Source organism: Psychrobacter sp. A3 (assembly GCF_028823565.1).
Lineage (GTDB): Bacteria > Pseudomonadota > Gammaproteobacteria > Pseudomonadales > Moraxellaceae > Psychrobacter > Psychrobacter celer.
In genome coordinates, this window is record NZ_JAPEHS010000001.1 from 57,077 (window position 1) to 114,747 (window position 57,671).

General features: G+C 45.8%; 43 protein-coding genes, 2 tRNA genes and 3 pseudogenes (1 of these 48 cut by a window edge). 24 read left to right on the plus strand and 24 right to left on the minus strand.

What is annotated here, in order from left to right:
* From NK638_RS00350 to NK638_RS00400, 11 genes are all read left to right on the plus strand, one after another.
* A protein-coding gene (locus tag NK638_RS00350) for a hypothetical protein (protein ID WP_274631466.1) crosses the window boundary here: on the plus strand, positions 1-93 show its end. Its footprint begins 834 nt before the window's first position; 93 of the gene's 927 nt are visible here — the last part of the coding sequence; the start codon falls outside the window, past its left edge; it ends in the stop codon at positions 91-93.
* The gene (locus tag NK638_RS00355) at positions 94-885 is read left to right on the plus strand and encodes a phage minor tail protein L (protein WP_274631467.1); all 792 of its coding nucleotides are present in this window, start codon (positions 94-96) and stop codon (positions 883-885) included.
* A 2-nt stretch (positions 886-887) separates the two neighbouring features.
* The gene (locus NK638_RS00360) at positions 888-1,625 is read left to right on the plus strand and encodes a C40 family peptidase (protein WP_274631468.1); all 738 of its coding nucleotides are present in this window, start codon (positions 888-890) and stop codon (positions 1,623-1,625) included.
* A 24-nt stretch (positions 1,626-1,649) separates the two neighbouring features.
* Positions 1,650-2,222: a tail assembly protein gene (locus NK638_RS00365; RefSeq protein ID WP_274631469.1), complete on the plus strand. Its 573-nt coding sequence runs from the start codon at positions 1,650-1,652 to the stop codon at positions 2,220-2,222.
* Entirely contained in the window at positions 2,222-6,922 is a 4,701-nt protein-coding gene (gene gpJ, locus NK638_RS00370) for a host specificity protein J (RefSeq protein WP_274631470.1), read from the plus strand. Before NK638_RS00365 ends, gpJ begins: the two co-directional genes overlap by 1 nt.
* Complete coding sequence (locus NK638_RS00375; protein WP_274631471.1) at positions 6,922-7,230, plus strand: hypothetical protein; 309 nt, start codon at positions 6,922-6,924, stop codon at positions 7,228-7,230. Before gpJ ends, NK638_RS00375 begins: the two co-directional genes overlap by 1 nt.
* On the plus strand, positions 7,230-7,847 hold the full coding sequence (locus NK638_RS00380) for a hypothetical protein (protein WP_274631472.1): 618 nt from the start codon (positions 7,230-7,232) through the stop codon (positions 7,845-7,847). The genes NK638_RS00375 and NK638_RS00380 overlap by 1 nt, the downstream gene beginning before the upstream one ends.
* A gap of 12 nt (positions 7,848-7,859) precedes the next feature.
* The gene (locus NK638_RS00385) at positions 7,860-8,030 is read left to right on the plus strand and encodes a hypothetical protein (protein WP_274631473.1); all 171 of its coding nucleotides are present in this window, start codon (positions 7,860-7,862) and stop codon (positions 8,028-8,030) included.
* A 69-nt stretch (positions 8,031-8,099) separates the two neighbouring features.
* On the plus strand, positions 8,100-8,492 hold the full coding sequence (locus NK638_RS00390; protein WP_274631474.1) for a hypothetical protein: 393 nt from the start codon (positions 8,100-8,102) through the stop codon (positions 8,490-8,492).
* A gap of 14 nt (positions 8,493-8,506) precedes the next feature.
* Positions 8,507-8,665 (plus strand): hypothetical protein, encoded by a 159-nt coding sequence (locus NK638_RS00395; protein WP_274631475.1) that lies wholly within the window; start codon positions 8,507-8,509, stop codon positions 8,663-8,665.
* A 64-nt stretch (positions 8,666-8,729) separates the two neighbouring features.
* A complete protein-coding gene (locus tag NK638_RS00400; RefSeq protein WP_274631476.1) occupies positions 8,730-9,224 on the plus strand; it encodes a glycoside hydrolase family 108 protein in 495 nt (164 codons plus the stop codon).
* Positions 9,225-9,634: 410 nt separating this feature from the next.
* Here the strand turns inward: NK638_RS00400 and NK638_RS00405 are convergent.
* Together NK638_RS00405 and NK638_RS00410 are read right to left on the minus strand one after the other, a co-directional pair.
* A pseudogene (locus tag NK638_RS00405) lies at positions 9,635-10,416 on the minus strand (IS256 family transposase); the annotation flags it as partial.
* A 300-nt stretch (positions 10,417-10,716) separates the two neighbouring features.
* Positions 10,717-11,925 carry an SIP domain-containing protein gene (locus NK638_RS00410; RefSeq protein ID WP_274631477.1) on the minus strand — a complete coding sequence of 403 codons (1,209 nt, stop codon included), beginning with the start codon at positions 11,923-11,925 and terminating at the stop codon, positions 10,717-10,719.
* A 162-nt stretch (positions 11,926-12,087) separates the two neighbouring features.
* Between NK638_RS00410 and NK638_RS00415 the strand changes: the two genes are divergently transcribed.
* The 5 genes from NK638_RS00415 to NK638_RS00435 all read left to right on the plus strand — a co-directional run bounded on the left by NK638_RS00415 (position 12,088) and on the right by NK638_RS00435 (position 20,360).
* Positions 12,088-12,852: an ABC transporter ATP-binding protein gene (locus NK638_RS00415; RefSeq protein ID WP_274631478.1), complete on the plus strand. Its 765-nt coding sequence runs from the start codon at positions 12,088-12,090 to the stop codon at positions 12,850-12,852.
* Positions 12,853-12,918: 66 nt separating this feature from the next.
* Entirely contained in the window at positions 12,919-13,908 is a 990-nt protein-coding gene (locus NK638_RS00420) for an ABC transporter substrate-binding protein (protein ID WP_274631479.1), read from the plus strand.
* Complete coding sequence (fhuB, locus tag NK638_RS00425; protein ID WP_274631480.1) at positions 13,905-15,887, plus strand: Fe(3+)-hydroxamate ABC transporter permease FhuB; 1,983 nt, start codon at positions 13,905-13,907, stop codon at positions 15,885-15,887. The genes NK638_RS00420 and fhuB overlap by 4 nt, the downstream gene beginning before the upstream one ends.
* A gap of 65 nt (positions 15,888-15,952) precedes the next feature.
* Positions 15,953-17,809, plus strand: a complete 1,857-nt coding sequence (locus tag NK638_RS00430) for an ATP-binding cassette domain-containing protein (protein WP_274631481.1) — start codon at positions 15,953-15,955, stop codon at positions 17,807-17,809.
* A gap of 175 nt (positions 17,810-17,984) precedes the next feature.
* Positions 17,985-20,360 carry a TonB-dependent receptor gene (locus NK638_RS00435; protein ID WP_274631482.1) on the plus strand — a complete coding sequence of 792 codons (2,376 nt, stop codon included), beginning with the start codon at positions 17,985-17,987 and terminating at the stop codon, positions 20,358-20,360.
* A gap of 178 nt (positions 20,361-20,538) precedes the next feature.
* On the opposite strand, the gene NK638_RS00440 is transcribed toward NK638_RS00435, so the two are convergent.
* The 20 genes from NK638_RS00440 to NK638_RS00535 form a co-directional block, all read right to left on the minus strand.
* Positions 20,539-22,854 (minus strand): TonB-dependent receptor, encoded by a 2,316-nt coding sequence (locus NK638_RS00440; protein WP_274631483.1) that lies wholly within the window; start codon positions 22,852-22,854, stop codon positions 20,539-20,541.
* Between the two features lie 874 nt (positions 22,855-23,728).
* The gene (locus NK638_RS00445; protein WP_274631484.1) at positions 23,729-24,568 is read right to left on the minus strand and encodes a M48 family metallopeptidase; all 840 of its coding nucleotides are present in this window, start codon (positions 24,566-24,568) and stop codon (positions 23,729-23,731) included.
* Between the two features lie 2 nt (positions 24,569-24,570).
* On the minus strand, positions 24,571-27,885 hold the full coding sequence (locus NK638_RS00450; RefSeq protein WP_274631485.1) for a type I restriction endonuclease subunit R: 3,315 nt from the start codon (positions 27,883-27,885) through the stop codon (positions 24,571-24,573).
* A complete protein-coding gene (locus tag NK638_RS00455; RefSeq protein WP_274631486.1) occupies positions 27,882-28,481 on the minus strand; it encodes a hypothetical protein in 600 nt (199 codons plus the stop codon). The genes NK638_RS00450 and NK638_RS00455 overlap by 4 nt, the downstream gene beginning before the upstream one ends.
* Before the next feature lie 177 nt (positions 28,482-28,658).
* On the minus strand, positions 28,659-29,237 hold the full coding sequence (locus NK638_RS00460) for a hypothetical protein (RefSeq protein WP_274631487.1): 579 nt from the start codon (positions 29,235-29,237) through the stop codon (positions 28,659-28,661).
* Between the two features lie 87 nt (positions 29,238-29,324).
* The gene (locus tag NK638_RS00465; protein ID WP_274631488.1) at positions 29,325-30,059 is read right to left on the minus strand and encodes a hypothetical protein; all 735 of its coding nucleotides are present in this window, start codon (positions 30,057-30,059) and stop codon (positions 29,325-29,327) included.
* Positions 30,060-30,134: 75 nt separating this feature from the next.
* A complete protein-coding gene (locus NK638_RS00470; RefSeq protein WP_274631489.1) occupies positions 30,135-31,355 on the minus strand; it encodes a restriction endonuclease subunit S in 1,221 nt (406 codons plus the stop codon).
* Positions 31,345-32,865, minus strand: a complete 1,521-nt coding sequence (locus NK638_RS00475; RefSeq protein WP_274631490.1) for a type I restriction-modification system subunit M — start codon at positions 32,863-32,865, stop codon at positions 31,345-31,347. The genes NK638_RS00470 and NK638_RS00475 overlap by 11 nt, the downstream gene beginning before the upstream one ends.
* 45 nt (positions 32,866-32,910) lie before the next feature.
* Entirely contained in the window at positions 32,911-33,384 is a 474-nt protein-coding gene (locus NK638_RS00480) for a hypothetical protein (protein ID WP_274631491.1), read from the minus strand.
* Positions 33,385-33,673: 289 nt separating this feature from the next.
* The gene (locus tag NK638_RS00485) at positions 33,674-35,041 is read right to left on the minus strand and encodes a tyrosine-type recombinase/integrase (protein WP_274631492.1); all 1,368 of its coding nucleotides are present in this window, start codon (positions 35,039-35,041) and stop codon (positions 33,674-33,676) included.
* 162 nt (positions 35,042-35,203) lie between these two features.
* Positions 35,204-35,290: transfer RNA gene (locus NK638_RS00490), tRNA-Leu, on the minus strand.
* 126 nt (positions 35,291-35,416) lie between these two features.
* Positions 35,417-35,490 (minus strand) — tRNA-Cys (locus tag NK638_RS00495).
* 177 nt (positions 35,491-35,667) lie between these two features.
* A complete protein-coding gene (locus NK638_RS00500; protein WP_208855952.1) occupies positions 35,668-35,802 on the minus strand; it encodes a putative transporter small subunit in 135 nt (44 codons plus the stop codon).
* A gap of 94 nt (positions 35,803-35,896) precedes the next feature.
* On the minus strand, positions 35,897-37,564 hold the full coding sequence (locus tag NK638_RS00505) for a sodium:solute symporter family protein (protein WP_274631493.1): 1,668 nt from the start codon (positions 37,562-37,564) through the stop codon (positions 35,897-35,899).
* An 856-nt stretch (positions 37,565-38,420) separates the two neighbouring features.
* Complete coding sequence (locus tag NK638_RS00510) at positions 38,421-39,380, minus strand: formate dehydrogenase accessory sulfurtransferase FdhD (RefSeq protein WP_274631494.1); 960 nt, start codon at positions 39,378-39,380, stop codon at positions 38,421-38,423.
* A 90-nt stretch (positions 39,381-39,470) separates the two neighbouring features.
* Complete coding sequence (locus NK638_RS00515; RefSeq protein ID WP_274631495.1) at positions 39,471-41,834, minus strand: FdhF/YdeP family oxidoreductase; 2,364 nt, start codon at positions 41,832-41,834, stop codon at positions 39,471-39,473.
* 190 nt (positions 41,835-42,024) lie between these two features.
* Complete coding sequence (locus tag NK638_RS00520) at positions 42,025-42,819, minus strand: ABC transporter ATP-binding protein (RefSeq protein ID WP_100749770.1); 795 nt, start codon at positions 42,817-42,819, stop codon at positions 42,025-42,027.
* Positions 42,820-42,885: 66 nt separating this feature from the next.
* Positions 42,886-43,785: an ABC transporter permease gene (locus NK638_RS00525; protein WP_274631496.1), complete on the minus strand. Its 900-nt coding sequence runs from the start codon at positions 43,783-43,785 to the stop codon at positions 42,886-42,888.
* Between the two features lie 300 nt (positions 43,786-44,085).
* Entirely contained in the window at positions 44,086-45,123 is a 1,038-nt protein-coding gene (locus NK638_RS00530) for an ABC transporter substrate-binding protein (RefSeq protein WP_274631497.1), read from the minus strand.
* Between the two features lie 108 nt (positions 45,124-45,231).
* Positions 45,232-46,137, minus strand: coding sequence for an ABC transporter substrate-binding protein (locus NK638_RS00535; protein WP_446739790.1), 906 nt, complete (start codon positions 46,135-46,137; stop codon positions 45,232-45,234).
* Between the two features lie 568 nt (positions 46,138-46,705).
* Between NK638_RS00535 and NK638_RS00540 the strand changes: the two genes are divergently transcribed.
* A complete protein-coding gene (locus NK638_RS00540; protein WP_274631498.1) occupies positions 46,706-47,116 on the plus strand; it encodes a hypothetical protein in 411 nt (136 codons plus the stop codon).
* Positions 47,117-47,224: 108 nt separating this feature from the next.
* On the opposite strand, the pseudogene metG reads toward NK638_RS00540, so the two are convergent.
* Positions 47,225-49,246, minus strand: a pseudogene (gene metG / locus NK638_RS00545) (methionine--tRNA ligase).
* A 280-nt stretch (positions 49,247-49,526) separates the two neighbouring features.
* Positions 49,527-50,942 carry a GntP family permease gene (locus NK638_RS00550; protein WP_274631499.1) on the minus strand — a complete coding sequence of 472 codons (1,416 nt, stop codon included), beginning with the start codon at positions 50,940-50,942 and terminating at the stop codon, positions 49,527-49,529.
* Between the two features lie 356 nt (positions 50,943-51,298).
* Between NK638_RS00550 and NK638_RS00555 the strand changes: the two genes are divergently transcribed.
* The 7 genes and pseudogenes from NK638_RS00555 (at position 51,299) to dcd (ending at position 57,598) form a co-directional block, all read left to right on the plus strand.
* Complete coding sequence (locus NK638_RS00555) at positions 51,299-52,012, plus strand: CoA transferase subunit A (protein ID WP_274631500.1); 714 nt, start codon at positions 51,299-51,301, stop codon at positions 52,010-52,012.
* A 175-nt stretch (positions 52,013-52,187) separates the two neighbouring features.
* Positions 52,188-52,792: pseudogene (locus NK638_RS00560) on the plus strand (3-oxoacid CoA-transferase subunit B).
* 50 nt (positions 52,793-52,842) lie between these two features.
* Entirely contained in the window at positions 52,843-53,643 is an 801-nt protein-coding gene (locus NK638_RS00565) for a 3-hydroxybutyrate dehydrogenase (protein ID WP_274631501.1), read from the plus strand.
* Positions 53,644-53,848: 205 nt separating this feature from the next.
* Positions 53,849-55,081: an iron-sulfur cluster carrier protein ApbC gene (gene apbC / locus NK638_RS00570; RefSeq protein ID WP_274631502.1), complete on the plus strand. Its 1,233-nt coding sequence runs from the start codon at positions 53,849-53,851 to the stop codon at positions 55,079-55,081.
* A gap of 94 nt (positions 55,082-55,175) precedes the next feature.
* The gene (locus tag NK638_RS00575; RefSeq protein WP_211181178.1) at positions 55,176-55,601 is read left to right on the plus strand and encodes a hypothetical protein; all 426 of its coding nucleotides are present in this window, start codon (positions 55,176-55,178) and stop codon (positions 55,599-55,601) included.
* A 23-nt stretch (positions 55,602-55,624) separates the two neighbouring features.
* Positions 55,625-56,746, plus strand: a complete 1,122-nt coding sequence (locus tag NK638_RS00580; RefSeq protein WP_274631503.1) for a DUF2804 domain-containing protein — start codon at positions 55,625-55,627, stop codon at positions 56,744-56,746.
* Positions 56,747-57,022: 276 nt separating this feature from the next.
* Complete coding sequence (gene dcd, locus NK638_RS00585) at positions 57,023-57,598, plus strand: dCTP deaminase (protein WP_075101619.1); 576 nt, start codon at positions 57,023-57,025, stop codon at positions 57,596-57,598.
* Positions 57,599-57,671: the final 73 nt, after the last annotated feature.

Genomic DNA, 57,671 nt, shown 5'->3' on the forward strand with positions numbered 1-57,671 from the left:
GCGTTTTTACACGCAACAAACATCAAGCAGGGCAAATTGATTGCTGACTTAGAGCGCAGATTGTCTGAACTAGAGGCAGCACCGGAGGTCTAAATGCTATCAAGCGACTTGCAAAAACTATCGGTCGCAGGGCTGGTTACACTCTACGAGCTAGATGCGACCAATCTCGGCGCTGGTATATTTAGATGGCATGGCCACATGTCGCATGAGGATTGGCAGCACATCTACCGCTATACAGATGCATCGCGCTATACAGATATGACACGCCACACTGACCCAGTTGGCCGTGAAGATATCATACGCCGCAATATCATCTGGGCGGGTCAAACCTACTCACCCATGCCAATCAAATCAGACGGCTTAGAGATGCGAGGGGACGGCAAGGCATCAACGCCTAGTCTTGCACTAGCAAACAATATTGACGGGCTGCAAGGCGCTGTTAGTGCTCTTTGTTTGCAATACGATGATTTTGCAGGCGCTAAATTAACTGTCATCAACACAATGGCGAAATACCTAGACGCTGATAACTTTGGCGAGGGCAATCCTAGCGCAAGTCCTAATGAGTACCGTAAACAGGTGTGGTTTGTGGAGCAAAAAACCAGCGAGAACGCCAGTGCGGTTACGTTTGAATTGTCTAATCCCGTTGATTTTGAGGGGGCTAAGATACCAAGCCGAGACATTACCAGTTTTTGCCATTGGAGTGTCCACGGCCGCTATCGTGGCGAGGAGTGCGCCTATCGAGGCACTGCTATGTTTGATGCTGAGGGTAATCCAACAGACGACCCGTCAAAAGACGTTTGCGGTGCAAGGCTGACGGATTGCCGCATCAGAAACAACGAAGGTCGCTACGGCGGATTTCCAAGCTCTTCATTAATCAAGGGATAGATATGCTAACAAAGACGATCAAAGCCGCTATTATCGCCCATGCTAATACTGAATATCCGCGTGAAGCGTGTGGCGTTATCGTGAACGGCGAGTATATACCCTGCACCAACATATCGCCAGATGATACTCAGTTTGAAATCGACCCAATGGATATTGTCGGTGCATCAAAAGAAGGCGAAATAGTGGCATACGTGCATAGTCACCCCGACGGCAATACCAAGCCGAGTATGCCCGACCGTGTGCAGATGAATTTACATGGTCTGCCGTGGATAATTACAAACGGTACTGACGTTGAGCTGCACGAGCCTGACGGCTATCAAGCCCCACTACTAGGGCGTGAGTATCATCATGGGGTTATGGACTGCTACACGCTCATACAAGACTACTATCAACGTGAGCTTGGCATAACACTCAGCAACTATGAGCGCACAGACGCATGGTGGGAGGATAAAGACAGCAAGCCTTTGTACCTTGATGGTTTTAAAAGAGAGGGCTTTGTCGAAGTCGATACAATCCAAAAGCATGATTTGATACTGTGCCGATTGGGGCGTACAGAACACGTTAATCACGCCTTGGTTTTTATCGGTGATGGTACGCTCAAATCTGAGCGCACAGACGATGTTATCGGTAATGACTTGGTGTTGCACCACCCATACGGCAGAGAGTCGCTACGTGAGATATACGGCGAGCAATGGCAGCGTAGAGCAGCAATTATCATCAGACACAAGTCGCTCATGTAGCGGCTTTTTTTATGGGCGCAATTTATGAAAACTATCATGCTGCATGGTCAGCTAAAACAATTTGGCGAGCAATTCAGTCTAAATGTCGATAGTGCAGCAGAGGCGTGTCACGCGCTATCATGCCAATTACCTGAGTTTAAAAAATTTATGCTAACCGCTGAGCAGGACGGTATGCGCTTTGCGGTGTTTTTAGATGAAGTAAACGAGCAGGGCAACATCGGTGAGCGCGACATAGCCAACCATACAGGCGCAAGTATTATTCATATCGTACCGCGCATCATGGGCGCTGGTGGTGATGCGTTTGGGTGGCTGCAAGTGATAGCGGGTGCTGCATTGGTTGGTCTTAGCTTTACGCCGTTTGGTGCAGGTTGGGCTATGGGCGCAGGTATCGGCTTAATGGTAGGCGGTGCTGCTAGTTTGCTTATGCCCACACCTGAGATTGAAAACCAAGACGAGGACGGTAACAGGGCAAACTACGGCTTTGGTGGTGCAGTAACGACAGTGGCGCAAGGCAATCCAGTACCTATTTTATACGGTGAACGCTACATTGGCGGGTTTATTTGCTCGGCAGGTATCTACACAGAGGACAATCAATAATGACAGCTATCGCAGTTAAAGGCGCTAAAAAAGGTCAGGATAAGCCACGCCGCCCATCTATTGCTAAAGACTCAGTAGCCTCTACCAGTACGGCAAAATTGCTATACGGATTGGCTGAGGGCGAAGTATGGGGCTTGGTCGATGGTGGTAAATCAATCCGTCTTGACGGTACGCCACTGCTAGACGATAACGGCAGCCCAAACTTTGAAGGCGTAACGTGGGACTTTAGACACGGCACAAACGAGCAGGATTATATTAAAGGCTTTCCTGATGTCAGCAATGAGACTGGCATCGGTGTTGAGCTTAAAAGCTCGCAGCCTTGGATTAAAACCTTTACCGATACTCAATTATCAGCCGTCCGCGTGCGTTTTAAGTGGAACCGTCTGTCTAAAACCAATCCCGATAATGGTGATGTGACAGGTTATAAGATTGACTATGCAATCGACCTGCAAACAGATGGCGGCGCATATCAAGAAGTCTTAAAAACCAAGATTGAAGATAAAACATCAGCAGGTTATGAGCGCACCCACCGTATCGACTTGCCAAAAGCCACGACTGGTTGGCAGATACGTGTGCGCCGTATCACGCCTAACGACCCTAGTGAGTACGTGCAAGACACGATGATGATTGATGCGGTCGCCGAGGTCATTGATGTTAAATTGCGCTACCCAAACACCGCCTTGCTGGGCGTACAATACAACGCTGAGACATTTAGCAGTATTGCCAAGCTAGAGGCTCATGTCCGTGGCTCAATTATCCGCGTACCTAGCAACTATGATGCCGAAACGCGTACCTATACTGGCATTTGGGACGGTACGTTTAAAGATGCGTACTCAAACAACCCTGCATGGGTTTACTATGATTTGTGTCGCCAGTGGCGCTACGGTCTAGGCGATAGACTAGATGCGACAATGATTGATAAGTGGTCGCTATACACGCTCGGCCAATACTGTGATGAAATGGTATCGGACGGTCAAGGCGGTCTTGAGCCGCGCTTTACGTGTAATGTCTATTTGCAAAAACAAGCCGATGCTTATCAAGTATTATCTAACATCGCTGGCATATTTCGCGGTATGTCATATTGGAATGGCGAGAAAATATTTGCTGATGCAGACGTACCGCAAGACCCTGTTTACACCTTTAGCCGCGCAAACGTCATTGACGGTCAGTTTGAATATACTGGCACACGAGCGCGTGACCGTCATACTCTAGCAAAAGTTGCTTGGGACAACCCATTAAACAGCTATCAGACAGAGTATGAGTATGTCCGTGACGAAAAGGCGATGGCGAAGCTGGGTGTCAAGGTTTTAGAGCTGAATGCCTTTGGTTGTACCAGTCAAGCACAGGCACAGCGAGCAGGGCTTTGGGCACTCAAAACTGAGCAGCTAGAAACACGACAAGTATCATTTGGTACTGGCCTTGATGCGGTCAAAAATATCGAGGTCGGCAATGTCATCAATGTATCAGACGAGCTATTTGCAGGTCGTGCCAACGGTGGTCGTGTATCAACCGTAAATGATACTCAACGCATTATAGAGCTTGATAGAGAGGTCGTGGCTGCTGCTGGTGATGTGCTTATCATCAATAGCGGAAACGGCAAATCTGAGCGCCGCAATATTAGCTACGTCAACGGCAATCGCATTACGGTCACGGCTGGATTTACTGGCGCTGAGCCTGAGCACGTTTGGGCGATTGAAACTACTGATTTAAAACTCATGCGTTTCCGCGTCATGTCTATCACGCAAAATGATGACGTGACATTTAATATCACTGCAATACAGCACGAGCCACAAAAATATGATGCTGTCGATTTTGGTACAGACGTAAAACCAACCGACATTACTATCGTCAATCCTGAGACTGTGGACGCACCAGAGAGCGTGACAATCACTAGCCGTCACCGTGTCGTGCAAGGTCAGACAATAACAACACTTGTCATCGGCTGGGCGCAAGTTAAAGATGCAGTCGCGTATGATGTGGAATGGCGTAAGGACGATGGTAGCTGGATTAAAGTGCCGCGCACAGGTAACGTATCAGTTGAGATTGAGGGTGTGTATAGCGGCAACTATACGGCTCGTGTGCGTGCTGTCAGTGCGTTTGATGTGCAGTCACAGCCTACTACGTCAATACTGACGGCAGTTAAAGGCAAGGTAGGATTGCCACCTAAAATTGTCGGATTGACCGCCACAGGCGTGTTGTTTGGTATGGATTTAAAGTGGGGCTTCCAAGCAGGCTCAGGCGATGCGGACTACACCGAGATACAGGTCGGCAGTGCGCCTAATGTCAACGTAGCAACGCTAGGTCAGTACAGCTACCCCACAAACAGTCATACAGTGACAGGCTTGCAAGGCAATCTCAAGCAGTCATATCGTGCGCGTTTGGTTGATAAGCTAGGCTTTAAATCACCTTGGTCAGCATGGGTGACAGGTACGACAGACGCTAATGCTGACAAAGTGATGGATTTGATACAGGGTCAGATTGATGAGAGTAGTCTCAATGAGTCGCTAACAACCAAAATCGGCAAAATTGAAACTAACGAGCTGGCAATCAGTCAAGAAACGCAAGATCGTATTGATGCAATCACTCAGTCAAACCAAGCGATTACCGCTGAGCGCAATGCGCGTACTGATGCAATTGCTCAATCAGCACTTGAGCAACAGCAGCAATTACAAGCAACCGCTGATGCGCTCGCAAATGACATTAACACAGTCACGGCTGCTCAATCTGAAACCGATAATCAGCTTGCGAGTATTAAAGAGCGTCAACAAACAATCATCAATGAAAGCGGAGTCCAAGCAGAACAGCTCGATTATCTGTCATCAGAGATGAGCTTTGGTTATACCGATGCCACCAAGTACACGGATAAATCGCGTGCGTCAGTATGGAGCTTTGCCAAAACCATTGCTCATGCTGATTATGTGAATGCTGAGTCTATCCGCGCCTTGTCCGCTGACTATCAAAATTCATCTGCCAGCTTTAATGAGCGCATCAGTTTGAATGTCACCGCAAACCAAGCGGTCGCACAGCAAGTCACTAACTTATCAGCGCAAATGGTTGGCGGTTATACCGGCGATGATGTGACGCAAATCACCTCAGGGTTATTGCATCAAGAGCGTCAAGCAACCGCGACGCGCTTTGAGGGCTTAGCTCAGCAAATCAGCTTAATATCTGCTGGGGTTGGTGAACAGTTTGACCCGTATCAGATCTGGCATTTTGATAGCAGCCGCGACGGTTGGACAGCGGGCACTTATGCGAGCGGCTGGTTGAATGTGCGCACAGAAACCATCAGCAGTCCTGCATTTGAGTTGAATGGCAACGGCTATCATCATGTCAAGATGCGCATACAACGTAAGCAATCTCCAACATGGGGCGGTCTGATTACTTGGTCGGGCGGCAGCTTGGTCATTGATGAGCCTGATTTTGATATAAACAACATTGCCACGCTCGACATTGATGTGCCGTGGTCAGGCATCATCAACGGGTTTAGCTTGAAACTGGCGTCAAGCGCAGACAATTTGAACTACTATGCGATTGACTGGATAGCAGTTGGGCGTCCGTCACCCGGCGCATCCAGCGCCGCGCTTTTAAGAGAGGAGCAAACCCGCGCAAACCAAGTGATGGCGCTCACCCAAGCTAATAGTGCCCTTGATAGCAAGCTAAATACCAAAGTATCGCAGTTATCGTCTGCTATTACTGAAAACATGCAAACGCTCACGACAGAACAGCAATCGCAAGCGGATCGCATTACCTCACTCGATAGCAAATTTAGCAACGATATTGGCAATCTGTCTTCTAACATCACCGATGTTAATAGCACGCTGACCAATGAGCTTGGTGCGCAAGCTGAACAAATCAACACCATGGTTGCTGATTATAAGCCGCGCTATACCGATGCATCACGCTATACCGATGCATCACGCTCAATGCAGTGGACGTATGCTAAAACGGTGGCGCGTGATAATTATGCAACTAATGAGCGAATTACCAACCTACAATCTGAGGTTGCAGACAGTAATGCTCAAATAACGCAAAGTCTAAGTACGCTTGCGAATAAAGATGAGGCACTTGCGTCCGATGTGTCTACGCTTAGAGCATCTACACTCGCTGCTAAATCGACTGCAGACGAAGCATTAGGCAAGGCCAACACCGCGACAAGTAATATCGCCACGATACAAACCGAGCTGACAGCAACAACGTCAAAAGCCAATGCAACGGCAAGCTCAGTTAGCACTTTGCAAACTACTGTGGCAGGTAATACTGCGTCCATTCAAACATCCAACCAAGTCATTGACGGGCTTCGCGCTCAATCAACGACTGTGCTTGATGTAAATGGCTACGTGGTTGGCACTGGGACCTATAACGACGGCAAGACTGGTACATTTGCTGTTAGAGCGGATGAGTTTTATATCGGCTCACCTAATGGCAGTAAGTCCCTAGGGTTCGTGCATTATGAAACAGCGCAAGAGATTAATGGCGTGATTATCCCCATAGGCACGTACCTAAGAAACGCTTACATAGCCAATGGTGCAATTACACTGGCTAAGATTGATACAGCAACCATCACATCATTGTCAGCATTATCAGCCACTATCGGACACTTTAAATCTGCGCCAACTGGTGCCAGACTTGAGATTAAAGATAGCTTACTGAGCGTTTACGATGCTAACAATAAACTGCGCGTTCGACTGGGGTTATGGTAATGGCACAAGGATTACAAGTATTTAACGAGCTGGGGAGTATCGTCTTTGATACCAACACAAAGACGATTACGGTTTTAGAAAGGTTTAAAATCACCCCAAATATGGATAGAACGTTTACTCACCCATTATTAGCTAGTGATGCGCCTTTCTACCTCATCACGCCTGTTGCTACTGGCAATCTTATCGATCAGATCACTGTCACAAAGTTAAGCAACGGATTTAGAGTGCAAACCAACAACCTGAGAATGTCCAACGGCAACTTATACCCGAATGCTAATTTTTTAGAAATAACGATAGGGGTTTACTGATGCCAAGCGGATTTGAGGTTTATGGCGATAACGGCACTGTGCAAGCGTCTGATAAACACTATGATTTAAGCCGCAGTCGTGCTCAAAAGTACAGTGGCTCACTTACGTTCCACGACAAAATTTACGCGATAGAGCCTGACAACACGAAAGGCGTTAATGTTAAGTTTGTAGAAGACCCGCCCGTTTTGACGCAAGCGGTTCAAGGCGACGGCACACTACATATCTTTGAGTTTGGCCATGTCCCAAAGGGTAAGATGGGCCTTGAAGTGTATGACGAAGCAGGCTTGCTCACATTTTCATCTGACCTTAGAAGTTGTAATGTCATTGATTTTATCGACATACCCAACTATGAAAACATGAGTGGGTCTAATGGCACTTTATTCACCAAAGACTATGGTGTGAGTAGGTTTGCAATCATACCGATTCGCATACCATTCATGGCGTTAGCGTCAGAAAATATTAATACGCACCATTTAGGGACGCTAAGTTTTATAAAAAACAGCACCAGGTTAGAGATACGTAGAGTAATCAGCGAAAGAGACTACCTACCATCTTTTGTGGGGTTTGTTTATCCTAAACGCCTAAGCTTCGCTGTTATCGATGTTACTAACTTTTAAGAGAGATTTGATATGAAATGTCTACTATTAACAGCGTTATTGGTTGGTGGATGCGCTACCACCAATCAACCTACTATGCAAGACGCTATCGATATTCAGTTGCAGCGCGATTTTGAGAAAGAGCAGCAAAAGCGTGTACAGGATATTATCAATGACAATATTATACAAAGCCAAATAATCTAAATACCTCGCCAAATAATTATTACCGCCCCTAAAAGGGGATTTTTTATATCTAAAATTTGAGGAGAGACGATGCCAAACAACATGCCATTTTGGGACATAGTGCTGCTAAAGATGCTCACATATCTGCCCAAAGTCTTTGCTGCCGTCATCGGTGCTATCTTTGGGCTTATGCTCAGTGGTGACATCGGCAAAGACGGTAAAATAAAAATTAATATGTCGGTCATCGTCAAGTTTACGATTGCTGTAACGATCTCATTATTCGGTGGCCAAGCACATATTGAGTTCATGGGATATCAAGATTACAGCGTGATGGCGCAGGGTGCCATTATGCTGGGCTGGGCAGTATTCGGCATGTTGGCGATTGGCGTTTTTTATCAGTCAGTTGCTCTATTGCAGGGCAAACCACTATCAGCAGTCATCAAAGAAATCAAAGATGCGGCTTTTGCGATTTTTGGTAAATAAATAGGAGTAAGATCATGCGATTTAATCTGATCAAAACAGCACGTCAGCTGACAAACATCGCTATCAAAAACAGCGAGATTGTCCAGCCGTATGTCAAACCACGACATTACCGACGCGGACTACTCGCACTCAATGCGCTGCATTATGCGTTACGCATCGCAAACAACAAATAACAACTCGCATTAATCACAGCCCCATATTTGGGGCTTTTTTAATGTCTAAAATAAGGTATAGGCTATGAGCATTTACGACATGATTTTTGATAGATTGATGGACCATGAGGGCGGTTATGTCAACCATCCGAACGACCCTGGTGGCGAAACAATGTATGGTGTCACTAAGCGAGTAGCACAAGCACACGGCTACTGGGGAGACATGCGGAAGTTGCCCAAATCTCTTGCAAAACAAATCACAGAGCAGTCATACTATAAAGCAGTAAAAGGTGATCAACTCGATCGCTTGATTGCATGGCAGTTAACAGATGCGGCATACAATCATGGCAAACGCCAAGCTGTTAAATTTTTACAGCGTGCAGTTGGAGCCAGTGCAGATGGTTTGATTGGCCCACGTACATTGGCGGCAGTTGCAGCGATGGATAAGAATGATGTGGTATTATTATTCAATGCTGAGCGCTTAGAATTCTTTACCAACCTGCGTATCTGGCAAACTTTTGGCAAAGGATGGGCGCGGCGTATCGCTAAAAACTTACGTTATGCAGCTGTAGATAATTAAATCTGTGACACGATTTTTGACAGCCTACCATTAATAACTATCACATCTAATCACATTGTGTTATCGTAAGTCATTGATTTTAATAAGCCTTGATTTGATAGCGTGTGATAGTATTTGATGTAATCGGGTTCAACTCCCGCCATCTCCACCAAATATTTTAAAGAAAGTCAGTCACTTAGGTGGCTGACTTTTTTTTATGACATGATTTTGACAGGTTTTGATAAGAATAAGCACTTAATTTATAGGCGTAATATGATAAATACACGCGGTTACGAAAAGTAAGCACGGGGCATATTGTTTACTCAGAACAGTCATACTGTAATAACTATAGCTGATTTTATATTGGCGCAAATGTTAAATATGGACGTTGGTATGGAGGGAGAGTATCCCACATTCTGTGTAACTGCCATTTAGATTAAATGCTTACTAATACGGTCATCAAACATAATCATAAAGCGATTCAAAGCAGACGTCCAGTGTTGACTCGGCATCGACCACCTCGAAGATGCCTGCTGGATGGCTAAATACACCACTTTAAATGCAGCCTGATCAGATGGGAACACCTTACGTTTATTCACCGCCGTCCGAATCACACTGTTTAGCGACTCTATCGCATTGGTGGTATAAATCACTTTTCTGATGTCTTTAGGGTAGCCAAAGAACACCGTTAAGCCCTCCCAGTTATTACGCCAAGACTTGATGACATGCGGATACTCCTTGCCCCAAGTCTCATCAAAGTGCTCAAGATTGGCCTCTGCTATCTCAAGCGTATCAGCGCCGTAGATAGCCTTTAAATTTCTTATCCGTCCACGGTACTTTTTAAGCCGTCAACACAGGCAATGAGGGTATCTTGTACCCCGCGGTTTTGTAGCTCAGTGAGTACGCCAAGCCAGAACTTAGCGCCTTCATTCTCTGAGAGCCACATACCAAGCAGCTCTTTTTTACCATCAAGTCCCACGCCTAGCGCCAGATAGATAGCCTTGTTGATGATCTGCTTGTCTTGACGTATATTCACGACGATGCAGTCCAAATAGACGATAGGATAGACACTACTCAGCGGACGGTTCTGCCAAGCGGTGATGTCGTCTAATATATTATCGGTGACTCTTGAAACCAAGCTGCTTGAGATGTCGACATCGTAGAGCTCTTTAATGCTCTCTACAATCTCGGTGGTGGTTTGACCCTTGGCGTATGAGCGAGGATCAGCAAGTGTCTGGCAGATACTTGCCCGAAGCGCAAGACGTCAGGCTATGCCTGTAGTGACGATATGATTTTATCATCGAGACCTGAGATACGGGTTTAATACTTGCGCACGAGTGCAGGTTCAAAGCTGCTCATACTGCTGGCCATTTGCTCGGCCAGTTTCTTAATGTCAGATTGAGTCGTCATTGCTTATTCTCCGGTTAGTGGATTATAAGCAGTTACACAAAGTTTGGGAAACTCTCGACTATTTTTAATCGTGCTCTAGTCATGTTTTAGTCGTGTTTTGGTTTTAGTCATGACGCCAATAGACTTTTACCACCATATCGCTTCGCTCCAGATGCAATCTGTTTTTGAGCCGTTTACGCAAGGCTTTGGCTGTACTCGCTTCTAATGCACCCCAAACCTTGTCGATGACTAAAGGCTGCTGAGCTAAATAATCGCCAAGCTTATTATCGATAAGCGTCGCCAAATCAGCACCTGCGTTTGTTTTAGCGGTCACTATAGGCACAATCGTAAAATTGCTTTTAACCTCAGAGTTTCGTTTAACCTCATCAAAATAAGCTTGGTCGCCTGTGTCCCCGGTGATACAAAGTACCAGTGGCGGCAAAGGGTTGTCCCAAAGCTCAAGCAGGCGCGCCACTGTCGGTATTGAGGTCTCATCGGCAATAAGTAACGCTTGTCCTTCTTGCAAATGCTCAATTTTTTCGGGGACTTCACGCTTGGTCAGTACGGTATCGCCTGCTTGTAGCGACTTGGCCCAAACACCGCCTGAAGTGTCACCATGCAAAAACACATCGACCCATGCGTGTCTACCCGTATCTGTCTGCCATGCTTTTCTGAGCGTGTAATAGCAGTGTGGTCGCGGTGTCTTTATGTTATCCCTTTTCTGACTATCCTGAATATTATGTTCCAAGTCGAACAAATAAGCATAGCCTGGCTCATTAATGGGCATAGGGCTTGAATTGGATTGGTTAGCGGCAGCAGTGTCAGCATCGTTATCTGCATTTTGAGAAGTGCTGGAATCAGGAAGGCTAAGCTCAAGGCGGAGCATGTTTTTGCTTACCATAGTACTGCTCTGTACGCTAAATGCCTGCTTGGTCAGCTTAATGGTTTTTTTGCCAAGCTTTTTATCGACTCTTTGTTTGAGCAAAATATACTGAGTTTGTAAGTCTTCAAGCTGGGTAATAAAGGTGGTAAACGGAATAAAGATTAGCTGATTTTGCGAGACTTGCTTTTGTGATGTAGTAGAGCGACTGTCTAAAGGTTTAGGCTGAGCTTGTAGAGCGAAGCCTTCGGCATAAATAGCGCTTAGCTGCAGGTTGAGCTTATCAAGCTCAGCTTCGGAGCGGTCAGTAACAACACTAGCAAAAGCAATGAGCTCATCGAGATGCTCTTCGTTAAGATGAGTGATGATATCAGTCAGTTCAGGCACTTGTATCGGGGTATACGGCTCTTGAGGAGAACGGTTGTCTTTAGAGACTGCAGAGGAATTAACCATAGAATACTCACGTATAAAAAATTACCAGTACGTTAATGATAATTGTTTTTGTTATCATTTACGAGTAAAATCGTTTTTTATTGGTTTTGATGACGACTTTAAATAACCAAGCTGAGCAAACCCAGATAGATATTATATTTTTCATTGATAACGAGTGCTTCTATGTTACGAGCTAATAATCTGACCATCAATCGCCAAGGCAATACCTTACTCAATAATGTGGACTGTGAGATTGCCTCTAAGCAACTGGTGGCGCTAGTAGGGCATAACGGCTCAGGCAAATCGACGTTGATTAAAGCGTTGGCAGGTGAAATGGCAAGTAGCAGCGGGAGCGTGACCTTAGATGGACGCTCTATCAGCGATTACGGTAGTAAGGAGCTGGCGCAGCATATGGCTTATTTGCCGCAGCAACTGCCTGAAGCCGCTGGATTTACAGTACGTGAGCTGGTAATGCTCGGGCGTTATCCGCATCAAAAGTGGCTGCAAAAGCCCAATCAAAAGGATAAAGAGAAAGTAGCAGAGGCGTTAAGAGTTACCCAAACCGAAGCGTTCGCTGATCGTATTACCGCGACGCTTTCAGGGGGCGAGCGGGCAAGGGCGTGGCTAGCAATGTGCTTGGCACAAGATAGCCGCTACCTACTGCTCGATGAGCCATTAGCGGCGCTCGATATGCACTATCAGCTTGAGGTCATTGGGCTGATTCGGCGTCTAGTCGATGAGCAGGGTCTAAGCGTGGTGATTATCGTACACGATATTAATCTCGCAGCGCAGTATGCCGACCGTATTATTGCGCTCAAAAACAGCCATGTCTGTCACAAAGGTGATATTGCCAGCACCATGCAACCTGACATTCTGCGCAATATCTTTAATGTCGAGATGCAACTGCTTGACCATCCTATTACTGGGCAGCCGGTGGCAGTGGCTTAAGTCTTACACGTTTTGCCTTTTATCTATCGTACTTATTTCTTCTGACTCCTAATAAGATAGGCTGTTATGTTCTCTATTCTGCACGCTTCTCGATATACTAAACCTGCTAAATCTATCTTAAAGCCTTGTCCTCTACTAATAGCTCTAGCCGTCAGTACTATACTGAGCGCCTGTAATAATCAAGCAGCCGAGCAAGATACTGAAATAAAGGCGCAAACACAAACATCTTTAGCGCATTCTAACCCCAAAATAAATATCGTCTCGCCTGACTGGGGTAATGCTGCCACTTTAATAGCGATGGGTTATGCCCCTATTGCCACCGGTGATGTCAGAGTTTGGCATAAATGGGTTGGCACGCCTAAGCTGCCGCTTACTATTACTGATTTAGGTATTCGTTACCTGCCCAATGCCGAGCTGGTCGCACAGTTGCCCGTAGACCTAGTAGTGGATAATTTCTTCTATGAGCACGCGCGAAACCTGTATGGCGATGTGCCAGCTGAGTCTGTTATGTCTGCTGCGAAAGGTGATATCGCCGTTTGGGAGGATTATACCGAGCCGACACGTAAGCTTGGCGCGCTGATTGAAGAGCCGCAGCTGGCTGAGGATTATATCGTCAAGAGCCGCCAAGATATCGCGACTGCCAGCGAGCAATTACAACAGCGCTATCCTGATGTCGAAAAGTTTGCAGTGGTACAGTTTGCCGACGCCAATAACCTGCGCATGTATGTCGCCAATAGTCTATTTGAACCGGCGCTTAAGCAAATGGATAAAGAGCTTGTCGTGTTGGACGAAGGTAATCAATGGGGCTTTGTGCCACTACGTATGAGGGATTTGGCGCAGTTAGATGACGAGGTGTGCTTATTAATCGTTCATCCTTTGAGTCCGATAACGCGGGCTGAGATTGAGGATAGCTTAGTTTGGCAGCGTTTGGGCTACGGCAACACCCGCTGCATGGGCGAGCTACCGCCGGTGTGGATATATGGCGGGATGTCGTCACTGGTGAGCTTAGCGGATAATCTAGCAAACGTAACATTAAACGGCGGGGCTGCCTCATGAATAAGACGACGTCATGGCGGCTTTGGTTAGCACTTGCCCTTCTTATGGTTTTATCCTTATGGAGTAGTTGGACACTTATAGCGCGAGAGTGGACGCGGCCTATCGGCGATCTGTTTATGCCAAGCTTGCAGCTCGATATTACCAGTATGGCGACCCAGCTGCACCTTGTCGCTACCAGTATAGTAGCGCTCTTGGCAGGAGGACTGCTAGGGGTAGTCAGTATCCTACTTCAGCAACTGGTCAAAAACCCGTTAGCCTCTGATACCACCTTAGGCGTCGGGGTGGGGGCGCAATTGGCGATGCTGATTGTGACGCTATTTGTGCCCAGCCTTGCTATTTATGGCGGGGTTTACGTCGCCTTTGTCGGGGCGCTGATCAGTATGGGGCTAGTCTTTGCTTTAGCGGCGCCCAGCCGCTTTAATCCACTAATTTTGATATTAGCAGGCTTGGTCGTCAATATTTTACTGGCTGCTGTAGCAAATGTGCTGGTGTTGTTTTTTGCTGCGCGTAGTAATGGGATTTTATCGTGGGCGGCTGGGTTTTTGGCACAAAACAGCTGGCATACTAGCGTCGTATTGGCAATCACTGCCGCCGTGATGACGCTGGTGTGTCTGCCATTATTAAAGCCGCTAACCCTTATGAGCTTAGACGATGGTCAAGCCAAGCGCTTAGGTGTACCGATTAATGGTATTCGCGCGCTGGTGGTACTGGTTGTGGCAATAGTGACCGCCTTGGTAATCAGTGAAGTGGGGCTGATCAGCTTTATTGGCCTTGGTGCGGCAAGTCTTGTCAATGCACTGGGTATCTCGTCAATAGCTAAGCGTTTAATCGCCGCCTTTGGTCTAGGGGCGCTACTGTTATGGCTCACCAGTAATATTGCTTTGTTGCTTGAGCCGATACTCGATATGCAGATACCAGCGGGCGCGATGACGGGTATATTGGGCGCGCCCTTGATTATCTGGTTGATATTGCGCCAACGCCGTGAGCGTATAGAGACGGTGACGCCGATGCTCGCAGGCACGCGCAAACCAGTGGCGTATGGGCGCTGGGCAGCAGGCGTAGTTATTATTATCACGTTGGCATGTCTGTTTGTACAAGATATCAGCGGCTGGGGGCTGAGCACTGATTGGGCATTAACCGCGCAATACCGCCTTCCGCGTAGTCTAAGTGCGGCGGCGACGGGGCTAATGTTGGCTGTCGCAGGCGTCCTGTTGCAAACGCTAACGCGTAACCCAATGGCAAGTCCTGAAGTACTCGGGGTCAGCTCAGGAGCAGCGCTTGGCGTTATCTTAGGATTTTTACTCTTGCCTATGCTAGGAGTAGCGGCAGGCTCAGGTACGTTACTGCTTTCAGGCTTATCAGGGGCGATAGCGGTGCTGCTTTTAGTGATTTGGCTGGCACGCAAGGTCAGCTCAGGCTATCTATTGCTCGTCGGTATCGGTATTGCGGCAATGATGGATGGGGTCATGCACTTAGTTAAGCTCTCCGGTGACCCGCGCCTGGAGGCGATGCTCAGCTGGCTATCAGGCACGACTTATAGTGCCCAGCCGAGTACCGTTTGGTATCTGATGGCTATTGCGCTTATTTTATTTGCCTTAAGTTTACTGATTATCAAGCCGTTACGTGTATTAGGTCTTGGCACAGGCGTTGCGCGTAATTTAGGTGTGGCAGTGACACCTGTGACTCTGGCGCTACTCATACTGGTGGCAGCACTAAGTACCGCCAGCACTTTAGCCGTCGGGCCATTAAGTTTTATCGGCCTGATGGTGCCGCATTTAGCCACCTCGCTTGGCGCGGTAAAGCTTGAGCGCCAATTACCGCTAGCGGCTTTGTTAGGGGCAGGAGTCATGGTCATAGCTGATTGGATTGGTCGCTATGTCATCTTCCCTTATGAATTGCCAGCGGGCACGGTAGCAGCCATTATCGGCGGCGCGTATTTCTTATGGCTGATTCGTAAAGTGCCTGCTAGTCACTATTAAGCAATGAATAACTCTGTACTTTTATAGTTAACCATTATGTTTAAGTCGTCTTTAGGAGCTATTTTTTGTCTTACTCCTCTGCAAAATCTCTATCTATGCATGCCAATGACGCCTCTAAGCTCACCTTGGGGCAATTGTTATGGCGTCAACAGCGTAAAGCCTTATTGACTGTAGTCGTCCTCAACCTGTTGACAGCCGCTGTTGGCATTGGCGTGATTGCTTTTATCAATAGATACTTCTTAGCCGCTAATCCTGATACAAGCGCTTTATTGGCCGGAGCGGCAGGCATTAATGACCGCGTTTGGATGTATACGTCCGCTTTTTTTGCTTTGATTATTTTGCAATTACTGACGACCTTTGTCTCTCAGTTCGCTTTGACCAAACTGGGTCATCGCTTTGTGTATGATTTACGTCGTCAGCTGCTTAAGCGTATTTTAGATACCGATCATGCTCAGCTTGAGAAAGTAGGTAGCGCTAAATTGCTCGCCAGTTTGTCGGATGATATCTTGAACATTACTAGCGCGTTTGTGCGTTTGCCGCAACTGGTACAAGGCACAGTATTAACGCTAGCGGCTATTGTCTATTTATCCTGGATGTCCATTCCGTTGACCATCGTTATGCTGCTATGGCTGACGTTTGTTATCGTAATCGGCATGCTATTGGTTAATAGGGTCTATGCAAACTTGTTACAGATTCGTGGTTTGCAAGATAGTCTATACCAAGATTATGAAACGGCTATATTTGGGCATAAAGAGCTCATGCTCAATCGTCATCGTAGCCGTCAGTTTTATGAGACAAAGTTCGATCGCCATGCTGATGACTATCGGCAAAAAATTGTTTTATCCGATACTTACCATCTATCGGCATTAAATTGGTCAAACATTATGATGTTTGCCGCGATAGGTATTTTATTTATATTAGCGACTGCCTTTAACTGGGCCAATCAAGCTACCGTCACTTCATTTGCGCTAACCTTATTATTTATTCAATCACCTCTGCTAGCCGCCGTTGGCGCTTATCCGACGTTACAGACGGCCAGTGTCGCACTTAACAAAATCGTCTCCTTAAACTTAGCAGTATATCGAGCCGACTTTGCTACCAGCGATATCGATAAACTATCAAATTGGCAGCGTATTGAGTTAAGAGAGGTTGGTTATCACTATCCTACTGCTGAACCTACTACAGTAGATACAGCAGGGGCTAGTCCTATTGTCAGCAGTAACATAAATGAGGTGGCAATAGTGCTTGGCGCTGATAAGTCTGATCATGTCGCACAAGGATTTGGTCTTTATGATATTAACTTGACTTTAAACCGAGGCGAGGTGGTGTTTTTGATTGGTGCTAATGGTAGTGGTAAATCGACTTTAGCCAAACTGTTAGTCGGACTATATAAACCTGATGTTGGTCAAGTCTTGCTTGATGGACAAGTACTGACAGCGACCGATTACACGGACTATCAGCAGCACTTTGCCGCCATCTTTGGGGATGGCTATTTATTTGACTGGCTACAAGGGCAAGGCGATAGCCTGCCAGATGAAGCTATAGTTGCTGATTGGTTGGCGCGACTACAGCTGTCCGATAAGCTCTCGATAGCAGAAGGTACATTATCGAATACTAACTTGTCACAAGGGCAGCGCAAAAGACTAGCGTTGTTACTCGTCATCGCAGAGAGTAAGCCAATATTTTTGCTTGATGAATGGGCGGCAGATCAAGATCCGGTCTACCGCCAGACTTTTTATGAGCAAATCATCCCAAACCTCAAACAGATGGGCAAAACCTTATTCATTATTAGCCATGATGATCGCTATTTTAAGCATGCTGATCGTTTACTACAAATGCATAATGGCAAGCTTGTTGAACTCGACAGTAATGAGCGTCTGCACGCCAGCCAAGATGCAGTAGCGCATTTACATTCGTTATAGTTTAGCCGCAGTGAAGAAACGAGCCAAGAGAGAATTAACTTCAAATATACAAAGATGTAAATAACTATAGAAATGCAAATAGTTATCATTTACAATGTTATTAACAAAACTACTATGTTCTGTATCATAGCTTAAATAAAGATCATTCCACTATCATTTGATGAAGTGAACTTCAATGAAAAATCATTCTCCTCTTGCGTTATCCTTGCTAACGTTTTGTATCAGTCAACAACTCTACGCTGCACAGGCTGATGTTAACGCTTCAATACCAAATACTTTAGCCACAGAGTCTGTAAGCGCTACCGTTGTTAATGAGCCAAGCGTCACTTTAGATGCTATTACAGTTAGTGCCAATGCCAAAACAGGCACAGCGCTGGCACAGAAAATTAGTGAAATGCCTGCTGTCACACAAGTGATTCGTGAGGCGGACATTCAGGCGCAGGCGACAGGCAATCGCACGGTTGGGGACATCTTAGCCCAGCTCGTGCCCAGCCTTGGCGTGAGTAGCGGCTCGGTCAGTAACTACGGCACGACCATGCACGGGCGTCCTGTACAGTATTTGCTCAACGGCGTGCCATTATCTGGCTCGCGCAGTCTGTCACGCGAGCTGAACAGCATCGACCCTGAGCAAATTGAGCGCGTCGAAGTGCTCTCAGGCGCGACCAGTATCTATGGCGCGGGGGCAGCAGGCGGTCTGATTAATATCGTGACCAAATCAACGGTAGGTTATGGCTTGACAAGACAGACGCGCCTTGGCATCAACAGCAGCCGCGAGTTTAAATCCGACTCGCTCGGCTATCATGTGGGACAAAGCATCGGCTACGGCGGCGAGCGCGTGTATGGTAATGTCGATGTAGACTACGAGACCACAGGTGGCAAGTTTGACAGTCATGGCGACCGCATCAGCCCTGATGCCAACCAAACCGACAACCAAGACACCGATACTATCAGCGTCAACGCCAACCTTGGCTTTGATATTAGCGATACCAAAACCATGAATCTTGCGGCGACCTATTATGACAGCGAGCAAGATACCGACTACGGTGTCGACTATGGTGATAACTTGTCTGTACTGCTAAAAGGAACCACACCGTCACTACGTGCTATCGATGGCGCCGATATCGAAAACCAGCCCTACAATACCAAAAGCTCGGTCAACCTAAACTATAATGACAGTGACTTTTTGGGTTCTAACCTAAGTCTGACAGGCTATTACCGTGACGAAAAGGCACGCTTTTATCCGTCAGGAAAATCATTTACCAGTCAAGCCAAAGACGTTTGGGTAAATAATGGTTTAACCGATGCAGACACCTTAGGAAAGCTATTGGGCGCATCGGTCGTAGTTACGCAGTCTGAAGCGGATATTGAGGTGATGGGACTGCGCGCCGCTATGCAGACTGAAACCGATGTCATGGGTAAAAATACCTTGTTCAGCTATGGCGTGGACTTTGAACGTGAAGAGAGTGAGCAGACCTATTATGGCCAAGACCTGACTACCTTCCTTGCAAGTAATGGCTTGACTTCAACAAGTAATGGTCTGAGCTATAACGGCGGACCAAAAACCACTATCGATAAATGGGGCGCGTTCGTCAATGCCGATGTGGATATGACCGACAAGTGGCATACCAGCGCTGGCGTGCGCTATCAAAACATCAAATCGGATACCGACCGTTTTGTGCCCATTTATGAGCAGCTATTGGCGGATTATTTTGCGACCAATGGCATCAGTGATATTGCTGATGCTTACGGTATTGATTACGAAGCAGGCGCGGTTGAGGCGGGTAGCAGTAAGCACGACAAAGTGCTGTTTAACCTTGGCAGCAGCTATCAGTTGACCGATGACGACCAAGTCTTTGCTAACTTCTCGCAAGGCTTTACCACGGCTGACGTGCAGCGCGCCTTACGTGACGTGCGTGCTGGATTTGTGGTCAACTCAGACAATATTCAGCCGATTTCTATCAATAACTATGAGCTGGGCTGGACAGGTAAGCGCGGTGATACCAGCGCAAAGGTTAGCGGTTTTTATAACGACTCAGACAAAACCGTACGCTTTACCAACGACTATACCGTCGAAGTTGTCGATACGGACGAACGTATTTACGGCGCTGAAGCCTCGCTCACGCATGATTTGAACAAAGACTGGCAGTTTGGCGGCAGCCTTGCCTATACCCGCGGGCAATACAAAAAAGACGGCGACTGGCTAGAGCTGGATGCCGTACGCCTGACGCCACTCAAAGGCACGGCATACGCGCAGTATAACTTTAGCGAAGGCAGTAACATTCGCTTGCAAGCGCTAGCAGTCGGCGGTAGCGACAAGGCTTATAAGGACCAACAGAACGACCCAGACGCGAGTGCGCAGCCATTGACAGGCTATGCGACCTTTGATGTGCTTGGGCAAGTCAAATTACCTGTCGGACGTATGGGCTACGGCGTGTATAACATCTTAAACAAAGACTATCAGACCGTGTATCATCAAACGACCTTTGGCGATTTAAACCGTCTGCCTGCTTCAGGGACAACTTACGGCTTGAGCTATACGATTGATTATTAACATGCTGACAAGCTCAGTATCTTGTAGTCACATACTACTACCTATCTAAAAGGTTAAAAGTATAGATTTGCTGTAACACAATAGCAAAAAGACGTCTAATGTTAAAAAAGCCCTTTAAACTATGTTTAAAGGGCTTTTGCTTCATTTGGATAGATGACCTAAAGTCATCATAGCAGGATTAAAACCTGTGGGTATAGCCAACCGTGTATGTACGTCCTAAACCTTTATAATCAAAAGCAGAGGCGGGTGCCGCTTGACCATAAAACACTTGCGCTTGTTGTCCCCAGATAGTGGTATATTCTTTATCCAGTAAGTTTTGCACGCCGATACTAAAGTCCCCTGAAGGTAAATAATAGGTATAGTCCAGATCAACGGTCGTATAACCATCAAGCTCTTGGGTGCTGTCGGTACTGGCATTGTAGCCTGAGACATTGCGCATCATGTTGGCTTGTAGTTTTACGGACTGCATCTCATCCTCCCAGCGAGTCCATAACGAATATTTGCTAGGGCTGGTATCGGTGACGACGGTATCTTTATAATCGCCATCGACCTCAGTTTCGCTCTCGATCCAATGCCCCAGTCCGCCTACACTGACGTTATCATTGATAAAATAATCGCCTTTTAGCTCAACCCCATACACGCGCTTTTTATTATCGCTTTGCGTGATTAACAGCGTTTGACGGTCGTAATCGATACTACCATCAGACACACTATAATAGCCCGTTAATTGACCTGCAAAATTGGTGGTATTAAACGAAGTACCTAGCTCATAACTGTCCGTTTTGATGCCGTCAAGCTTAGTACCTGAGACATTAGAGCCATTGACTAGCTCATAGTAGTTATCAGCATTTTTAACATACTGACCTTGACCATAAAACTTAGCAGGATCAGGTAGCTCAAATCCTTGCGAGAAGTTGGCGAAATAGCGACGGTTACTCGTCGGCTTATAGTTTAGTCCGACATTAAATAAGCTAATATTGTAGTCGTTACTGCCGCCCGGTATTGCATCACCGCCAGCGGCCAGACCCAAAGCAGTCTCAGTCTGCACGCTATCAGCGACAAAATCATCGATTTCATTATCTAAACGCTGATAGCGATAGCCTGCCGTAGCAGTAAGCGTATCGGAAAAGTCATAATCACCTTGTAAAAATCCGGCGATAGAATCGACTTTAGTTCCTGGGTAGCGTCCGACGATTGCAAACTCCTCATTGACTAGGCCACCTGTCGCTACGCTGGTACGCGGGTCAAAGATCATCTTATTACTGTCAAGATCATCTCGATAGCCGTCGATACCGTAAGTCAGTTTTAGCTTATCTGTCCAGTCTTTCGATAACGCCAAACGAGCTGAGGTTACATCAGTAGATTGCTCAGAGGCGGCAAAGTATCTACCGTAATAAAACGGGATAAAACTAAGCTCTTCTGTGCGGTGGGAGAGCTGCGCGTAGACATCATGACCGAATAGATCTTGGTGATGATAATTAGCATTGTACTGCTGACGCTTAGTTTCGGCTTGCCGATCGCTCTTAAAACCATCGCTGATAGTAATATCTAGAGGAGCACCTTGCAGAGCCTCAGCCAAATTGAACTTAAGGCCATTATCTGTATCTTGTTCGCTATTATAATACTGCGCTGATACATCTAGCGTTTGGTTATTATCAATTTGCCATTGGGTACTGGCGAGCACATCAACGGTTTCGTTATCTTGCAAAGAGCCTTGAGTAATATCAGGAACGATCAGCCGGCCTTTACCATCAAAAAAGGAGCCTGTTTGTTCATAAGTTATTGCTAGATTACCTGTTAGCTCCTCTGTACCGCCGCCGATAGAAACATGGCCTTTATAAGAGATATCGTCTTCGTCCTGAAAGCCTGAGGTCGCCTGAATCGCTGTATTGATTTGCGGTGCACCGGCTTGCCCTTTTTTGGTTTTAATATTAATAATAGCGCCGCCGCCATAAACCGCTGATGCGCCAGAGAGCACTTCAATACTGGCGATGTTTTCCATACTAATAGAATCAAGATATCGGCTGATGGCCCGTGACGAATTGAGCGATACGCCATCAATCATCACTTGCATATCGCGCCCACGTAGGTTTTGCCCCGCGTTCGTACGGCCACCGCTACCAAAGTCTAAAGCGGGCACTTCTTGAGCAATAAAATCACCTAAACGCTTACCGGTACGTGCCGCCTCATCCACTTGAGCCTCATCGATATACCACACTGTCGCTGGAATATCAGAGATAGCTGTTGGCGTTTGATTGGCGACGACCACAATAGGGTCTAAGGTCGTACTAGGCTCATCTGTTAGGGTCTGCTGCATACTAGTAGTATTTGGCGGCGTCACTGCTGCTACAGCTGGAGTGAGCTGAAGCATAGCGCCAGCAGCGGCGTATAGTGGCAGCTTTTTGGTACAAGAGACGACCAAGATAGCGCGGTTAAGTCTAGTAAAAGAAGGGTTGCAGCTAGATGGGGCAGCAGAGTTATCAGATAAAAACATAGAATGTCCAATATAAATGATGGAATTTATAAAAGATAATGGTTATCGTTAATAATACCTTTATCATTCTACGCAGTCTACAGAATTCTTAATTATGAAGTTAAGTTGAGGCGGGTTTATCGTAAGTATTTGAGTTGTTCTTATGTCATAACGTTCAAACTTATTTATGACTGAACCTACCTAAAAAACATGAAGGGAGTAATGCAAGTGAGCAGCACTGCTAATACCTTTGACAACAGTAATTGCGTTATCATCTATTCCGATTGGGTCTGTTCTTTTTGCTTGCTGGTAGAGCAGGTACTATCTGAGACAGTCTTTTCAGAGCACAATCCAAGAAAATTACATTTCTATCAAAAAAGCGAAAGAGGGCTCCACCCGACATTAGGGTGGAGGTGAATTTCGCAGCACTGGCTAACCTCGTTGGTTCTGTATAGATGACGCGACATACCATGGGGAAGACTAAGTATAGTCCATACTCTGAGTAGTCAAAATATAGCTGTTGTTACGCACTGTCAGAAAACCCAGACAACTAGGGCGTGTCCTCATTTTAAAAATGATGACAAAAATTAGATAAATCGCCGTCAAACAAGGAAGATAGCGCAAATAATATCGAGATATTAGTCAGCTATTTGACACCGTTTGACCAGATTTAGCCATTTTTAACCCATTTAGATTACTATCGATTGAATTGAGGACACGCCCTAATATAGGAAATGGAGTCAAAGATATTGGTAACGGCTTAGTTCAAAATAAGACTGTGTATGTCACTGTGCCTAGCGCTGACTTTAAACCAGATACCTATACAGATACTGTAACTATTCACGTGAATTACTGAAGTTCTGATAACAATTAATGATAGATATTTTTAGAGCTCTCACTCATTCAAATAAAGCTCAGCCATGCTATCCAGCTCAGTTTTGACCGCTTTCCAATGCGGCATAACTTGCGACAGCAGTCGCCAAAACCGCTCACTGTGGTTGTGCTCTTTGATATGACACAGCTCATGCAGTATCACGTAGTCGATACATTCTTTAGGGGCTTTCACCAAGTGTGGATTGAGGACTAAGTTGCCTTGAGCCGAGCAGCTACCCCATTGTTTTTTCATCGATAGTATCTTAAACGTGGGTGAGCTATGCACCCAATCAGCTTGCGGCAAGACAGCGGCAAGGCGCTCTGCAAATACTATTCTAGCTTTAGTTTGATACCAAGCATCTAACAGTGCCTTAACTTTAGCTGCTCTATCACGACTATCGTGAGTTAAGCTCACGGTTAGCTTGCCACGAATCAGTTTTACATTAGTAGCTTGCTCAGGGTCGACAAGTACTTTGAGCACGTATCTGCGACCCAAATAAAACTGAGGCTCACCACTGACATAGCGTTTTGGCAGCACGTCAGTTTTTTGCTTGGCAAAGTCTTGCAGATGCTGCCATATCCAGCGAACACGTTTTTTCACTGACTGATAAATAAATTCATCTGTCACCTGCATCGGTACGCTGACCACCACCCGCTGATCCGGATACACCTTAATACGTAGCTTACGAGCTTTGTCTTTCCGTATCACATCATAGCTGATTTTGTCTTGACCGTAGTAGAGGTGATGCTGCGTATCATTAGATCTAGTAAGCGTACTATTGCTAGGCGCGCTATGGTTAGACACACGAGTAGCAGCCACGCCATTATTGCTCACTGTCTTATGCTTGGGTCGGTTTGCCATGACTAGTGACTCCGAGAGATACCATGGCGAGTGATACGGATCACTTCGTCAGACAGCTTCTTGGCATTGTCGGTACCGATGGCTTTAAACAGTAGCTTTAGTAGCCCAACTTTAATGTCTTTTTCCATCTGTGACGGGTTTAAGGAGTTGACTGCTACCGCTTTATCGACAACGTCATCAATAGCGTAAGCGAAGCTGACGAGTGTGTCCTTGTCTAGGCCGTTTTCTTCTAGAAGACTTGGATCAAATAAGTGCTTGAACAGTCCATAATAGGCTTGTGCATGTTTGTTATGCTTACCTGAGTCATCGATAAACTCGTTTGGCACATCAAGTACTTTGCGAGCTTTAACGTCTTGCTCAAAGCCTGCGAACATCATGTACTGCTTGACTGGTGCATCAAACATGGCTTTGGCGTCCTCAATGGCTTTTTTTAGCAGCTTGGAGAAATGCTCTTGCGCATAAGGATTGTCAGCCAAATCTTCTTCAATCATCTTAGTGACGCGGCTGGTGATTTTGTCCGTTTGGTTACGCGCTTCATCATCACTTAGTGCCTCAGGCTTAATGTCTTTGCCCATATTGCCGACTAGATAAGCGCCTTTAGGCTCTCTGACTTCTATACCTGCGATATGCTTATTGAGCAGGCTACGGATATCATCCTCAAATTCATCAAAATTGATGGTTTCATTGGCATCTTCACGTGCCTGTTTACGCAGCTGCACAAAGGCCTTTAAGTCTTTTTTATAACGCTCTCGCTTACCCTCAAAAAAGCTGTCTTCAAAGTAGGAGGCCGATTGTAATGCGACTTTCATCACATTAGCAAACTCAGTTAACGCGGCATAAAAATCGTCACGCTTCTTTAGGTGCGTATCGACGAATGTACCCTCTCGCTCTTCTATTTTAGGTGATAACGACTGACGTAGGGCGTTGCCATCTTGTTTGTTGGTCACATCAGAGAAAATAGCCCAGACTTTTTTGTGTAGCATTGGCAGCCTTTTGTACTCAGAATCCATGGCATGGTACATACCCGCCAAGTCTTCAATGTCAAAGCCACCTTGGGTACGTTCCGCTAGATCTTGGTATTTCTCAATCGTGGTATCAAGCTCCTTTAGGATGCCACGATAATCAATGAGATAACCGAACTGCTTTTTGTTATGCAGGCGGTTAACGCGAGCAATGGCCTGAATCAAGTTATGACTCTTTAGCGGTTTGTCGATATATAGCACGGTGTTTTTGGGTTCATCAAAACCCGTTAACAGCTTATCCACCACGATCATAATATCTGGGCCATCATCTTCACCAAAAGCGTCGATGATGTCTTTGGTATATTGGGTATCGTCCATACCGTATTTGGGTGCGACGTTATCCTGCCACCAGTTTTGAACGATGTCTTTACTCTCGGCATCGACGACTTCATGACCTTCACGGGTGTCAGGCGGTGACATAGCCACGACTGAGCTGACCTTACCAATGGCATCTAAAGCGTGCTTGTAGCGAATGGCAGATACTTTTGAGTCACAAGCCAGCTGACCTTTTAAGCCTTGCTGCTTGAAGTTCTGAAAATGATCAGAGATATCATGGGCGATCAGTTCTATACGCCCTTCAACTTGATAGACTTGGCCTTTTTTAGAAAACTTACGTTTAAGATCCGCTTTTTGCTCACTGGTGAGCTTTTGGGTGATACGCTCAAACCATTTGTCAATTGCGACATCATTGGTATTGAGCTCAGGGATACGCTCTTCATAGAGTAGGGGCGTGACCGTTTTATCGGCTACGGCTTGCTGCATGGTATAGGAGTGGATGATGGTGCCAAATTTGTTTTCGGTCTTATCGTCTTTAAGCAGCGGTGTACCCGTGAAGGCGATAAAGGCGGCATTAGGCAGAGCCTGCTGCATACGGATATTGTTCTCACCGTTTTGACTGCGGTGACCTTCATCAACCAAGACAATGATATTCTCGCTAGGGTTATAAAACTCATCGTACTGCGCCGCTGCACCAAACTTATTGATGATAGAAAACACAATACGCTCATTACTCTTGCCGATCTTTTTGGCTAGATCTCTACCCGATAGCGCTTTGGCTAGGCGGCGATCTTTATCACTCAGCGCACCGGCGGAGATAAAGGTACGGGCGATCTGATTCTCCAAGTCTATTCGGTCGGTCACGACAAACACACGGCACTTGGCAAGATCCTCAAGCCAAATCAGCGCTTTGGATAAAAATACCATGGTAAAGGACTTACCACTACCTGTGGTATGCCAAATTACGCCACCCTCACGGCTTCCTTGCTCGTCAAAATTACTGATGCGCTTAACTAGGGCTTTAATACCAAAAACCTGCTGATAACGCGCGACGATTTTACCTGCTTTACTATCAAACAGCGTGTAATAGCGGGTCATGTCCAGCAGTCGATCTGGGCGCAGTAAGCTTATGATTAGCCTGTCTTGATCGGTCACGGCTAACTCGCCAGCATCAAGCAGCGATTGATATTCACGTTTATCATCAGCGCTACGCTGTGCAAACAAATGGTCGATTTGAGGATCATCTAAGCGCTGGTTTTTTAATTGATGAAACTCAGGCTCGCTGATTTCTTCTTCAATCCATTTAGACCAGAACTTTTCAGGGGTGCCGCAAGTCCCGTACAAGCCTTCATGACCATTGATAGCAAGTAGCAGCTGACTGTAGGTAAACAGATGCGGAATGTACTTTTGACCTTGATTGCGGATGTGCTGCGAGATGGCTTGGCTATTGGTGGATTGATGGGGGTTGTTTGAGTCGGGGCGTTTGGCTTCTATGACTACCAGTGGTAGCCCATTCACAAAGCAGACAATATCTGGTATGACGTTGCCTGTCGCATCAGCGTTTTGTACGACCATCTCTTCGGTCACGTGATAGGCATTGTTTTCAATATGCTGCCAGTCAATAAGCTGAATAGTTGGTGAAGCCTTTTTGCCTTCGATAAATTCAGTAACGCTGACGCCATAGAGTAGGGCGTCATAGAGCGTCTCATTAGCACGAGTGAGCCCTAGGTTCATCGCAGGGTTTAGCTCGCTGATGATCTTGTCAATACCAGCGTCAGACAGATGATGCTGCTGACCTTCAAAAGGAAAAGTCTGAGCAGCTAAAAACTCACGCAGTATAGGCAATAGCATCACTTGATTGCTGCTATTGGCTGGTGTCTGTAGACTTGAGCTTTTAGGACTGCGTAGCTGTAAGCATTCCTCAGGGGAGAGGTAGCGATAGCCCAGATTCATCAGTAGGGTAAGGGCGGGGATTTTTGCGCTGAATTCTTCTTTGAAGTTGATGCTGGGATTGGTCATATCTGCCCGTCTCGATTACATTGTTCATAATCTAATTTGATTACATCCGATAAGGGTGTGAATCTTGGATTCAAAACAACTTCTCTTTCCCCAGCTCTTATCCAAAAAATATCAGAATTACTTACAGTAGTTGTGATAACAACTCGATCTTTTTTATCAAATCCATAACGGTTAAAAGCAAATTCTTTTGCTGTATCGAAGTCAGTAGTCCAAGACTGCCTATTCCTATAGCTATTATCTTCAAATGATTTTAAAGAACATCCTCTATATACAGTTATCTCAGCCGGTTGTTCAGAATAATCATCTACAGGTGAAGGTATTACTACTATAGGAAACCAACCACTTTTGCCACGCTTTTCATGTTCATAGATACCTTTATATGCGTCTAGCTTTTTCAAGATATTCAACTGTTCAAAGCAGCTATACATTGCGTTTATAAATTCATTTTGTTTATGAGTTCCATCTTCATAAAAAATCACATCTTTGCTAAATGAAGAAGATGTTTTTGAAGCGATTAGTATATTAATAAGCAATCCATTTGCTGTTGCCTTAAATCTGTCATTAAAACTATCGTACTTCTTAAAGAAATGATCCATCTCAATCTGCATCTCATTTTTTAAGCAATTTAGCACTGACGGTGGAAACGTAACTATAATCATTTGACACTACCCCTAAACAAAGAAAAACCGCTAAGTTTGCGCGTTACCCAAAGGGCGTAGCAGCATGGTGGTCTTGTGAATAACTGATTTACATAAGCTTAATTTTAATTCAGTTTAAATATCACTTTTAAGAGACTCTATGAAAACGACAGCTTGACGCGTGATACCATATGAAAAATTGCTCGAAGATAAAGCTTTTTTTGTAATAAGCTTGTTATCAACGAGATTCTGGACATCGTCATCTATGAATCGACTTTCATCATACTCTATACTTGTAGAACCAATAAGTAAGTAATCAACTCGTCCATCTGTAGTCTCACATCTGTACATACTTTTGCTGTTCGAGTTTACAAACTGGCGCAATACGTCTATAGCTTGTGCAGATAAACCATTATTAAGCTTAAAGGTTGATGCTAAACCACTTAACCCGTCCATACGGCTTGCTACTGAAACCATTAAATTATTAAGTATTGAAAGTTGCGCCATCACCTCGGTATGGTTTTGATTAATAAATACTGAAAGCTGTCTCTGTAGTTCAATATCATTTTCAATAATCATAGCCGTGTTTTCGTTATTGTTCTCTCGCAACCATTCTAAAAATTCATTTATATTGGCTTCGTCTCTAATAGACTGAAATGATACTAATAAGCCTACCATGGTGGCAAAGCTACCTGCTAAAGTAATTGCATCCATGTTTAAACTCCAAAATCAAACTAACTATTGCTATAACTTGTGTACTAGATTGCCTGCGTAGGCTGAATTTTAACCCAGTCTATGTATCTATAAATCATACCTTCTTCGTAAATCCTTGATATCGCTATCAATCACATTTAAAATACTATCCCATAGTTCTGGATAATCTTCCATAAATTTCTGATAAGTCAATTGAGTTTCTTCGTTTGCTAAATCAGATGCAGATGCACCATATTTACTTTCAATACTTGAAAACTCCGACCATCTTTCCATAATATCAATAGTATTAATCTTATCGATTTTTATAAACTCTTCATTCCATATCTCAAAAACTTCTAATAAGCTATTCGATAAATATATGTAGTTTTCATTAATAGTATTTCTAATGCTTATCATAATAGAGGTGCTAGCATGATTTAGAGGTGGCCCATTTTCTGGGTCATGAACAAACTCCTTAATAGATAATAAATAATTCCTTTTCAAATTTGCTAATTTTATATGTGCATCCATTTTTGACGAGAAGAACTTAGCATAAGTATCTTGAGCGATAGAGTGGTTTACATGATCTTTATTTAACAACTTCTGATGTTGGTGTTTTAACTCATCTAATTGCTTTTGCATCTCTGCATTTTCTTTTCTCGCTTCGCTGTCTATCGTGGATTTCTTTTCAAGCTTTTTAAGCTCTATCTCAGCATTTTCTAGACGATCTATCCTCTTTGACCAAACACCTCCTAGCCAGCTTGATAGACCAAGGACTACTACTGCTATACTAATCCCACTAGTTACTAAAGAAGTTATAATGCTTGCAAAAATTTCGTTCACTATTTGACTCTTCTAAATATTATATTAGTTTATAGGCATGGCTTTTAATCCAGCCTACTCAAGATTAGGCTTTGTTCACCCATCAACCACCACCCGCTTCTTACCCGTCAAAAGCTGCTGCATCAACGCCTTTTTCTCTTGCTGCAAATCGGCAAGCTGTTGTTCCAGCAATTCGATTTCTCTGCTTGCATTGGTTAATACCGCAGCGATTTTTTGTTGTTCGTCTATAGGAGGAACAGGTACTGTTGTATTTAAAAACTCGTCAGGTCTAATATTTAATAAGCCATCATTACGAACACCAGTATTTACTAATCGTCCGAGTTGAGGTTTTAAGTAGTCAGCTTCAAACAGATACTTGTAAAAATCCTCACATAAACCGTTATTGATTTTAAAACAAACATAGATATTAGGTACTAATCCCGTCTCAAAATCTTCAAGTTTGAAAATACAGCCAAACTGATATGTTTTAGAGTTTCCTTTGTTATAAGCAAACTCACCATTTTTAAGTAGAACATATTTCTTTAAGCTTTCACCAGCCATGAAACGACTATAACGCTCTTTTTGAGTCATAAACCCACTTAAAGATGAAATAGTTAAAATTGGATGGTCATTACCATCAGATTTTCTTTGAATTCTAGTTGTGATATCTACTAGTTTTTTAGTTAACCACTCACCCTCAAACCGTTTCCCTTCATCATCAAGCAAACGCTTTTTACCAGTCAACAACTGCTGCATTAACGCTTTTTTCTGCTGTTTGCTGTTATCAATCAAACGCTCAGTAGTATCAATCGCTTTATCCCAAGTGGTTAGGATTTTGGCAATTTTTTGTTGTTCGGGCAGGGGAGGTGTGGGCACTAAAATTTCTTTAATAATAGTAGAGCTGAGGTTTTTTTGCCCTCCGCTATTAGCTAAATGACGAATTCTTTTGTATTGAGAGACTAAAAGCTGATAATAAAAGCCCGCATTAAAATTATCTTTTAACTGAATAGCGGCACATGCTTGATTAGTTGAAGCTTCAATACCAAGTTTTGCAACTTGACCACGCGTTTTACCTTGTCCGTACATTGCCATTAATATGGTATCTTTTGGGTAAAGCTTAGCAGATGAGTTATCTAGCCCTTCTTTAGTTATCTTCTGTTCAGTATCAATAATCGTCTGATAATTGACTTCCGCAGTTGTAACCCAAGGTATAGTTCCGTTCTCCCAGTAACTAGGCTTACTACGGCTAGGCGTACCTCCAGAAGAAATAGTTGCAATTTCTTGTAAGGATTTAATCTTCCACCCCTCAGGCACCATAACCAAGCTCCTTAAGATAGTTTTCCATCTCAGACTCTAAGCTGGCAAGCTCTGCCTTTAATGCCAAACGTTCCTCACGTACCGCCACAAGGTCAATTTCTGCCTCAGGCTCAAAGGTATCGACATAACGGGGAATGTTTAAGTTAAAGTCGTTCTCCTTAATCTCATCAAGGCTGGCAACATAGGCATACTTATCGACAAACGCGCGGTTGTTATAAGTCTCAATGATTTTTGCCAAATTCTCATCGGTTAGCTTGTTTTGGTTTGAGCCGGATTCATAATCCGAACTGGCATCGATAAACAGTACCGTATCGTCTGATTTATTCTTCTTAAATACCAATATCGCCGCAGGAATCCCCGTCCCAAAGAACAGCTTTTCCGGTAAGCCAATCACCGTATCGAGCAGGTTCTCTTCAATGAGCTGCTGACGGATTTTGCCCTCACTTGAGCCACGGAACAACACGCCATGCGGCACCACCACGCCCATACGACCGGTGTCGTTCTTGAGCGTTTCAATCATATGCGTGATAAACGCATAATCGCCTTTAGTCTTAGGCGGCAAGCCACGATGAAAGCGACCATGCTCATCATCGGCGGCATCTTCATAACCCCATTTACTTAGCGAAAACGGTGGGTTGGCAGTCACCACATCAAAGCGCAGTAGCGAGCCTTTATCATCAAGCAGCAGCGGATGACGCAAGGTATCGCCCCATTCGATACGGTGGTTGTCTTCACCATGAAGGAACATATTCATCTTTGCCAGTGCCCACGTCGAGCCAATCGCCTCTTGCCCAAACAGCTCATAGTTTTTGCTGCCTGAGTTTTTGCGCGCCATCGCCCCGCATTTGATGAGCAGAGAACCTGAACCACAGGCTGGGTCGCATATTGCATCACCAGCGACGGGGTTTAGAATAGTCGCGAGCAGGCTCGACACCTCAGGCGGGGTATAGAACTCGCCCGCACTAGCGCCCGCATCTGCTGCGAAGTGCTTAATCAGATACTCATAGGCATTACCAATCACATCAAGGCTACCGACCCGTGACGGACTTAGATTCATCACCTCTTTGCCGTAGTCTTCAAGCAAATGCCGCAGTAGCTCGTTTTTCTTCTTCTCATTACCCAAGCGGTCGGTGTTAAAGCTGATGTCTTGAAACACGTTTTTCAGCTTATTACCGTTGGCTTCCTCTATCGCATGTAGCGCTTCATCGATACGCTGACCATTGCCCGGCTGATGACGCTGCTCGTATAAATCCCAAAAGCTGGCACCATCGGGCAACACAAAGCGCTGGTTGCTCATCAGCTCTTTGACCAAATCGGCATCGCCATACTCATCCATTAGGCTGTTGTATTCATCACGGTACACGTCCGATAGATACTTCAAAAACAGCATGGTCAAAATAAAGTCTTTATAAGTATCGGCGCTGATCACACCACGAAAGGTATCGCAGGCATCCCAAACTGCTTTGTTGATCTCAGCTTGACTGATAGGGGAGATAGGAGTTGCAGCCATGTCAGGGTGTTTCCTTAAATGAGTTTTTGATTATTCTTTATTAAATTATTGGTTTAATGCTTCATAGCAGCTGTCTATATTCATGGTAACTTTAGCAAGCGGTCGGTAATTTTGATCAGAGTAGGAATAAACCAATGTGTAATTGTTCGCCAACATAAAGTCGTTAGGTATGTAGTAATCAATACAAGCTATTTGGAGTGCTTCCATTGAGGATAATTCTTGTATAACTGCTTTTCTTTCAGTGGCATCAAACGGTACTGTGTAAATGGCCTCAAAATTACCAAAGTGCGGGGTCATCATAGCGCTTTCAATTTGGATATAGCTATTTATGTTCATTGGCAAAGATTGAGCGTACTGATTGGTTGATAAGCGAAAAAACTCCGCCGCTAACTTAGTATCTGTATAAACATAGTCTGCGTCGACAATACCAGCATATTTTAATAAATCATCTAGCTCTGATTCAGCATGGCCCACATTGGAAACAGTTGCAAAAATCATAACTAATAGAATTTTTTTCATTTTACCTAATGAACTCCAAACCATTATAAATAGTCCACTAGCTGGCGCAAATGGCTACAAAAAAGAGGCAGTTTGAGACAATATTTTATGGATGTTGAGTAAAGCATTACCAAACTGATCATTGGTTCAATGGTAAGCTTCCATAAAGGATTGGTCTAACATAAGAGGATAATCCCAATTATTATTGTAATAGATACTATTAGAAACGTTCTTTAAATTAACCTATGTGTCTAAATCAGTCATTTAGCCTTTTTGGTAGATAGTATATTGCTCAATAAGTTTTCAAATCTTAGTCTGAGACTTTACTACTAAGCATTGCAAGCACCTTATCCTCTCCTAGCTGATCAATCAATGCCTGAAGCTGAACGGAAGAATCAGTTTTTGTTTGCCCATCCGCCCTAAGCTCTGCCGTATCTCTACCTTCACGCAAAGCATCTAAATAGTCCGCCCATTTCTGCATCATCTCGCTACGATCATCAATATACTCAAATCGACCGTACGCTGTACCATTAGGATCTTTAGTCGTATGACCCAATGCCATCTCTACAAGCACAAGCGGATACTTTAACTGCTCTTGTAAGATCGTCTTCGCTGTCGCTCTAAAGCCATGAGCGCAATGTATGTCTTTATAGCCTAAATCCTTTAAACGCTTATTAGCCGTCGCATCAGATATGATCTGATGCTTTTTTGCTGTTTCACTGTAGAAGACGAATTTAGTATGACCATTGATTTGCTGCTGCGCGCGTAAGATAGACACTGCCTGACGCGGTAGGGGCACGACCATGTCCTTGACCATGTTCACCTTGCCTTGTCCCTTCAATGGCTTCAACCGCCACCTCCCAGCCTCTAGATCTAGATCAGTCCAGCGCATGCGCCTTAGATCACCATTACGCACAAACAGAAGCGCTAATAGCCTAAGGGAGTTTATCGTATTTGGATCACCTTCTATAGTCTCTATATCACGTAGTAGTTTAGCTAATTCTTTAGGTTTGGTAATAGCAGGGCGATGACCGTAGCTTGATTTAGCCAGTTGACTCTTAATTAATGCGGCTGGATTGCTCGTACAAAAGCCGCGAGCGCCAGCATAGACAAATACGTCACTGGCAATACCTGCGCAGCGCTCAGCCTTGTCTGTGGGCTTGCCAGCTTTATTCAAAGTCTTAGCTTGAATGTCTAACAGTACCTCAAGCATTCTAGGCGAGCTGATCTCACTAATCGGCTCATCACCAATGTAGGAACAAAGCAGCTCAAGCCGACCTCTTTTACGAATAAGCGTATTACTCTTTTGAGTTTGATCTAAGCTATCAAAATACTCCCAAGCAAAACGATTAAAGCTATTGTTAGAATTGCTTAACAGTGTTTTCTTTTCTTCTTCACGATGGTCTTTTGGGTCAATATTACGGCTAAGCAGTTCTTCATAGTCACGCCACATCTCACAGGCACGCGCAAACGACACACTTGGGTAGACACCCAGTGAGATACGTTTATTTTTAGATAAGGTAGGGGACTTATAGCGATAAAGCCACGACTTAGTACCATTGGGTCTGACCATCAAATATAGCATCGGATGGTGTTTAACAGAGACTAGATATTCTTTGTCTTCGGCCTTGTGACTGCTGATGCTGCGATCAGAGCTGATTGGCTTGCGTGTTCCCATGACTGCCACCCAATGTACATTTAAATTCCAGTGTACATAGTAGTGTACATCAGATGCATGGATTGGGATAGATATTAAAAGACAGTATAGGACGCCAGATACAGCAAAGCCCCTGATATCAGGGGCTTTGGCTACTCTATGAGATAGCATAGAACTATGTAATGGTACCCGGAGCCGGACTTGAACCGGCACGCTCGTTAGAGCGAGGGATTTTAAATCCCTTGTGTCTACCAATTTCACCACCCGGGCAAAACTTGTGTTATCTATACATTAAAAAGCGTTGATAGTGCTTTTCGCTAGTAAGATAAGTGGTCGCTATTATAAGCGGTTATGCTGATAATGCAAGCCTAAATTAACGTGACGTTAATAAATAATTGGAGGCTGGAGTCGGAATCGAACCGGCGTTAACGGAGTTGCAGTCCGCTGCATGACCACTCTGCCATCCAGCCAATCAAGGTGGACTATATTAGCAAAAATAATTTAAATTACAAGTCATTTTTTGGCTAAAAATAGCTTATATGCTCACTTGTGCTGATTTTAGTGCTTTTTTATGAGTTTTTTGCGTATTCAGGCTCATCAGCGAGCCGGACTCACTGATGAGAGTACTGATCATTGAGTATATACTTTTATAATATCTCTTCGTTATTACGTTTGGCTCGTTTGATATCGCGATAAGTCGCGGTACAAATCAATACCAGCACGCCGAGCGTAATGGCTGGCCAAATTAAAATATATAAGCCGTAGATAAAGACGTTGTCCATGATATCTCCTTATAGTATTTATGAAGGGTTGCCTGTGCAGCTGGTCACATATTGACCAACTGCCAAACCCGCAAGCGGTGCTCGCTACCTGTGTTTATGAAAGCTCAGAGGTCGATGCCTTGGCTTTTTTATCATAATCGCCGACACGTTGATTGATTAAAGCAAAATCAAAGTGTTCATCACCCATGAGGCTAACGATGATACAAACGATGGTGCTGGCACCATAGGCCGTTAGTGAGGCCAGTAGTACCATGTACTGATGTAAGAAGCCTGTGGCAAAAATGAGCATCAGTACCAGCGTGATCGCTGCCGCTACCATGCCGATTTTACGACCCAAAAAGCCAAAGACCATCAGTCCAATCACGACTGCGGCGCCCACACTGGCCAGTATTTCAAAGAAAAGGGCAGTAAAGCCTGTCATCGGTAGCAGCTCAAAGCGTACCACACAGAATAGCAGCAGGCCGACGATGACCGCCGAGGTAAAGGCGGTATTGGTCACGCGGTTCCAAAACACACTGGCGATGACCGGAAAAACAATCGCGCCCCACAGCGCCCCTACAAAGACCAACATCACCAAGATATCTAGCTTAAAGCTGGCAAAGATCAGTCCGGCAGCGGTGGCGATAATCATCGTGCTACGACCAACGAGCATCATGGTTTTAGGCTTGACGCGGCCTTTGGCAATGTTTTTGCCATACACATCCGCCATCATAATGGTCGATAAGGCCGACAAATCTGAGTCGGCTGTCGATGATAGTGAGCCAATGACCAAGATAAAGAACAAGGCGATAAATACAGGGTGCAAGTAAGTGCTGACCATCTGCGGAATCAGATTATTCATATCGCCATTTAGCGGCTCGATACCGATGGTCAAAGCCATCAATCCGATCATACCAAGACCGATGACGATACCAGCATAGCCGACCGTGGCGGTAATAAAGGTCTGTTTAATCTTAGTCTTATCGATCGCAAACAAGCGCTGCGTGATGGTTTGGTTACCAATCGCATAAGCAAGTACAGCGACAAAATAGGGCGCTCCTTGCTGAAAAAACGCTTCGGATGAAAAGAAATCCTGCTGTTCCAGCGTGAGGTTAGAGAGGCCATCGACCATGACTTGTGGCCCACCCATCGCAAACAGTACCGCTGGAATAATGACAATACCGATGGCCATCAAAGCGACCAATTGCGCAAAGTCTGTAAAGACGGAAGCGCGAAACCCTGAGGTTAGGGTGTAGCTTAGCACTCCGATACCCGCGATAAGTACACCGGTCTGAAACGATAATGGCGATAATACCGACACCAACGCCCCAGCTGCAGTAAAGTTGACCATCAAGCTAATTAAGCTGCCCATAAGGTTGGATATGGCTAAAATTAATTGGCTTGATGAGCCATGGCGGGCGTGGATAAGCTCACCTAAGGTATGACCATCGGGTGCAAGCTCACGAAAGCGCATACCAAAAGGATAGATGAATAAGATCATCAGCGCGCCCCAAAAGCCGTAATGTATCGGCCCTGATACGCCATACTTGTAGCCAGAGGTCGCCGCCGCATAAAACGATGCCGCCCAAATCCAAGTAGCGGTCATACTAGCAGCACCCATGCCAAAGCCGACGCCGTGGCCTGCCACCATAAATCCTGAAGTGGTTTCTTTGTCTTTTTTGATCATCAATGACAACAAATACGTGCCGCCATAAAACGCTAACAACAATAAAATAATGGTTAACGATGAAAATTGGAACAGTGACTCAGTTTTCAAATTCATACCTCGCGATTATTTTACATAAATAAAAGTTTAATAGTATAATTTATCCAAAAATATTAAGAATGTAATAAAGCCCATAAAATGCTTATGTAGAGGCATCACACAGTGCTAACAATTGGCCGTCATAAAAAGCGGTCAGCGCCGACCCAAATGCAGCACGCTGGCGCACTTGGTGTTTTAAGAGTAGATCCTGCAACCTGTAAATGACAACTGTCCATTGACATCATGCCGGTCACTCACTGTTGTACGTCATTTAAAAAAATCACATGCAACAGTGAGCCACGTCTCACAAAAATCGCAGGGCAGTCATCAGCATGCGTCTGTTGATGGATAGTCCATCACGCTGTCAAGTGGTCATACTTGATAGTAGCTGGCTGCTATAGAGCGCTGACAAGGCAGGTATCTACAGCAAAATTATGGATAAGCACTCAGCCATCTGCTGATGACGGTGCTAAGTGTAGACAGCTTTATCGGCTAATATTATGTATAGCCGGCTGAAATATACCCAAGCATGAGCGAATTTTTGCCCATGATTAGGTAATTGACGCATTACCTGTAGTTAAGTATCAAACACGCTACAACCCTGATGCATCGCACCATAGGCTCAGTATTTATAAATAAAACTACAGCTATGTTAACTATGTGTAACATACTCGTGCACTAAGGGTACCCTATTCTGCCGTGAAGCTCAAATCTATCGGTCAGTTATCTGTCATAAATGACCAAAAGGCAGAGGCAGACCTCAAGAAAAATGGCATTGACAAATGGGGTTTATGAAAAGGTGTTTGTGAGGGTATCAAAGTAAACGAATCGATGATAACGACAGGATTTAGAAAATGTGGTTAGGCAATACTCATCAAATGCCAGTGTAGTAGGTGACTCTATTGTCACGCAAAAACCCAGCCAGTCCCAAACCATAGCGCTGGGCGACCCGTACGGCCGTACTGGTGGGCGCAGACATGCCAACGAGCCAAGGGATACGCCCCCGAATCGATTTTTGTACCAACTCAATCGATAATCGTGAGGTCATGAGTACGCAATCAACTTCTACTTTTTGTCGCAGTTGCCAACCGATTAATTTGTCGAGTGCATTGTGGCGGCCAACATCTTCAAACAAATACAGCTGCTCGTCATGCAGGGTCGCTGCAGCGTGTACCGCCCCTGTCAGCTGATGGGTATGCTGCATGGCAGTGATTTGCTGGCGCATATCCAATAGATAATCCAGACGCGGGCAGGCTGCCTGAATTGGTTGGCTATCTTGCGTATAAGCGCTCAAATCAGGTAGGGCTTGTGTCAGCCCCGTGATGCCGCACATACCGCAGCCCGTTCGTCCCGCCAGTTGGCGCTTTTGGGCTTGGATGCGCTGATGGCAGCGCTGGTTTAGCACCAGCTCTACGACATAGATATCATAATCTTGAAATTGCTCTAAGCGTTGTTCAATGGAAGCAGATTCAAGATCCCCATCGTTTAAGGATTGAGCAAACTTTTGGTAGCTGGCAATATCCGTAAGGTGAGTTACTTCCCAATCAAGCAACTCATGACTGTGCTGAATCAAGCCCTCGCTAAATAAGAACCCAACCGCCAAATACTCTAACTGATGAGGGCTGGCCATCAGTACCGCATAATGAATCCCATTGATAACAATAGCGACAGCTGCTTCCACTGCCAAACTGGTGGTTTGAGACTCAATACAGCTTTGAGGTATATCGGCTCCATGAGCCTTGTCCGATGGGTAATAATGCTTCTGCGCTAAATGTTTGCGAGCGAGCATTGTCTCGGCTGCGCCATTATCATTATCCTCAGATATCTCAGTCATAATCACTCTAGTTTCAGTTGTCTCTGCCATCATAGCCATTTTGCTAGAGGGCTCACTTTGCTCAAAATTACTTTCAGTGATCATCACCACTTATACAGGTTCGGCTGTCTGAACACTTGTATTCACACGTTCTAAGATCACGGTCGTCGATTTGTAGGCAGGTATGTGCGAGTCTGGCGCATGGGTATCCAAATCAAACAGGTCGTTACATTCAGGATAATAGGCGGCGACGGCATTGGCGGCGATATCCATCTCAGTCAATATGAGCGGCCCTAGTACGCGCGGCTTGTTTTTATGCGCTGTGTGGCTTGAGCTGCTGGCGTGCCGCGATACCATCACCTGATCTCCTTTTTGCCAGCCTAGGCGACTCATCTCATCTGGATGCATAAATAGCACGTCGCGGCGGTTGGTCTGGCGATAGCGATCGTTATAGCCAAAAATCATGGTGTTAAATTGATCGTGACTACGTACACTGGTCAATTGCCAAATTTTTTGTTCGATCCCTTGGGCGCTGTTATTGCCAGAGAGTTTGAAGCCATCATTTAAGGCAGCGGCGGTGTTGGCCATTTGGGCTGCGACATAAGTGATGGGGTATTGCGGCACGATAAACTGTGCTTTACCACTGTCTGTATTCCACACGCGGTGGCGCGCTGGATGGTATAAATGAAAACCGCGCTCGGCTGCCCGAATGCGCGTGTTGAAGTTCTCAAAGCCGTCAATCACTTGGGCGATATAGTCTCGAATGAGATCAAAATCTTCGCTCATGGCAAGCCAAGGAATAGAGGAGTCAGCACCAAGTACATGTGTTGCAAGCTCCGCTATAATCTTTGCCTCAGACTTTAAGGTATCACTCACAGGTTTAAGCTTACCTTGGGTTGGAACTATCTGACACATTGAATCTTCAATCGTTGCAAACTGCTCACCTTTGGCCGTCACGATACGCTCAGTACGCCCTAGACAAGGCAGTATTAGGTTGTGCACCCCGGGGTAGAGCATGGTTTCATTGAGCTTAGTACCGACAAATATGTTGAGCTGAGTGGTGGTTAATGCTTGCTCGATAGCGCTGGTGTCAGGTGCGGCGACCGCGTAATTGCCTCCCATACCCATAAACACTTTTAATTTACCTTCGATAAGTGCTTTGGCGCCTGTGACGACATCATAGCCATGCTCTTTTGGCATAGGGCGCTCAAAGACGCGCTCTAGACTGTCTAATAAGGTTTTACTCGGGCGTTCATGGATACCCATGGTGCGATCGCCTTGTACGTTAGAGTGTCCACGCACAGGAGATGCGCCTGCGCCCTCAATGCCAATCATACCCATCAATAATAATAGATTGGTAATCATCGCTACATTGTCATCGCCTTGTACATGCTGAGTGATGCCCATACCCCATGTGCAAATGGTCGCTGGACTATCGGCGACCAACTTAGCAAGCCTGATAATCTCTGTCTGAGCGATACCGCAGCCTTGCTCGATATCCGTCCATGATTGCTCGGTCAGCCATTGTTTTAATGGCTCGAACCCTGAGGTATGCGTTGTAATAAAATCGGTATTAATTTTATTATTCTCAATCAGCCATTTGGCAATGCCGGTCAGCAGCGCCGCATCGCCGCCGATTTGGATTTGCACGACTTCATCGATCATGGTGTCGCTTTGGCCTGCTGCCATATGCGTGGGTTTTTGTGGGTTTCGAAACTTACTTAAGCCTTGCTCGCGCATGGGGTTTATCGAGAGGATTTGGCAGCCTTGCTCATGGGCATGAGCGAGCATCTCGAGCATGCGCGGATGGTTGGTGGCAGGGTTTTGACCAAACATCAATATGAGCTTGGCTTGCTCAAAATCCTCTAGCATGACTGTCGCTTTGCCGACGCCTAGCTGTTTACCGAGCATCACTGAGGTCGGCTCATGACACATGTTTGAGCAGTCAGGCAAATTATTGGTGCCAAAGCTGCGAACAAACAGCTGATACATAAAGGCCGGCTCGTTGGTCACGCGCCCTGAGGTATAAAATAACGCCTCATCTGGTGAGTCAAGTTGACCTAATTGCTCAGCGATACACTGATAAGCGGCCTCCCAAGAAATCGGTACATAGCGATCTTGCACGGCGTCGTAATATAAAGGTTCTGATAAGCGCCCGCTATGCTCAAGCTCATAGCCCGACCAGCCTTGCAGCTCGGTGACGGTATGCCGCGCAAAAAATTGTGCATCCGACTTTTTCGTCATGGTTTCGCTGGCGATGACTTTGATGCCGTTTTCGCAGACGTCGATGCGCTTATGTGACTTATGGTCTGGCCACGCGCAGCCTGGGCAGTCAAATCCGCCTTGAGGCTGATTGCTTTTTAGGACGCTGACACTACCGCGTAAAAAGGTTTGATAATCCATCAGTTTTTGAGTCGAGGAGATCAGCGCAGGCCAACCTGCAGCAGGGTGGGAGTAAACAGGAATTTTGCGCATGACAGACCTCATCGATAAATGGCGGCATAATGGTGGTGTTTCATCACTATATAATGCCCGCTGTACCGTGTGTAGCAGTAGTAACCATAGATAACAAAAAACCTTTAAGAAAAGCGCGTTTTCTTAAAGGTTTTAGAAGCAATCAGAAACAGTAATGTCTGCTTTTTGAGAGTCAATAAGTTGAGACAATCTAGCTCAAAATTAAGCTATCGTCTTCGACCTTTTCACCACGGGTTTGCTCGAACATATCGAGCAGGTCATGGACGGTCATGCCGCGACGAGTGTCTCCTGCAACATCTAAGACCACTTGGCCTTGATGTAGCATCACCGTGCGCGTGCCGTGCGCCAGCGCCTGCTGCATAGAGTGGGTGACCATCATCGTCGTGAGGCTATTGTCTGTGACGATCTTATCAGTCAGCTCCAAGACAAACGCTGCTGTCTTCGGGTCAAGCGCGGCCGTATGTTCATCTAGTAATAAGATTTTGGAAGGCTGGAGCGAGGCCATCAGGAGGCTAACTGCCTGACGTTGCCCGCCTGATAGCAATCCCATGCGGTCAGTTAAGCGGTTTTCTAATCCCAGTTTAAGTACGGACAGCTTTTCGCGAAACAAATCACGGTTATTTTGGTTTAAGGCAAAGCTCAACCCACGCTTGCCGCCACGTTTGTACGCCAGTGCCATGTTTTCTTCGATAGTGAGCGCCTCGCAGGTGCCCGCCATCGGGTCTTGAAACACGCGAGCGACCCAGTGCGCGCGCTGATGCGCGGTTTTTTTGGTGACATCAATACCATTGAGTAAGATTGAGCCACTATCGACACGTGTGGTACCACTGACAGCATTCAAAAACGTGGATTTACCAGCACCATTGGTACCAATCACCGTCACAAACTCACCATCTGCAATGTTGAGATTGATGCCGCGTAGCGCCGGATTTTCGATAGGGGTGCCTGGGTTAAAGGTTAACCGCAAATCTGTGGCTTGCATCATAGTCGTTATTCCTTATTGTCACTTTAAGACAGTCACTTCAAGCTTGTATTGCTACTTTACCCACTATTAAGCGCGAGCCTTGCGAGATAAAAACTTGGTTTTGGCTTTTGGTAGTACCAGTGCCAGTACCACCAGTAGGGCGGTGATTAGGTTTAAATCCTGCGGACCAAAGCCGATGCTACGTAGTGTATCGCTCGATAGCGCCACCTGAATAAACAGTTTATATAGTACAGCCCCGACGATAACAGCAAAGGTAATCAGCCAGATACGCTTGGCAGGAATGATGGTCTCACCGATAATGACGGCTGCTAGACCAATGACAATGGTACCGATACCGATAGAGATGTCCGCGCCGCCTTGTGTTTGTACAAACAAAGCACCTGCCAGTGCGATTAGACCATTGGATATGGCCATACCGATGATGGTCATCCATGAGGTGTTGATACCTTGGGCTTGTGCCATCCGTAGGTTGGAGCCTGTGGCGCGCATCGACAAGCCAGTTTCAGTGTTATAAAACCAATCTAAAAACAGCTTGGCCAGTAAGATCACCACCCCAATGACCAAGCAGCGCATCCAATAGCCGTTGCCATCGGTTACCAAGCTACTAAATACAGTGGTCTCACCAAGGAGCGGTAAGTTTGGCGCACCCATGATGCGCAAGTTGACAGAGTATAGCGCGACCATCACCAAGATACTGGCAAGTAGCTGCAAGATACCCAGCTTGACGTGGAGCCATGCCGTGACGATACCTGCGACTGATCCTGCGAGCATACCAAACGCGCAAGCTAGCCATGGGTTGATACCAGCAACGATAGAGATACCAGCGACAGCGCCGCCGAGCGGAAAGCTGCCATCAGCCGTCAGATCAGGAAAGTCGAGCGTACGAAATGAGATCAGGACGCCAAGTGCAACAAGGCCATAAATCAGACCGCTTTCAAGCGCACCAAAAAAAGCAATTAAAGACATAAGAGATCAGTAAGTCATAACCAAGTGTCCGGCGCGTGAGAGTCACATAAATGCGCGGCGATTGCCACACTCATATAAACGCCAAACAGCTAAGCGGTGAATTTAACAGATTAAACAATCTGCGGTTAGGGTAAACCAAAACATATCACGATGAATAACGATCATAAGTTACCTTGGTTTTAATTATATAGCCCCATCGGACAAAACCAACGACAGACAGCCATGAATAGCGCTCGCTGTCTGTTGGGTGGTTTTGCTGATAGATAGACGCTGCTATGTGACGTTAAAAATAAAAGGTCGTTATTCTATCACTTCTTTGGCATTATCGATAACCGCTTGTGACAAAGTAATGCCTTCTTCAGTCGCATGTTTTGGACTGACATACAAATCTAGCGCTTGCGGCGTATAGACAGGGATAGCGCCGGCTTTTTCACCATTTAAGATACGCACAACGATTTTGCCAGTTTCGCGGCCAAGATCGTAGTAGTTGACGCCCAACGCCGCCACCGCACCGCGCTCGACTGAGCTGGTGTCTGAGGCAATCAGCGGAATCTTACTTTCTTTGGCGATTTGGTATAGCGACTCATAAGCCGACACCACGTTGTTATCGGTTGAGGTGTAGATCATATCCACCTTACCCTCAAGACTGCGGGCGGCCATGGCGATGTCGTTACTACGCTGTGCTGGCGCTTCATGCACATTGATACCAAGTGGCGTCAGCTTTTCTTTTAGGTTTTTTAGGATGATGGTTGAGTTGACTTCACCTGGGCTATAGACGTAACCGACGTTTTTTAGGTCTGGGATGATCTGACGCATCAGCTCGATTTGCGGCTCATAGGGTAGCGCATCTGATGCGCCAGTGACGTTGGTGCCTGAGCCATCAAGTTTCGGTACTAGCTTGGCGGCGATAGGGTCAGTCACAGCCGAAAACACCATCGGAATGGTGCTGGTCGCTGCCGCAACAGACTGAGCGGATGGGGTGGCGATCGCGACGATAGCGTCTGGCTCATCAGCGACAAACTGCTTGGCGATCTGTCCGGCTGTTGCCGTATTGCCTTGTGCGCTTTGAAAGTTAACCGTTAGGTTTTCACCGTCTTTAAAACCTGCTTCATCGAGCTCGTCGATCACGCCTTTACGTACGTCATCTAAGGCAGGATGCTCGACAATGGCGGTAATGGCGACCGTTTTCATTTGCGTGGCGGTACTGTCTGCCGCACCATCGGCACTGTCGGTATCTTGGGCTGTCTGATTACAGCCAGTTAAGATCGCAGTACAAACGCCGCCTAATAACAGCGCCTTACGGAAGTTGAAATGACCAAAACGGTTTTGATAAAACATAGCTCTCACTCCTGAAAATAATAATGTGTCCGTACATTATTTAATAAATGGGTAAAGGATAACGTCAGTTGACTGTGTCATACAATTACTGCATCACACGCCCTATGACTACTGTGCAGTGGCTTGTGCCTTTTTGTCGATATTGATGGCGTTTTTTAGCAAATTCTCACTCAAGCTTACGCCTTGCTCAGCGGCATGCTTTGGACTGGCGTACAAGGTTAAGGTATTCATGACCTCAGGCTTGATGGCGCTCACGGCTTCACCATTTAGCACGCGATAGACCATCTTGCCTGTGGTACGACCAAAATCATAATCATTGACCCCAAGTGCGGCGGTCGCGCCGCGTCGTACGCTAAACTCGTCCGAAGCAATCACCGGAATATCCAGCTCGTTGGCTGCGCCTGCCATGGCTTCAAAGGCGGATACCACGTTGTTGTCAAGCGAGGTATAAATGACATCGGCACGACCTGAGAGGCTGCGCGTTGCCATGGCGACATCGGTTGGGCGATTGGCCGTGACATCTAAGATGGTAAGGCCATAATTTGGCGCGGCTTTTTTGAGCTGATCGAGCACCACCACAGAGTTGACTTCACCTGGGCTATAGACATAGCCGATGGTTTTGGCATCGGGGACGATTTTTTTGATATTGTCCAGTTGCGGCTCGATAGGCAGCTCACTTGATAGGCCAGTGACATTTGACTGGATAGGCACGTCATTGGCGTCGATGAGTTTCGCCGCCACAGGGTCTGAGATGGCGGTATAAATCACAGGGACGGTTTTGGTAGAGGCCACCACTGACTGTGCCGAGGGCGTCGATATGGCGACGATGGCATCAGGGTTGTCGCCGGCAAACTGTTTGGCGATTTGCCCTGCGGTAGCAGTATTACCCTGCGCACTTTGGAAGTTTACTGTGAGGTTTTGACCTTCGATGTAGCCATTATCAGCCAGCTCATCAATGATACCGCGGCGCATCTCATCTAGCGATGGATGTTCGACGATCTGGGTGATGGCCAAGGTCTTGGCAGGTTTATCGGCATCAGTACCAGCACTATCGGCGGCGGGGGCGGGGAGCAGCCCAGTAGTCCAAGGGCAGCGCTCATGGCGGCACCATATAGGCTAAAGCGTAAAGTAGTAGCAAAGGTCATGTTATTCTGGCTCGTCGGTTAAAGAAGTGCAGGTTACCCGAGACAATATTATGTACATGCTGAGATAACGGGCGAACATAAAAGTAATCAATCCATGATTATTACGTCCATATTATGACAGCAATGTAAGTTATCGCAATAAAAAATTAAAGCGCATTCGTCATAGGCGTACTTAGTAAGACTATTAGGCATTGTCGTAACCACTGTTATAAGTGTGGTTTTGAGTATTTAACCATAAGAATTAGCCTCTTAAGGCATTGTCTTATCCAATAAACTGATAGTCAAAAAGCATACAAGCTAGCAACGCATCTATTACGAACCGACTTCATAATTAACGTAAGCTAATGTTTATATAAAAATTTTTTATATGAGAAGTAGGGTGCGTCCAAAATTCATATCATTACTATTATTCAAACGCATATTTTAAGGATAACATTATGAAGACGACCAGTCTAAAACGATTAACCATCGCTGGCATTACGGCAAGCTCATTGATTTGCCTGCCTGCTATGGCAAAAGACAATCATGGTAATGGGCACGGTCATGGAAATGGCAAGGGTAACTTTGCTCACATTAGTAAAGATTACAACCATAACAATTATCAAAATAATGGCAAAGCCCACCCTAATATTAATGCGTATCGCAATGCCAGTCCCAACGCGTCATTCAAGCGTGACCTTGATACATACGGTTATAAAGTAGTCGGCAAGATTGATAGAAGGGATTATGATCGTTCTGTTATTTTAGATCGTTATGATGACCGTTACGTACGTATCCGTACGCCAGACAATAAGATTGTGACAGTAATTAATAACACGTTGGAAATTATTGATGTTTTGAGTAGATAACAGCGAGATTTAATCTTTTAAGCCACCCATAAAAAAACGGTCTATTTAGACCGTTTTTTTTCGTTCTTTCTTTAATTATCACTTACACCACTACTTAAGTTAATATTTTTATGCGAGTACATCACCAATGACACAGTTATCAGGTAGCGTAACGACTGTTAGCTGAGTTTTTGGATCGCCTGATGACAAAATCATGCCCTCAGAGATGCCAAATTTCATCTTTCGCGGGGCAAGGTTGGTCACGCAAATGACCTTCTTACCCGTCAGTTGCTCAGGCTCATAGAACTTACGAATGCCGCTAAACACGTTGCGTGGCTTTTCTTCACCAACATCTAGGGTAAATTGCAATAGTTTGTCTGCGCCTTCGACATGGTTGCACGCGACCACGTGCGCCACTTTCATCTCAACCTTGGCAAAGTCCTCGATACCGATATAGTCGTGTTATTCACTCTGGGTTAGCGATGCTTTGGAGTCTTCGATCATGGCGGTGACGTCTTTTTCTTCGATACGCTGCATGAGGGGCTTGAATTTATTGATTTTATGACCCAGTAGCCACTCATTACGACTGGCAAAGCTTAAATCGTCAATGTTCAAAAACGTTTTGGCATTGGCGGTCAGCTCAGGCAATACTGGCGCAAGATAAACCATGAGCTGACGGAAAATGTTGATAGCCACCGAGCAGACGTCTTGCACCTCTTGTTCAGTGCCTTCTTGCTTGGCAAGTGACCATGGTTTTTTGCCATCGATATACTCGTTGGCCTTGTCCGCACATTGCATGATAAGGCGCATGGCACGGGAGAACTCGCGGTTTTCATAAGCAGCAGCAATCTCATCGCCTGTTTTGGTGATGTCTTCTAACAACTCAGGCTCAGCGCAGACCTCTGAGAGCATCCCGTCGTATTTTTTGACGATAAAACCGGCGCTGCGACTGGCGATATTGACCACTTTACCCACCAAGTCAGAGTTGACCTTTTGCATAAAATCTTCTAAATCAAGGTTGATGTCCTCGACCTTATCCGACAGCTTACTGGCGAAGTAATAACGCAGATACTCTGTGTGCAAGTGCTCGGCATAAGTCTCAGCTTTGATAAAGGTGCCGCGTGACTTACTCATTTTTTCGCCGTTGACCATTAAGAAACCATGAGCAAAAACGCCCGTTGGCGTGCGGAACTCGCTGCCTGCTAGCATGGCAGGCCAAAATAGTGCATGGAAATACACGATGTCTTTACCGATGAAGTGATACACCTCGGTTTTATGCTCATTTTCCTGTGCCCAATAGCGGTCAAAATCGAGCGCCTGATCGCTGCCTTCGCGTTTGTCGCATAGGTTTTTAAAGCTGGCCATGTAGCCCACTGGCGCATCGAGCCATACATAAAAGTATTTGTCTGGCTCATCGCTTGGGGTATCGGGTATCTGAAAACCAAAATACGGTGCATCGCGAGAGATATCCCAGCTGGTGAGCCCCGCTTCAAACCATTCTTGCAGCTTATTGACGACCGAGACTTGCAAACGCTCATCACTGCGGGTCCAGTCTTTTAAAAACTGCTCAAATTCTGGCAAATCAAAGAAATAATGCTTTGAGGTTTTGAGTACCGGCGTGGCATCCGACAACGTCGAATAGGGGTTTTTTAGCTCGGTGGCATCATAGGTGGTGCCGCAGACTTCACAGTTATCACCATATTGGTCTGGGCTAGCGCATTCCGGGCACTCTCCCTTGACAAATCGATCGGCCAAAAACAACTGTTTTTCGGGGTCAAACAATTGCTCGACATCCTTTGTGCTGATGTGGCCGGCGTTATTTAGACGACGATAAATCAGCTCTGAGAAATGCTTGTTTTCTTCTGAGTGGGTGCTGTGGTAGTTGTCAAATTCAATCAAAAACTTTGCAAAGTCTGCTTCGTGTGAGGCTTTGACCGAGGCGATTTGCTCTTCTGGCGTGACGCCATTGGCTTCTGCTTTGAGCATAATGGCTGTACCGTGCGCGTCATCGGCACAGACATAAGTGACCTGATGGCCTTGCGCCTTCATGGCACGTACCCAGATGTCTGTCTGAATGTATTCTACAAGGTGCCCCAAATGGATGTAGCCATTGGCGTAGGGCAGCGCACTGGTTACTAAAATCTCACGCACTTTTATCACCTATATTTTTGTATAAATGGGTTGGTTATCAAACGTCACACGCTGTTTATAAAGGTATGATGATGACGTTATCAAGGCTAAAAACTTCTAAAATAAGTAAAAGTCTAAAAAGTGTGCCTATGATACCGTAATTCGGCCAAATTTGTGATATTCCTTAGTAATTAACGCTAAGTGATGGCTGAATCTTTATAAAAAACCAGCATCGCTTTGACATAAAAAACCCATAAACGACTGTAGAGTGAGATGCGCTAAGGCTAGACGAGTGGTGCGATCAAAAAGAACCAAACATCGTCCCTAAGATGATGATAGCGACCACTGCGATCAGCGGAATCACGATGGTGACCATGGCTAGGTTGAGATACGACTGCTTGTGAGTCAAGCCACAAATCGCCAGCAAGGTGATGACCGCGCCACTGTGCGGCAAGGTATCCAGACCACCCGCCGCCATGACCGCCACACGGTGCATCAGCTCAGGGTCGATACCAGCATTGACTGCCATTCTAAGATAGTCCTCACCCAAGGTTGAGAGAGCGATACTCAAGCCACCAGACGAGGAGCCAGTGATACCCGCAAGCGTGGTCATAGCAACGGCTTCTGAAATCAAAGGATTGTCAGGGTTTAGGTTTAAGATGCTATCACGAATGATAAGAAAGCCTGCGAGTGAGGCAATTACCGCGCCGTAACCCACTTCCGATGCCGTGTTAAAAATCGGCAACATCGAGTCGTAAGTACCACGGTTGATGGTTTTTTGTAGGTTATTCCAATGACCGATACGCAGCACAATCAAAACCGTACAAGCAACGACCAATGAGATGATAATCGACCAAAGGCCAAGCGAGCCTGCGATATTGAGATCAGGGAACTGCGCTTGTAAGCCGCTAAAGTCCATTGACGGAAAAATGAAATAGGTCATAACGGCGTTTAGAGCGATGACCAGCACCAGCGGAATCATCGCAATGGTAAATGAGGTGTGGTGCGTACTGAGGGTTTCGGCTTCTTTTTTAACCGCACCAACACCGCCCACATCTGCTTCGTCATGTTGACCATAGCCTTCACCTGCGGCATTGGCTTTTTTGGCGCGTGTCTGTAGCCATAGCCAGCCACAGACAAACATAATGGTACCGCCGATGATACCCAGTATCGGTGCGGCAAAAACGTTGGTATTGTAGTATGGGATTGGGATAGCGTTTTGAATGGCTGGCGTGCCTGGTAGTGCTGTCATGGTAAAGGTAAAGGAGCCAAGCGCAATCGCTGCTGGAATCAAGCGCTTGGGTACATCTGCAGCCTTAAATAAATCCTTGGCGATTGGATAGATGGCAAAGGCCACAACAAACAACGACACACCGCCGTAGGTCAAGATAGCGCAGACTAAGATGACCGCGAGAATGGCTTTGTTGGCACCGAGTTTTTCGACCACAGTATTGGCAATCGCTGTCGCCGCGCCTGAGTCTGCCATTAAGCGCCCAAATAACGCACCTAGCAAAAATATGGGGAAAAACTTAAGCAAAAACCCACTTAACGCGCTCATAAACACATCGGTATAAGCCGGAATACTGCTAAGAAAGTCGCCCGACAGTAATACGGCCAGCGTCGCCATAATCGGTGCTAATATCAGCACTGAATAGCCGCGATAAGCAAAGAACATCAATAATAATAACGTAATGACAATAGCAAATGTGCTAAACATAATCGCCCTCCTTGGCAAAGTTCAATCAGCGAGTATGCAGGGCATGTTTATGTAGGTCAATAAAATTAATCAAAATATGTAATTTTTGATTTTTTATCAAATATTAATCTAGAATAATATGATATTGACTTGCCTCATACCTCGTTACTGTGCTGTCTCATTCGTTCCTAGTGTTATTGTCTTCTCGCTACGAGAATTATATGTTAAGTTAGCATAAGTATTTGATATATGATATATCGATATAAAATGTATTGATTTAAATTTAAAAAAGTCAATACGCTATTGATTGGCACAATAAATAAATCATGATAGATAATGGACGTTAATAACAAAAACAGACTTGCAAGGAGATAAGTATGAGTCGCTCAAAAGTATATAGTAGTGCCGAAGAGGCGCTAAAAGGCATCGTCAGTGATGGGCAGACGCTTGCTATTGGCGGGTTTGGTCTGTGCGGTATTCCTGAAGCGTTAATCGAAGCATTGCGTGATAGCGGAGTTAAGGATTTGACCTGTATCAGTAACAACGCCGGTGTCGATGACTTCGGTTTAGGATTACTACTACAAACCCGTCAAATTAAAAAAATGATTTCATCTTACGTCGGCGAAAACAAAGAGTTTGAGCGTCAGTATTTGGCAGGTGAGCTTGAAGTTGAGCTGACGCCGCAAGGCACCTTAGCCGAAAAACTGCGCTCAGGCGGTGCAGGCATTCCTGCATTTTATACCGCCACAGGCGTTGGTACGCTGGTCGCTGAAGGCAAAGAAACCCGTGAGTTTGACGGTCGTACTTATGTGTTAGAGCATTCACTGCGCGCCGATGTGGCATTGATTAAAGCGCAAAAGGCCGATAAGGCGGGCAATTTAATCTTTAATAAAACCGCTCGTAACTTCAACCCGGATTGTGCGATGGCGGGCAAAGTGACCATCGTTGAGGTCGAAGAAATCGTCGAGACCGGTACTCTTGACCCTGATGAAGTACATCTGCCCGGTATCTTTGTGCAGCGTATCGTCTTAAATGATAACCCTGAAAAACGTATCGAAAAAACCACCACTAAAGCCGCCAAGAGTGCTTAGTTAGTGGTTTTACCCAAACCTTTTAAAAATGACGTTAATAATAGAATATTGTAATACTACTTCTAAAAATTGAGCAGCAAGTAAGATAACCCTAAGTGCTACATTTTGTAGACTAAGCGAGTTTGATGCCGCTAATCATATTTCTTGGAGTGGTTATAAAAATAAGGAAATCACCATGGCATGGACAAGAGAGCAGATGGCACAGCGTGCCGCACAAGAGTTGCAAGACGGCTATTATGTAAACTTGGGCATTGGATTACCGACCCTCGTGGCCAACTATATTCCTGAAGGGGTGGATGTCTGGCTACAGTCTGAAAACGGCCTATTAGGTATTGGCGAGTTTCCAACGGCGGAGAATGTCGATGCCGATTTGATTAATGCGGGCAAGCAAACGGTGACCGCAGAGCCGGGCGCCGTGCGATGATTCGAGGTGGTCATGTCAATCTGGCGATACTCGGCGCGATGGAAGTGTCAGAAAAAGGGGATTTGGCCAACTGGATGATCCCTAAAAAAATGGTCAAAGGCATGGGCGGCGCGATGGATTTGGTGGCTGGTGTGCAGCGGGTGATTGTGCTGATGGAGCAAGTCAACAAACACGGCGAGCCAAAAATCCTTGCAGAATGCGCGCTACCCTTGACAGGCAAAGGCGTGGTCGACCGTATCATCACCGAGCTTGCGGTATTAGATGTCACCCATGATGGCCTAAAGCTGGTGGAGTTGGCAGAGGGTGTCAGCTTTGAGGAGCTACAAGAAAAAACCCCAGTGAGCATTGTGCAATAACGGCGGCCAACAAAGACTGAACACAGCCAACTGATAAAGGATGATCGCATATGGCGACCCAATTACAACAAGATTTGACAGGCAAAGTGGCCTTAGTCACAGGCGCCGCAAGTGGTATCGGACGCGATATTGCCGAAACCTATGCCAAGGCAGGCGCCGCGGTTGGTATTGCTGATATCAATCTGGCCGCCGCCCAGCAAACGGCTGATGCCATTGAAGCAGCTGGCGGGCGTGCTCTTGCGATTGCGATGGATGTGACCTCTGAAGATGCGGTAAACGAAGGTGTACAGAAATTGGTTGATACCTTTGGCGCTATTGATATTTTGGTGTCTAATGCTGGTATCCAAATTATCGATCCTATCCATAAAATGACGTTTGATGACTGGAAAAAAATGCTCGCTATTCACTTAGATGGCGCTTTTTTGACCACTAAAGCCGCGATTAAGCACATGTATAAAGGCAATAAGGGCGGCACGGTCATCTACATGGGCTCAGTACACTCGCATGAAGCGTCACTTTATAAAGCACCTTACGTCACTGCCAAGCACGGCCTGCTAGGACTGTGCCGCGTACTGGCCAAAGAAGGTGCTGAGCATAATGTGCGCGCACATGTGATCTGCCCAGGGTTTGTCAAAACCCCACTGGTCGAAAAACAAATCCCCGAACAAGCCGCCGAAAAAGGCATCAGTGAAGAGTCAGTGGTGAATGACATTATGCTGGTCAATACCGTCGATAAAGCGTTTACCACAGTCGATGATATTGCCCAGCTGGCTTTGTTTTTAGCAGCATTCCCAAGCAATGTCTTTACTGGGCAATCCATCGTCGCCAGTCATGGCTGGTTTATGAATTAATAGACAAATATTGTGCCTATTATAATAGAAAAAACCACAATGTCAGACCTACTGGCATTGTGGTTTTTTTATAGCGTCAATTGAGCTACACTGTCGGATAATAAGGGTAGACAAAAAGCTGATGATGTATTATTGACCAGCGCGACGACGGTATTGCTCGAGTTGTCCTACCGACCCACTTGCAAAATAGGTAGTCATGATAGCCATGTTTAATTTTATGAAAAAAAAATCCAAAGCCGAAACACCGCAGCAGCGCGCCGAGCGTGATAGCGCAGTTGATAAAGTCTTGCTCGGCTATGAAGTCGGCACCGTTAGCATTGCCACAATGGTGACGGGGCTTGAGCGCGACGGGCAAGTGCTCACCTTAGATTTGCGCTTACCCAAAGACAGTAACCCTGAGCAGATACAACAGGAGCTGGGTCAACTGCTGCATCCGCATGGTATCAAAACCATTCATATGAATGTGCGCCTACCAGCCGATGTTAAAGGTGCTGGTGCAAGCTTGCCCAAAGCGCCGCCAAAATCGATGCCAAAGACGACAGATGCCATGGCCACTCACGCCAAACCTGCTACCCAAGCAGACCAACAACCGACAAGCAGCGAGCCACCAATTACTAAGGCTGCGCCGACCCAAGCATCGCTGGCATCGCACCCACGTATTCGTCATATCATTGTGGTGGCCTCAGGCAAAGGTGGCGTCGGCAAATCAACGACGACAGTCAATATTGCTTTGGCATTACAAAAGCTTGGCAACCGTGTGGGTGTGCTAGATGCCGATATCTACGGCCCTAGTATGCCAACGATGCTGGGTGTGGCGGATATCAAGCCTGAGCTAGAAAACGAGCAGTTTGTGCCTGTTGAGGCGCACAGTATGGCCATGCTATCGATAGGTAGCTTGCTCGATAGTGACAACACTCCTGTCGCGTGGCGCGGCCCCAAGGCCACGGGCGCCCTGATGCAGCTATACAATCAAACCAACTGGCCACAATTGGACTATTTGGTGATTGATATGCCACCAGGTACAGGTGATATTCAGCTGACATTGGCGCAGCGTATTCCTGTCACAGGGGCGGTGATTGTGACAACACCGCAGCATGTGGCCTTGATGGATGCGCAAAAGGGCGTTGAGATGTTTAACAAAACCAATATCCCCGTACTGGGTGTGGTGGAAAACATGGCGCTGCATACTTGTAGTAACTGCAACCATACCGAGGCCATCTTTGGCAGCGGTGGCGGCGAGTTTATCGCAGAGCAATATCAGGTGCCGCTACTAGGTCAGTTGCCACTTGCCAGTGGTATCCGCGCCCAAGTGGACAAAGGGGTGCCAAGCGTCTTGGCTGATGATGAGTTTGCCTCTTATTATTTGAGCATTGCCAAGAACATCGAAGCCAACATTGCAAAATTTGCCAAACCAGTCGATGATAAGCGAATTTTTTGATAAGTTTTGCGCGCTACTCGAATAATAGTAAAATAGCCTAAGCGTATTTTTCCATTTTTTCCATAAAGAACGTGGTTTACAGCAAGGAAGTATGGTGAGTATATCGATTTATCGGCGTCATTTAGACGATATTCCCAAGCAGTATCTGTTATTGAAACTGTTGCGCCCGCCGATATATGTGATCGAGCTTTCAAACAATCAAATAATTGCTGTTTGCTATTACAAAGACGGTAGTAGCAAACGGTATCAAATCAACGCCGAATTTAGCAATCGCCGCATGGTGATCGCTGATTTTAATAAGTTTTCAGCAGTGTTGGCTGAGTTATTAAAAAAGTTTCCTCGGCACTTTTTATGGATGAGCGCGATAGCCGCTACTGATGTGACACAAAAGCTGACAGATGGTTTGACCGATATAGAGATTAAGGTGATAAGAGAAGCCATTTGGGTGTCTGCAAGACAAGCAAAAAGAAGCGTCGTAAGCACCACCGTTGGCTACCAAGGACAGGTAGTCTCACGATAAAATTTGGCTAGGATACCTCACTTATGAACCAAAACCCCAGCCCTAACGCACAAAATCAGCCGCACTCACCTGTGGGTGCAAGACCAGTTATTGAACAGCTTATCCAAGAGGGACAGCCCACTTTTGGGGTGTTTACGCAAGTCAAAAGCATCAATTATCTTGACTACCACAGTCATCTGATCTCGCAAAAGACGCTGCCAAACTGGCGAAAAGATCTCAAAGCCAATCAATTTTGCTTTATCCAAATTATCCAGCCGCCTTATCGCATCTGTTTGGCACTGGCGACCATCAAACTTGCCACCAGTGCCTTTGTTTATCTTTATAACGATGAGACTGATGAGCTAGAGGTTTGTGAAGCTTTGCAGCCTTTGACACGGCAGACGCAGCTAATAGGTGATTGCTATCAAGGGCGAATGGCATTTACCCATAATAAGCTGACCGTAACATTGGATTTTACGCCTTCACAAATCGCAGTAGCATTGGATAGTAAACATATTACGCTTGATGCGATGCTACAGCGGCAAGCGCAGCCACTTGCGATCTGCACCCCAACGGGCAGGCGCGGCTGGACATACACACAAAAAGAGCCACTGACAGCAGTCATGGGACACATGTGCATCAAAGAAGCATCAATGTTTAATATCGCTGCGGTTACGGATGGCAGCCAAACCAAGCAAATAGACTTTGATGCGTCTGCAATTGCCAATCTAGATTGGACGCTGGGCTATATGCGCCGCGAGACCAATTGGTTTTGGACATGTATCAATCACTATTTGCCTGATGGTCGCCATTTTTTATTGAACTTATCGATGGGTGTCAATGAAACGGGTATGAGCGAAAATGCCTGCTGGCTAGATGGGCAGATACATTATCTACCGCCTGTGATGTTTGTACGTAAGGCCTTGCAGGCAGCTGTGCCAAGTACTTGGCGTGTTTATCATCAAAACCTTGGCTGGAGCAATGTCTATATTGATTTGACCTTTACGCCCATGACTGTTTATCAAAAAACCGATAACTTTGGCGTGCTGGCCAGTATTTTTGAGCAATGGCTTGGCTGGTATAGTGGGGAGATACGGCTGGGCGATACCGTCATCAGGCTTGATCATGTCATGGGATTGGCAGAAGACCATTTTGCCAAATGGTAGCCTAGAGGTCTTGCCTGCTTTTTATAAAGTTACTCGGTTGACTTGGGTGTTAAAAGTTTGGTTGTCAAGTAGTTTGGGTGTTAAGGGTTTGGCTATTAAATGGTTTGCATGATAAATAGTGACAGCTCTATAAATTCAGCGCTCAATTCCGTATAATCACCGCTACCAATATACGAAGCGTGTCTCTTAGAGGGTGACAATCATGACAGCCTCTGGGTCATTGATGCGCTATCGTCAGCGCCCAACACCCATATTATTATTTGCTAAGGAACAAAAATGTCTATCAAATCTGACCGCTGGATTCGCAAAATGGCTGAAGAACATGGCATGATTGAGCCATTTGAGGCGGGTCAAGTACGTTTCAATGATGCAGGCGAGCGTTTGGTCAGCTACGGCACATCAAGCTACGGATACGATGTACGCTGTGCCCCTGAGTTTAAAGTTTTTACCAATGTACACTCTGTGGTGGTCGATCCCAAAAACTTCGATGATAAAAGCTTTATCGATATCGTTGGTGATGAGTGCATCATTCCGCCCAACTCATTTGCGCTGGCGCGTACCGTTGAGTACTTTCGTATACCACGCGATGTCCTGACTATTTGTCTTGGTAAATCTACTTATGCACGCTGCGGCATCATCGTCAACGTCACACCACTTGAGCCTGAGTGGGAAGGGCATGTAACGCTTGAGTTTAGTAATACCACCAATCTACCTGCGCGCATTTATGCAGGTGAAGGGGTTGCACAGATGCTGTTTTTCCAAAGTGATAGCGATGATGTTTGTGAAACCAGCTATAAAGACCGTGGCGGCAAGTACCAAGGTCAACGCGGTGTCACGCTGCCAAGAACGTAGTCGGCAGCCGCTCAATTATTGCTGTTTGGCGCTAGCTTAGGTCTTTAGACTTATAGAGTAACGTTATAGAGTG

Bases quoted from the DNA above. Each gene is read 5' to 3' on its own strand.
- NK638_RS00355 (WP_274631467.1), top strand. From the start codon at position 94: ATGCTATCAAGCGACTTGCAAAAACTATCGGTCGCAGGGCTGGTTACA.
- NK638_RS00360 (WP_274631468.1), top strand. From the start codon at position 888: ATGCTAACAAAGACGATCAAAGCCGCTATTATCGCCCATGCTAATACT.
- NK638_RS00365 (WP_274631469.1), top strand. From the start codon at position 1,650: ATGAAAACTATCATGCTGCATGGTCAGCTAAAACAATTTGGCGAGCAA.
- gpJ (WP_274631470.1), top strand. From the start codon at position 2,222: ATGACAGCTATCGCAGTTAAAGGCGCTAAAAAAGGTCAGGATAAGCCA.
- NK638_RS00375 (WP_274631471.1), top strand. From the start codon at position 6,922: ATGGCACAAGGATTACAAGTATTTAACGAGCTGGGGAGTATCGTCTTT.
- NK638_RS00380 (WP_274631472.1), top strand. From the start codon at position 7,230: ATGCCAAGCGGATTTGAGGTTTATGGCGATAACGGCACTGTGCAAGCG.
- NK638_RS00385 (WP_274631473.1), top strand. From the start codon at position 7,860: ATGAAATGTCTACTATTAACAGCGTTATTGGTTGGTGGATGCGCTACC.
- NK638_RS00390 (WP_274631474.1), top strand. From the start codon at position 8,100: ATGCCAAACAACATGCCATTTTGGGACATAGTGCTGCTAAAGATGCTC.
- NK638_RS00395 (WP_274631475.1), top strand. From the start codon at position 8,507: ATGCGATTTAATCTGATCAAAACAGCACGTCAGCTGACAAACATCGCT.
- NK638_RS00400 (WP_274631476.1), top strand. From the start codon at position 8,730: ATGAGCATTTACGACATGATTTTTGATAGATTGATGGACCATGAGGGC.
- NK638_RS00410 (WP_274631477.1), bottom strand. From the start codon at position 11,925: ATGGTTAATTCCTCTGCAGTCTCTAAAGACAACCGTTCTCCTCAAGAG.
- NK638_RS00415 (WP_274631478.1), top strand. From the start codon at position 12,088: ATGTTACGAGCTAATAATCTGACCATCAATCGCCAAGGCAATACCTTA.
- NK638_RS00420 (WP_274631479.1), top strand. From the start codon at position 12,919: ATGTTCTCTATTCTGCACGCTTCTCGATATACTAAACCTGCTAAATCT.
- fhuB (WP_274631480.1), top strand. From the start codon at position 13,905: ATGAATAAGACGACGTCATGGCGGCTTTGGTTAGCACTTGCCCTTCTT.
- NK638_RS00435 (WP_274631482.1), top strand. From the start codon at position 17,985: ATGAAAAATCATTCTCCTCTTGCGTTATCCTTGCTAACGTTTTGTATC.
- NK638_RS00440 (WP_274631483.1), bottom strand. From the start codon at position 22,854: ATGTTTTTATCTGATAACTCTGCTGCCCCATCTAGCTGCAACCCTTCT.
- NK638_RS00445 (WP_274631484.1), bottom strand. From the start codon at position 24,568: ATGGCAAACCGACCCAAGCATAAGACAGTGAGCAATAATGGCGTGGCT.
- NK638_RS00450 (WP_274631485.1), bottom strand. From the start codon at position 27,885: ATGACCAATCCCAGCATCAACTTCAAAGAAGAATTCAGCGCAAAAATC.
- NK638_RS00455 (WP_274631486.1), bottom strand. From the start codon at position 28,481: ATGGATCATTTCTTTAAGAAGTACGATAGTTTTAATGACAGATTTAAG.
- NK638_RS00460 (WP_274631487.1), bottom strand. From the start codon at position 29,237: ATGGATGCAATTACTTTAGCAGGTAGCTTTGCCACCATGGTAGGCTTA.
- NK638_RS00470 (WP_274631489.1), bottom strand. From the start codon at position 31,355: ATGGTGCCTGAGGGGTGGAAGATTAAATCCTTACAAGAAATTGCAACT.
- NK638_RS00475 (WP_274631490.1), bottom strand. From the start codon at position 32,865: ATGGCTGCAACTCCTATCTCCCCTATCAGTCAAGCTGAGATCAACAAA.
- NK638_RS00480 (WP_274631491.1), bottom strand. From the start codon at position 33,384: ATGAAAAAAATTCTATTAGTTATGATTTTTGCAACTGTTTCCAATGTG.
- NK638_RS00485 (WP_274631492.1), bottom strand. From the start codon at position 35,041: ATGGGAACACGCAAGCCAATCAGCTCTGATCGCAGCATCAGCAGTCAC.
- NK638_RS00500 (WP_208855952.1), bottom strand. From the start codon at position 35,802: ATGGACAACGTCTTTATCTACGGCTTATATATTTTAATTTGGCCAGCC.
- NK638_RS00505 (WP_274631493.1), bottom strand. From the start codon at position 37,564: ATGAATTTGAAAACTGAGTCACTGTTCCAATTTTCATCGTTAACCATT.
- NK638_RS00510 (WP_274631494.1), bottom strand. From the start codon at position 39,380: ATGACTGAGATATCTGAGGATAATGATAATGGCGCAGCCGAGACAATG.
- NK638_RS00515 (WP_274631495.1), bottom strand. From the start codon at position 41,834: ATGCGCAAAATTCCTGTTTACTCCCACCCTGCTGCAGGTTGGCCTGCG.
- NK638_RS00520 (WP_100749770.1), bottom strand. From the start codon at position 42,819: ATGATGCAAGCCACAGATTTGCGGTTAACCTTTAACCCAGGCACCCCT.
- NK638_RS00525 (WP_274631496.1), bottom strand. From the start codon at position 43,785: ATGTCTTTAATTGCTTTTTTTGGTGCGCTTGAAAGCGGTCTGATTTAT.
- NK638_RS00530 (WP_274631497.1), bottom strand. From the start codon at position 45,123: ATGTTTTATCAAAACCGTTTTGGTCATTTCAACTTCCGTAAGGCGCTG.
- NK638_RS00540 (WP_274631498.1), top strand. From the start codon at position 46,706: ATGAAGACGACCAGTCTAAAACGATTAACCATCGCTGGCATTACGGCA.
- NK638_RS00550 (WP_274631499.1), bottom strand. From the start codon at position 50,942: ATGTTTAGCACATTTGCTATTGTCATTACGTTATTATTATTGATGTTC.
- NK638_RS00555 (WP_274631500.1), top strand. From the start codon at position 51,299: ATGAGTCGCTCAAAAGTATATAGTAGTGCCGAAGAGGCGCTAAAAGGC.
- NK638_RS00565 (WP_274631501.1), top strand. From the start codon at position 52,843: ATGGCGACCCAATTACAACAAGATTTGACAGGCAAAGTGGCCTTAGTC.
- apbC (WP_274631502.1), top strand. From the start codon at position 53,849: ATGTTTAATTTTATGAAAAAAAAATCCAAAGCCGAAACACCGCAGCAG.
- NK638_RS00580 (WP_274631503.1), top strand. From the start codon at position 55,625: ATGAACCAAAACCCCAGCCCTAACGCACAAAATCAGCCGCACTCACCT.
- dcd (WP_075101619.1), top strand. From the start codon at position 57,023: ATGTCTATCAAATCTGACCGCTGGATTCGCAAAATGGCTGAAGAACAT.